General features: G+C 42.7%; 54 protein-coding genes and 4 pseudogenes (1 of these 58 only partly in view). 23 read left to right on the top strand and 35 right to left on the bottom strand.

Translation table 11 applies throughout. From position 1 onward, the window contains the following. Window positions 1–22 precede the first annotated feature (22 nt). The 4 genes and pseudogenes from L0M13_RS12390 to hpf form a co-directional block, all read right to left on the bottom strand. Window positions 23–895, bottom strand: a complete 873-nt coding sequence (locus tag L0M13_RS12390) for a YitT family protein (RefSeq protein WP_235196791.1) — start codon at window positions 893–895, stop codon at window positions 23–25. A gap of 682 nt (window positions 896–1,577) precedes the next feature. After that, window positions 1,578–2,678, bottom strand: a pseudogene (gene prfB, locus L0M13_RS12395) (peptide chain release factor 2). A 111-nt stretch (window positions 2,679–2,789) separates the two neighbouring features. Then, on the bottom strand, window positions 2,790–5,306 hold the full coding sequence (gene secA, locus L0M13_RS12400; RefSeq protein ID WP_235196793.1) for a preprotein translocase subunit SecA: 2,517 nt from the start codon (window positions 5,304–5,306) through the stop codon (window positions 2,790–2,792). Between the two features lie 276 nt (window positions 5,307–5,582). After that, window positions 5,583–6,164 carry a ribosome hibernation-promoting factor, HPF/YfiA family gene (gene hpf, locus L0M13_RS12405; RefSeq protein WP_235196794.1) on the bottom strand — a complete coding sequence of 194 codons (582 nt, stop codon included), beginning with the start codon at window positions 6,162–6,164 and terminating at the stop codon, window positions 5,583–5,585. A gap of 126 nt (window positions 6,165–6,290) precedes the next feature. On the opposite strand from hpf, the gene L0M13_RS12410 reads away from it, so the two are divergent. Continuing rightward, window positions 6,291–6,995, top strand: coding sequence for an SDR family NAD(P)-dependent oxidoreductase (locus L0M13_RS12410; protein WP_235196795.1), 705 nt, complete (start codon window positions 6,291–6,293; stop codon window positions 6,993–6,995). A gap of 36 nt (window positions 6,996–7,031) precedes the next feature. Here L0M13_RS12410 and L0M13_RS12415 read toward each other — a convergent pair whose 3' ends face one another. The 7 genes and pseudogenes from L0M13_RS12415 to L0M13_RS12445 form a co-directional block, all read right to left on the bottom strand. Beyond that, the gene (locus tag L0M13_RS12415) at window positions 7,032–7,373 is read right to left on the bottom strand and encodes a PilZ domain-containing protein (RefSeq protein WP_235196796.1); all 342 of its coding nucleotides are present in this window, start codon (window positions 7,371–7,373) and stop codon (window positions 7,032–7,034) included. 32 nt (window positions 7,374–7,405) lie between these two features. Next, on the bottom strand, window positions 7,406–8,005 hold the full coding sequence (locus L0M13_RS12420; protein WP_235196797.1) for a ComF family protein: 600 nt from the start codon (window positions 8,003–8,005) through the stop codon (window positions 7,406–7,408). Between the two features lie 85 nt (window positions 8,006–8,090). After that, on the bottom strand, window positions 8,091–9,389 hold the full coding sequence (locus tag L0M13_RS12425) for an ATP-dependent helicase ComFA (protein ID WP_311195567.1): 1,299 nt from the start codon (window positions 9,387–9,389) through the stop codon (window positions 8,091–8,093). Between the two features lie 39 nt (window positions 9,390–9,428). After that, window positions 9,429–10,264: pseudogene (locus L0M13_RS12430) on the bottom strand (DegV family protein). Between the two features lie 144 nt (window positions 10,265–10,408). Further along, entirely contained in the window at window positions 10,409–10,987 is a 579-nt protein-coding gene (locus tag L0M13_RS12435; protein ID WP_235196798.1) for a nuclear transport factor 2 family protein, read from the bottom strand. A gap of 506 nt (window positions 10,988–11,493) precedes the next feature. Continuing rightward, window positions 11,494–12,168, bottom strand: coding sequence for a response regulator (locus tag L0M13_RS12440; RefSeq protein ID WP_052650931.1), 675 nt, complete (start codon window positions 12,166–12,168; stop codon window positions 11,494–11,496). Between the two features lie 27 nt (window positions 12,169–12,195). Next, a complete protein-coding gene (locus L0M13_RS12445; RefSeq protein WP_235196799.1) occupies window positions 12,196–13,341 on the bottom strand; it encodes a sensor histidine kinase in 1,146 nt (381 codons plus the stop codon). A 159-nt stretch (window positions 13,342–13,500) separates the two neighbouring features. On the opposite strand from L0M13_RS12445, the gene L0M13_RS12450 reads away from it, so the two are divergent. Together L0M13_RS12450 and L0M13_RS12455 are read left to right on the top strand one after the other, a co-directional pair. Then, complete coding sequence (locus L0M13_RS12450; RefSeq protein ID WP_235196800.1) at window positions 13,501–14,136, top strand: YigZ family protein; 636 nt, start codon at window positions 13,501–13,503, stop codon at window positions 14,134–14,136. 160 nt (window positions 14,137–14,296) lie between these two features. Further along, a complete protein-coding gene (locus tag L0M13_RS12455; protein ID WP_235196801.1) occupies window positions 14,297–15,343 on the top strand; it encodes an LCP family protein in 1,047 nt (348 codons plus the stop codon). Between the two features lie 76 nt (window positions 15,344–15,419). Here the strand turns inward: L0M13_RS12455 and L0M13_RS12460 are convergent, their stop codons facing one another. Continuing rightward, window positions 15,420–16,496, bottom strand: a complete 1,077-nt coding sequence (locus tag L0M13_RS12460) for a glycosyltransferase family 4 protein (RefSeq protein WP_235196802.1) — start codon at window positions 16,494–16,496, stop codon at window positions 15,420–15,422. 218 nt (window positions 16,497–16,714) lie between these two features. Here L0M13_RS12460 and secA2 point away from each other — a divergent pair, with 218 nt between their 5' ends. Further along, the gene (gene secA2 / locus L0M13_RS12465; protein WP_235196803.1) at window positions 16,715–19,081 is read left to right on the top strand and encodes an accessory Sec system translocase SecA2; all 2,367 of its coding nucleotides are present in this window, start codon (window positions 16,715–16,717) and stop codon (window positions 19,079–19,081) included. Further along, a complete protein-coding gene (locus tag L0M13_RS12470; protein ID WP_235196805.1) occupies window positions 19,078–19,974 on the top strand; it encodes an accessory Sec system S-layer assembly protein in 897 nt (298 codons plus the stop codon). Before secA2 ends, L0M13_RS12470 begins: the two co-directional genes overlap by 4 nt. 38 nt (window positions 19,975–20,012) lie before the next feature. On the opposite strand, the gene L0M13_RS12475 is transcribed toward L0M13_RS12470, so the two are convergent. Then, entirely contained in the window at window positions 20,013–22,280 is a 2,268-nt protein-coding gene (locus tag L0M13_RS12475; RefSeq protein WP_235196806.1) for a phosphodiester glycosidase family protein, read from the bottom strand. A 209-nt stretch (window positions 22,281–22,489) separates the two neighbouring features. Then, window positions 22,490–23,125, bottom strand: a complete 636-nt coding sequence (locus L0M13_RS12480) for an S-layer homology domain-containing protein (RefSeq protein WP_235196807.1) — start codon at window positions 23,123–23,125, stop codon at window positions 22,490–22,492. 357 nt (window positions 23,126–23,482) lie between these two features. Here L0M13_RS12480 and L0M13_RS12485 point away from each other — a divergent pair, with 357 nt between their 5' ends. Both L0M13_RS12485 and brnQ read left to right on the top strand, forming a co-directional pair. Further along, window positions 23,483–23,770, top strand: coding sequence for a hypothetical protein (locus L0M13_RS12485; RefSeq protein WP_235196808.1), 288 nt, complete (start codon window positions 23,483–23,485; stop codon window positions 23,768–23,770). Window positions 23,771–23,942: 172 nt separating this feature from the next. Continuing rightward, window positions 23,943–25,274: a branched-chain amino acid transport system II carrier protein gene (gene brnQ, locus L0M13_RS12490; RefSeq protein WP_235196809.1), complete on the top strand. Its 1,332-nt coding sequence runs from the start codon at window positions 23,943–23,945 to the stop codon at window positions 25,272–25,274. A 19-nt stretch (window positions 25,275–25,293) separates the two neighbouring features. Here brnQ and L0M13_RS12495 read toward each other — a convergent pair whose 3' ends face one another. The 3 genes from L0M13_RS12495 to L0M13_RS12505 form a co-directional block, all read right to left on the bottom strand. Further along, entirely contained in the window at window positions 25,294–25,752 is a 459-nt protein-coding gene (locus tag L0M13_RS12495; protein ID WP_235196810.1) for a hypothetical protein, read from the bottom strand. After that, window positions 25,739–26,095, bottom strand: coding sequence for a general stress protein (locus L0M13_RS12500; RefSeq protein ID WP_235196811.1), 357 nt, complete (start codon window positions 26,093–26,095; stop codon window positions 25,739–25,741). Before L0M13_RS12500 ends, L0M13_RS12495 begins: the two co-directional genes overlap by 14 nt. Before the next feature lie 100 nt (window positions 26,096–26,195). After that, window positions 26,196–26,744, bottom strand: a complete 549-nt coding sequence (locus L0M13_RS12505) for a general stress protein (protein WP_311195669.1) — start codon at window positions 26,742–26,744, stop codon at window positions 26,196–26,198. A gap of 544 nt (window positions 26,745–27,288) precedes the next feature. On the opposite strand from L0M13_RS12505, the gene L0M13_RS12510 reads away from it, so the two are divergent. Further along, window positions 27,289–28,578: a helix-turn-helix domain-containing protein gene (locus tag L0M13_RS12510; protein WP_235196813.1), complete on the top strand. Its 1,290-nt coding sequence runs from the start codon at window positions 27,289–27,291 to the stop codon at window positions 28,576–28,578. Window positions 28,579–28,589: 11 nt separating this feature from the next. Beyond that, entirely contained in the window at window positions 28,590–28,979 is a 390-nt protein-coding gene (locus tag L0M13_RS12515) for a hypothetical protein (protein ID WP_235196814.1), read from the top strand. 56 nt (window positions 28,980–29,035) lie between these two features. Here the strand turns inward: L0M13_RS12515 and L0M13_RS12520 are convergent, their stop codons facing one another. The 10 genes from L0M13_RS12520 to L0M13_RS12565 form a co-directional block, all read right to left on the bottom strand. Beyond that, window positions 29,036–30,334: a glucose-6-phosphate isomerase gene (locus L0M13_RS12520; RefSeq protein WP_235199324.1), complete on the bottom strand. Its 1,299-nt coding sequence runs from the start codon at window positions 30,332–30,334 to the stop codon at window positions 29,036–29,038. Window positions 30,335–30,418: 84 nt separating this feature from the next. After that, window positions 30,419–31,474 carry a calcium/proton exchanger gene (gene cax / locus L0M13_RS12525; protein ID WP_235196815.1) on the bottom strand — a complete coding sequence of 352 codons (1,056 nt, stop codon included), beginning with the start codon at window positions 31,472–31,474 and terminating at the stop codon, window positions 30,419–30,421. A gap of 152 nt (window positions 31,475–31,626) precedes the next feature. Next, window positions 31,627–32,361 carry a gamma-glutamyl-gamma-aminobutyrate hydrolase family protein gene (locus L0M13_RS12530; protein WP_235196816.1) on the bottom strand — a complete coding sequence of 245 codons (735 nt, stop codon included), beginning with the start codon at window positions 32,359–32,361 and terminating at the stop codon, window positions 31,627–31,629. Window positions 32,362–32,461: 100 nt separating this feature from the next. Further along, the gene (locus L0M13_RS12535) at window positions 32,462–32,773 is read right to left on the bottom strand and encodes an MGMT family protein (RefSeq protein ID WP_235196817.1); all 312 of its coding nucleotides are present in this window, start codon (window positions 32,771–32,773) and stop codon (window positions 32,462–32,464) included. A gap of 25 nt (window positions 32,774–32,798) precedes the next feature. After that, complete coding sequence (locus L0M13_RS12540) at window positions 32,799–33,278, bottom strand: hypothetical protein (protein WP_235196818.1); 480 nt, start codon at window positions 33,276–33,278, stop codon at window positions 32,799–32,801. A gap of 181 nt (window positions 33,279–33,459) precedes the next feature. Next, entirely contained in the window at window positions 33,460–34,329 is an 870-nt protein-coding gene (locus tag L0M13_RS12545) for a GNAT family N-acetyltransferase (RefSeq protein WP_235196819.1), read from the bottom strand. 538 nt (window positions 34,330–34,867) lie between these two features. After that, window positions 34,868–35,164, bottom strand: a complete 297-nt coding sequence (locus tag L0M13_RS12550; RefSeq protein ID WP_235196820.1) for a hypothetical protein — start codon at window positions 35,162–35,164, stop codon at window positions 34,868–34,870. A 162-nt stretch (window positions 35,165–35,326) separates the two neighbouring features. Continuing rightward, on the bottom strand, window positions 35,327–36,643 hold the full coding sequence (locus tag L0M13_RS12555; protein ID WP_235196821.1) for a Zn-dependent hydrolase: 1,317 nt from the start codon (window positions 36,641–36,643) through the stop codon (window positions 35,327–35,329). A 22-nt stretch (window positions 36,644–36,665) separates the two neighbouring features. Then, complete coding sequence (locus L0M13_RS12560) at window positions 36,666–37,841, bottom strand: amidohydrolase (RefSeq protein WP_235196822.1); 1,176 nt, start codon at window positions 37,839–37,841, stop codon at window positions 36,666–36,668. 50 nt (window positions 37,842–37,891) lie between these two features. Then, window positions 37,892–39,091, bottom strand: a complete 1,200-nt coding sequence (locus L0M13_RS12565) for a hypothetical protein (RefSeq protein WP_235196823.1) — start codon at window positions 39,089–39,091, stop codon at window positions 37,892–37,894. Window positions 39,092–39,473: 382 nt separating this feature from the next. On the opposite strand from L0M13_RS12565, the gene L0M13_RS12570 reads away from it, so the two are divergent. Next, window positions 39,474–40,898 (top strand): NAD-dependent succinate-semialdehyde dehydrogenase, encoded by a 1,425-nt coding sequence (locus L0M13_RS12570; protein ID WP_235196824.1) that lies wholly within the window; start codon window positions 39,474–39,476, stop codon window positions 40,896–40,898. A 41-nt stretch (window positions 40,899–40,939) separates the two neighbouring features. Here L0M13_RS12570 and thrB read toward each other — a convergent pair whose 3' ends face one another. From thrB to L0M13_RS12585, 3 genes are read right to left on the bottom strand one after another with little or no spacing between them, the layout of a single operon-like run. Further along, entirely contained in the window at window positions 40,940–41,845 is a 906-nt protein-coding gene (gene thrB, locus L0M13_RS12575; RefSeq protein WP_235196825.1) for a homoserine kinase, read from the bottom strand. Next, window positions 41,842–42,903, bottom strand: coding sequence for a threonine synthase (gene thrC, locus L0M13_RS12580; RefSeq protein ID WP_235196826.1), 1,062 nt, complete (start codon window positions 42,901–42,903; stop codon window positions 41,842–41,844). The genes thrB and thrC overlap by 4 nt, the downstream gene beginning before the upstream one ends. Further along, window positions 42,900–44,192: a homoserine dehydrogenase gene (locus L0M13_RS12585; RefSeq protein ID WP_235196827.1), complete on the bottom strand. Its 1,293-nt coding sequence runs from the start codon at window positions 44,190–44,192 to the stop codon at window positions 42,900–42,902. The genes thrC and L0M13_RS12585 overlap by 4 nt, the downstream gene beginning before the upstream one ends. Window positions 44,193–44,316: 124 nt before the next feature. Here L0M13_RS12585 and L0M13_RS12590 point away from each other — a divergent pair. Next, a pseudogene (locus L0M13_RS12590) lies at window positions 44,317–45,680 on the top strand (aspartate kinase). Between the two features lie 256 nt (window positions 45,681–45,936). Here the strand turns inward: L0M13_RS12590 and L0M13_RS12595 are convergent. Next, window positions 45,937–46,431: a cupin domain-containing protein gene (locus L0M13_RS12595; RefSeq protein ID WP_235196828.1), complete on the bottom strand. Its 495-nt coding sequence runs from the start codon at window positions 46,429–46,431 to the stop codon at window positions 45,937–45,939. Between the two features lie 68 nt (window positions 46,432–46,499). Then, window positions 46,500–47,150, bottom strand: coding sequence for a LytTR family DNA-binding domain-containing protein (locus L0M13_RS12600; protein ID WP_235196829.1), 651 nt, complete (start codon window positions 47,148–47,150; stop codon window positions 46,500–46,502). Between the two features lie 175 nt (window positions 47,151–47,325). Between L0M13_RS12600 and aceA the strand changes: the two genes are divergently transcribed. From aceA to L0M13_RS12615, 4 genes are read left to right on the top strand one after another with little or no spacing between them, the layout of a single operon-like run. Beyond that, window positions 47,326–48,615 (top strand): isocitrate lyase, encoded by a 1,290-nt coding sequence (gene aceA, locus L0M13_RS12605; protein ID WP_235196830.1) that lies wholly within the window; start codon window positions 47,326–47,328, stop codon window positions 48,613–48,615. Between the two features lie 13 nt (window positions 48,616–48,628). Beyond that, a complete protein-coding gene (locus L0M13_RS18355; protein ID WP_260107502.1) occupies window positions 48,629–49,708 on the top strand; it encodes a malate synthase in 1,080 nt (359 codons plus the stop codon). Beyond that, a complete protein-coding gene (locus tag L0M13_RS18360; RefSeq protein WP_260107504.1) occupies window positions 49,599–50,222 on the top strand; it encodes an aldolase/citrate lyase/malate synthase family protein in 624 nt (207 codons plus the stop codon). Before L0M13_RS18355 ends, L0M13_RS18360 begins: the two co-directional genes overlap by 110 nt. A gap of 19 nt (window positions 50,223–50,241) precedes the next feature. Next, window positions 50,242–50,370, top strand: coding sequence for a YhfH family protein (locus L0M13_RS12615; protein ID WP_199876594.1), 129 nt, complete (start codon window positions 50,242–50,244; stop codon window positions 50,368–50,370). A 100-nt stretch (window positions 50,371–50,470) separates the two neighbouring features. Here the strand turns inward: L0M13_RS12615 and L0M13_RS12620 are convergent, their stop codons facing one another. Together L0M13_RS12620 and L0M13_RS12625 are read right to left on the bottom strand one after the other, a co-directional pair. Next, window positions 50,471–50,764 carry a hypothetical protein gene (locus L0M13_RS12620; protein WP_235196831.1) on the bottom strand — a complete coding sequence of 98 codons (294 nt, stop codon included), beginning with the start codon at window positions 50,762–50,764 and terminating at the stop codon, window positions 50,471–50,473. Between the two features lie 23 nt (window positions 50,765–50,787). Then, the gene (locus L0M13_RS12625; protein WP_235196832.1) at window positions 50,788–51,939 is read right to left on the bottom strand and encodes an acyltransferase; all 1,152 of its coding nucleotides are present in this window, start codon (window positions 51,937–51,939) and stop codon (window positions 50,788–50,790) included. A gap of 176 nt (window positions 51,940–52,115) precedes the next feature. On the opposite strand from L0M13_RS12625, the gene L0M13_RS12630 reads away from it, so the two are divergent. Then, window positions 52,116–52,775: an HAD family hydrolase gene (locus L0M13_RS12630; RefSeq protein WP_235196833.1), complete on the top strand. Its 660-nt coding sequence runs from the start codon at window positions 52,116–52,118 to the stop codon at window positions 52,773–52,775. A 39-nt stretch (window positions 52,776–52,814) separates the two neighbouring features. Here L0M13_RS12630 and pcp read toward each other — a convergent pair whose 3' ends face one another. Beyond that, window positions 52,815–53,423, bottom strand: coding sequence for a pyroglutamyl-peptidase I (pcp, locus tag L0M13_RS12635; RefSeq protein ID WP_235196834.1), 609 nt, complete (start codon window positions 53,421–53,423; stop codon window positions 52,815–52,817). A gap of 158 nt (window positions 53,424–53,581) precedes the next feature. On the opposite strand from pcp, the pseudogene L0M13_RS12640 reads away from it, so the two are divergent. From L0M13_RS12640 to L0M13_RS12670, 7 genes and pseudogenes are all read left to right on the top strand, one after another. Further along, a pseudogene (locus L0M13_RS12640) lies at window positions 53,582–54,363 on the top strand (ABC transporter substrate-binding protein). 28 nt (window positions 54,364–54,391) lie between these two features. Continuing rightward, on the top strand, window positions 54,392–55,051 hold the full coding sequence (locus L0M13_RS12645) for an amino acid ABC transporter permease (RefSeq protein ID WP_052650895.1): 660 nt from the start codon (window positions 54,392–54,394) through the stop codon (window positions 55,049–55,051). Then, window positions 55,044–55,766, top strand: coding sequence for an amino acid ABC transporter ATP-binding protein (locus L0M13_RS12650; protein WP_235196835.1), 723 nt, complete (start codon window positions 55,044–55,046; stop codon window positions 55,764–55,766). The genes L0M13_RS12645 and L0M13_RS12650 overlap by 8 nt, the downstream gene beginning before the upstream one ends. 148 nt (window positions 55,767–55,914) lie before the next feature. Then, a complete protein-coding gene (locus tag L0M13_RS12655; protein WP_235196836.1) occupies window positions 55,915–56,361 on the top strand; it encodes a hypothetical protein in 447 nt (148 codons plus the stop codon). 10 nt (window positions 56,362–56,371) lie between these two features. Beyond that, complete coding sequence (locus tag L0M13_RS12660; protein WP_235196837.1) at window positions 56,372–56,800, top strand: hypothetical protein; 429 nt, start codon at window positions 56,372–56,374, stop codon at window positions 56,798–56,800. Window positions 56,801–56,893: 93 nt separating this feature from the next. Continuing rightward, window positions 56,894–57,463 carry a hypothetical protein gene (locus L0M13_RS12665; RefSeq protein WP_235196838.1) on the top strand — a complete coding sequence of 190 codons (570 nt, stop codon included), beginning with the start codon at window positions 56,894–56,896 and terminating at the stop codon, window positions 57,461–57,463. Between the two features lie 115 nt (window positions 57,464–57,578). Beyond that, window positions 57,579–57,671, top strand: partial view of a hypothetical protein gene (locus tag L0M13_RS12670; protein WP_235196839.1) — the 5' portion only. 75 nt of this gene lie beyond the right edge of the window; the window shows 93 of its 168 coding nt (coding positions 1–93); the start codon lies at window positions 57,579–57,581; its stop codon lies off the right edge, out of view.

Below are 57,671 nucleotides of genomic sequence, written 5' to 3' on the forward strand. Positions count from 1 at the left end.
TACCTACTAGAGTATACCAAAGTTATGCCCGTTTGAAACCTTCTCCAAGAACCTCTGCAGCATCTGACACGATAACAAAAGCTGTCGGATCAATAATTTTCACCAAGTTCTTTAGGCGCGTGAACTCCGTCTGATGGACAACGACCATGATCATCGGCTTTTCTGCTTCCGTATATCCTCCAGTAGCCGATAACTTTGTAACGCCGCGATCGATTTCTTCATAAATAGCGTCTCGGATTTCTGCCTGCTTATTCGTAATGATATAAACTAATTTCGATCTGCCAAATCCGACTTGGACTAAATCGATTGTCTTGGTTGTTACGTATAAGCCGATCAATGCATATAATCCTTTTTCAATATCGAAGACCAAAGCAGCCGCAAGCACGATCAGTCCATCAATTAACGCAACGCTCGTCCCGAGCGTCAAACCTGTATACTTTGTAATAATTTGAGCGGCTAAATCAGTTCCGCCTGTAGAGGCTTGTCCGCGAAAGACAATCCCCAGTCCTAGCCCTACCATGATTCCGCCAAACAGAGACCCGAGCAACGGATTCATTGTCCAAGGCTCCCATGATTCCGTCATGAAGACAACGAATGGAAGGAAGATGGTTCCCACTGCTGTTTTCAAACCAAAATTCTTGCCGAGCAAAATGACTCCGGCGATAAAAAGTGGAATATTAAATGCCCATTGCACAAAGGCCGGCTTCCAATCGAAAACACCTTTTAAAATGGTACTGATCCCACTGACTCCTCCTGATGCCACTTCATTCGGCAGCAAGAATACATTAAAAGAAATTGCTACAATGGCAGATCCCAAAATGACACTGGCATATTCTAAAATTACACTAAGAATTGGATGCGGCTCTTTTCTATTTCGTTGATTTTTTTTCCCCATTAAACTTTCCTCATTCCTACCTAATCTCGAGTTCAACCCTGTCAGAGTATAACAAAGCTCCAGCAAATTGTGAACTTCATCAAGGTAAAGAGAAAAACCTCCACTACGCATATGTTGCGTGGTGGAGGCTTCGTTATAATTATGCTGGATTTTCTTTAAGTGGCAATGATAAAAGGCGGCTCCGCTTTTCTTTGTCCAGTCTCCGGCAGCCAGATTCTTGGGTCATAAGCCAATCTGGCTGTGTTGCTGAAAACACGCCGCTTCGCCAGCCCGTCTTATGCCCGGCAAATCTACATGGCTGCCTGCGCTTTTCTTACTGGCTAGACTCCAACGGCCAGCCCCTCAAGGTCATAAAACCCTTCACTACGGAAATCAGGATTTCCTGCGTGAAGTCTCTTATACCTGTCGGGGCTAGACGGCCGGTTCCGCTTTTCTATTGTCCAGCTTTGCCGCCAAGCCGCTCGAGGTCGCTTCAGTCTTCTCGAAAACGGCTAAAATCCGCCATTTCCGCTAAGACTTCCAGCGCTTGTCGCGGCTGTCAAGGCGGCTCCGCTTTTCTTTGTCCAGTCTCCGGCAGCCAGATTCTTGGGTCATAAGCCAATCTGGCTGTGCTGCTGAAAACACGCTGCTTCGCCAGCTCGTCTTATGCCCGGCAAATCTACACGGCTGCCTGCGCTTTTCGTTATTGCATTTTAGAACGCAGCAGTGAGTTGATGAAGCCGTCGATATCTCCATCCATCACAGCTTGCAGGTTCCCGGTTTCGTAATTTGTTCGGTGGTCTTTGACCATCGAATAAGGATGGAAAACGTATGAGCGAATCTGGCTGCCCCAGCCGATTTCTTTTTGTTCTCCGCGTATTTCAAGAAGTTGTGCTTCCTGCTCCTGGATTTTTAATGCGTAGAGTTTCGCTTTCAACATCTGCATCGCTTTTTCACGGTTTTTGATTTGAGACCGTTCTTGTTGGCAAGTAACCACTGCCCCTGTCGGCAAGTGCGTGATTCGGACAGCAGAATCTGTCGTGTTGATGTGCTGCCCGCCTGCACCGCTTGCCCGGTACGTATCAATTTTCAAATCTTCTGTACGGATATCGATTTCGATTTCCCCTGTAAATTCCGGCATGACTTCACATGAAACAAACGAAGTATGGCGGCGGCCAGAAGAGTCAAATGGGGAAATGCGGACTAAACGATGAACGCCTTTTTCCGCTTTCAAATAGCCATACGCATTATGCCCTTTGATGCCCAAAGTCACCGATTTCACTCCAGCTTCATCTCCGGCAAGGTAATCAAGAGTTTCTACTTTAAATCCACGTTTTTCAGCCCAGCGCGTATACATGCGCAAAAGCATCGAACACCAATCTTGCGACTCAGTCCGCCTGCTCCTGGATGCAATTCTAAAATGGCGTTATTCTTATCGTACGGTTCGCTTAATAGCATCGTTAATTCGTAATCGCTTAATTCTTTCCTAAAGGTCTGCATTTCACCGCTGATTTCTTCATGCAATTCTTCGTCATTTTCTTCACGAAGCAGTTCCAGCGTCATTTCTAAGTTTTCCTGGGTTTCCATGAAACGGTGGTACGTATTGACGATTTCTTTTAATCCATTTAATTCCGAAATGACCGTTTGGGCCGAATCTTGGTTATTCCAAAAATTCGGATCCAACATCATTTCATCCAATTCCTGGATTCTGGCTTCTTTGTTTTCTAAGTCAAAGAGACCCCCTAAAGTCCGCCAATTTACTGGCTGATTTATCAAGTTCGTTGCGGATGTCTGCTAATTCCATCATTATATGTTCCTCCTCAAAATAACACCGAAGAGCAGATGCTCTTCGGTCCTGTGGCTTGCTTATGTTTAATCATTTCAACTGCGCTCTGTTGAAAGAGCGGCGTCTTTTTTAAGCTGTTGCGCCATGGCAGTTTTTAAACTTTTTGCCGCTGCCGCATGGGCAAGGTTCGTTGCGCCCTACAGCCATGTCATTGCGTACTGGCGCTTTTTTCTTTTTCGGTGCCGGTCCGTCTTCTTTCGGGTTGACCGCTTGGCCTTTCGCTACTTCTTCGCGCTCAAGGTTATTGCGGATTTCCGCTTTCATTGCATATTTTGCAACATCTTCTTCAATCGATAAGACCATTTCCTCGAACATCGCAAATCCTTCATTTTGGTATTCACGAAGTGGATCATTTTGGCCATAAGCACGCAAGTGAATTCCTTGGCGCAATTGGTCCATTGCATCGATATGATCAATCCATTTCGTATCAATTGAACGAAGCAAAACAACTTTCTCAAATTCACGCATGCGTTCAGAAGTCATTTCTTCCTCTTTTTCATCATAGCGTTTTGCAACTTCCGCTTTGATAAAATCGATCAATTGTTCTTGAGTCTTCCCTTTTAAATCATCAACAGTAATGGTGTTTTCCGGCAATAAATTCGCTGAAGCCACATCCACTAGCGATTTGTAGTTCCAATTCTCAGGGTTCTCTTCGGAGGTATGCGCATGGACCATACGTTCGATAGAGCCATCAAGCATACGCTCTACTAATGCACGCATGTTCTCGGTCTCAAGGACTTCCATACGTTCCTTGTAGATAATCTCACGTTGTTGGCGCAAAACGTCATCATATTGAAGCAAGCGTTTCCGCGCATCGAAGTTATTCCCTTCCACGCGTTTTTGAGCAGATTCGACTGAGCGGTTGACCATCTTAGACTGCAGCGGCTGCGAATCGTCCATTCCCAGTTTGCCCATCATATTGCGCATTGCATCCGAACCGAAACGGCGCATCAAATCATCTTCTAATGAAAGATAGAATTGCGTCACACCTGGATCTCCTTGTCGGCCTGAACGGCCTCGGAGCTGGTTATCGATGCGTCGGGATTCATGTCGTTCCGTACCGAGAACTGCCAATCCGCCCGCTTCGATTACCCCTTCACCCAGTTTAATATCGGTTCCGCGTCCGGCCATGTTCGTCGCAATTGTAACGGCGCCTTTTTGTCCGGCATTTAAAATGATTTCCGCTTCGTGCGCATGGTTTTTCGCATTCAACACGGAATGCTTGATGCCTTTTTTCGAGAGGTAATCAGAAATGATTTCGGAAGTCTCAATTGCAACCGTACCGACTAGTACCGGTTGGCCCTTTTTATGGCGCTCTGCAATATCATCTGCTACTGCCTTATACTTACCGGCAATCGTTGCATAAATCAAATCGACTCTATCATCACGGATGATCGGTTTATTTGTTGGAATCGCAATAACGTTCATATTATAAATATTGCGGAATTCCTCTTCTTCCGTTTTAGCCGTACCGGTCATACCGGAAAGTTTATCGTACATACGGAAAAAGTTCTGGAACGTAATGGTCGCCATGGTCATAGATTCATTTTGAACTTCCAAACCTTCTTTGGCTTCGATTGCCTGGTGCAGTCCATCTGAATAGCGGCGTCCTTTCATTAAACGGCCTGTAAACTGATCGACGATTACAACTTCACCGTCTTGAACGACATAATCTACGTCTTTATGCATCGTCACTTGCGCTTTCAACGATTGGTTGATCGCATGGTTCAAGCGCACATGGCGAATATCGAATAAGTTATCGACATTGAAAGCTTTTTCCACTTTTTCAATGCCGTCTTCAGTCAACACGACGCCTTTTGTTGTTTCATCATACGTATAATCGGTATCTTTCACCAGTATCCGGGAGAAAGCATTTGCTTGCATATACAATTGCGCCGCTTTTGCCGCCTGTCCTGAAATAATCAACGGTGTACGCGCTTCATCGATTAAAATGGAGTCAACTTCATCGATAACCGCAAAGTTTAATGGGCGCTGAACCATGTCTTCTTTGTAAAGCACCATATTATCCCGCAGATAGTCAAAACCAAGTTCATTGTTGGTGCTATACGTAATATCCGCTTGATAAGCTTGGCGTTTTTCATCTTTCGTCAAGCTGTTTAAGTTTAATCCGACAGTCAGTCCCAACCACTCGAATAATTGACCCATTTCACCTGCATCGCGGCTCGCCAAATATTCATTGACAGTTACTACATGAACGCCTTTTTTTGAAATGGCATTCAAGTAAACCGCCATGGTTGAAGTCAAAGTTTTACCTTCACCTGTTTTCATCTCGGAGATATTGCCTTCGTGAAGTGCTGCCGCCCCCATAATCTGAACGCGGAATGGGTACATGCCCAACACTCGTTTAGAAGCTTCCCGAATTGTCGCAAATGCTTCCGGCAATAAATCGTCCAATGATTCACCTTTAGCAGAACGTTCAATAAATAATTCCGTTCTTGCTTTTAAAGCTTCATCTGATAAAGCTGCATATTCCGAAGCCAGCGCTTCGACCTGATCAGCAGTTTTTTCTAATCTTTTTAGGTCCCGTTTGTTCGGGTCAAATACTTTATTTAATACTCCAAGCATCTATAACCGCTCCCTGCGTAGTGTCCGGCTTTGACAAGTCCAGCCAGATCGCCTTTGCTTAATATTCTCATTGCAAATTGAATTAGTCCTTAATAACTAAAATATTCAATAGCTCTTAGTCCTTGGCAAAAATTCTCACTACTTATTTTAACACTGCAGGCAATCGCGTGCAAACTTCCTGTATGGCTTGTTAAACTGCTAGAAACAGCAGAAAATTAGTTTTTTTCTCCAATACAAAAGAAAAGCCTCTCATAACGAGAGGCTTTTTAACTATTATTATGAACTTGTTTCGATCAAACCATATGTGCCGTCTTTCCGTTTGTAAACGATATTGGTTTCATTGGATTCAGCATCTGTAAAGACGAAGAAAGTATGCCCAAGCATATTCATCTGCAATACAGCTTCCTCTTCATCCATCGGTTTTAGTTCAAATTGCTTTGTACGAACGATTGTCAAATCTTCATCGTCTTCGTCTGTATAAGAATTTTCCGCGCCATTTGAAGTTTGAGTCACTTGTTCAGCTGAAGCGAATGCCATGCCCATTCCTTCACGATCGCGGAATTTACGATTGATTTTTGTTTTGTATTTTCGGATTTGACGTTCAAGCTTTCCAATGATTAAATCTACTGCCGCATATAATTCATCGTGCCGTTCTTCTGCACGCAATACGAGATTTTTCATAGGGATTGTAATTTCCACTTTAGTTTGGCTGTGGTTAAGCGCTTTTAAATTAATCATCGCTGTCGCGTTTGTACCTTCCGGAAAGTATCTTTCGATTTTATCCACTTTCTTTTCGATGTACTCGCGGACTGCCGGAGTTACTTCGACATTGTCGCCCTTGATATTGTATTGAAGCATATGAACTCCTCCTTCTTTTGTGCTTACCTTTACATTTCTATATATCCCCTTAAGTTTCCTGCTTAAAACTAAAAAGTTTTAAGGAAGTTAAATTCAGGTAAAGTAAATCACAAGGAGATGAAGGCAATGTTTACAAATAAAACAGTAATAGTGACCGGCGCTTCCCAAGGCATCGGTCGGAGTATTGCAGAACATTTTCTAGCGAAAGAGGCTCGCGTCATCGGACTGGATATCCAAGAAAGTGAGCTGCCGGGAATGGATTTCCGCAAATGCGATGTCGGGAATTTCAAAGAAGTAATCCGAGTATTTTCAGATATCCATAAAGATTACGGAGCTATTCATATCCTGATCAATAATGCAGGCGTTTCAAAATTCACTTCGATTTGGGAGATTGAAGAACAAGATTGGGATGAGCTCCTCAACACGAATTTAAAAAGTGTATTCATTTGCAGCCGCGAAGCTGCGCGCTATATGACGGATGATATCCGATCAATTGTCAATATGGCCTCAACACGCGCATTTATGTCAGAACCGAATACCGAGCTTTACTCTGCTTCAAAAGGAGGGATTTTTGCACTGACCCATTCGTTGGCAGCTACTTTAAGCGAAAAAGGGATTCGCGTAAACTCAATTGCCCCCGGATGGATTCACACTGGGGAAGAAGAACTCCGGAAAGTTGACCATGAGCAGCATTGGAGCGGCCGCGTCGGCAAACCTGATGATATTGCCCGTGCCTGCCTTTTCCTATCAAATCCTGAAAACTCTTTTATCACCGGCGAATGCCTCAATATCGACGGCGGGATGACCAGAAAAATGATTTATGAACATTAAAAAAACTGCCGGGCTCGTTTAAACGCCCGGCAGTTTCTATTCCAGTTCCAAATAGGCTTTTAATTCGCTATTGATCAGCATTTCTTTAATCGGATCTTTGTGGAATTCCATGCCATACATCCAGCCTTCTGTCGTGCTTTCTTTCCATAACAGAAGGGCTTTTAAATGAATTTTTTCGTGGTTTAAAGTGAACTCGACATCGATTTCTTCTTTTATTTTTTCTAATTCCTTCTCCAAAAAGAATTTTCCGCCTCGCGGAGAGACATCAAGCAAAAGTCCATAATGCTCAGGCCTTTCCCCCGGTTCATTTAAATGGATGATCAATTCTTGCGGATGGCCAAACGCATACCGATAATGTTCCTGCCTGTTATAAAACATTTGCATCCCTCCAAAATGTTTTTGAATCCCCATTACCCGCGAATCAAGCAAAACAATTCGATTTCATCCGCACCTGCATCTTTTAACACTTTTGCCGCATGGCGCATCGTCGTCCCTGTCGTATAAAGATCATCGACTAAAATAATCTTTTTCGGCACCGTTTCTCCATTCCAATGAAATAACGGAGACGAAGCCATTCTTTCCATTTTCGACTTTGTGCCTTGGACATCTTCGTTCTTTATTAAAAAATGATGGAACGGGAGCCTCGCTGACTCCAGCAGCGAATCAACTTGGGCAAAGGTCCGTTCTTTCAATTTTTTCGGATTCATCGGAATCGGTACAATCACCGCGTCCACTTTGGCTAAAGCATGATTCATTTCCTTTGCAAAAACTTCGGATAGAATAACATCTTGCAAAAATTTATATTGATGGAAATAAGATTGCATCCCTTCATTGTATCGATATAAACATCGCCCTTTTGCTATTAGTCCTGCATATTCAGTCTGTTCCCAATACATACAATCTGCACAAACCCCTTCCCCAGAGGCATCGCAGTACAAACAAGTGTTACCCGTGATGCTTTCAAATTCTGCTTTGCATTTCGCGCAAACTGCTTCGTCCAAATCATTCATAAACAAACTTCTCCAGGATGCCTGCATGGGCAGCTTCCTGCTGCATAAGAGGCAATTCATGAAATGGTCTTTCTATTATAAGCGATTATCGTATTTTTGGCTCTATCCATTTGCCTAGTAATTCCATTATGGAAAAAGACAACATCCCCATTTGGAAAGTCCGATGCCCTTCCCCGCTTCTTCCTGAAATTTGGATCAAAGCCGCTGCATCGAAAATCTCCTCATCTGCTCCGATAACTGCCACTTGAACATTCGGCACCGTAATGCCCCGTTCCAATATCGTAGATGTTACCAGTCCAGGAACGATTCCTTGCCGCAAGCCCATCACCTTCTCTTTTCGATTGGGATCTTTGGAATGTACCGCTTCAATAGCAGCGTCTAACTGTTTAAATAAAGGGATGCTTTCTTCAATCAATTCAATCGTTGGAAGAAATAACAGAAATGGTTCTCGCCGGGAAAGCCTTAAACGAATCCATGTTTCCAGCTTTTTAGGAATGCTGTTCTTTCTCAACCGCTTTTTATAGTTCCAAAGGGAATCGAACCTGGGCACCGGCAAAGGCTGTCCATGATACCGCCTAAAGATTTCTGAACGGCCCGGTGTCCCTTTGATTAACTGGACAGACGGTGTGGCAGAAACGTAGATCACCGGCGCATCGTGTTTTTTCGCTTTCATAACCGCTCTTTTTAAAGCCGGATCCATCGAATAGGGAAAGGCGTCAGCTTCATCCACGATCATCAGATCAAATGCATTTTGAAAACGGTAAAGTTGATGGGTAGTGGCAATGACAATTTCAGCAAATCCTGCTTCAGCCGGCGAACCGCCGTAAAGTGTATGGATGACGGTATCCGTAAAGATTGCGCGAATACGCGGAGACAGTTCCAAGACGACATCAGTCCTTGGAGCTGCAATACAAATCCGTTTGCCTGTCTTTAATGCTTCATACAAAGGAGCAAAAAGCACCTCTGTTTTTCCAGCGCCGCATACTGCATAGATAAGGTGAGATCGATTAATTTGAAGACTTTCAATCACTTGCTGGGAAGCTAAATTTTGTGAAGGAGTTAGATGTCCACTCCATTGAAATGAGTGGGTTTTCAGGGGTCTAGGAGATGGGGCCGTCCAAGTAATCAGCTCCGTACAAGAACTGATGCGGCCCATTTTAAGGCAATGGCGGCAATATAAACAGTCGCCTTCGCATTTTTCACAATAAAAAGAAGTCAGATTCACCGATTTTTCTAAGCATCTGCTGCATTCTTGTTTATCGGTGATGCCTGGAATACGTGTTACAAAACCTTGTAAAATAGCTTGATCGATTTCACTTTGCGGAAATGGGGTGAATTCTTTTAACCAAACTCTGCCGGTTAAAAAGTCTTCTAATTCTTTCATAAATTGCCTCCCTTTTTTAAAAAAATGGAACTTAGCCGGTTATTTTTTTACCCAGCCAAGCCCCATTGAGCCTTCTCCTAAATGTGTTCCAATAACAGGACCGAAATAAGAAATCACGAATTCCACTTCTGGATACTTCTCGTGCAATTCTTCGTACCATTTCTGCGCATCTTCCGGACGGTTGGCATGGATAATAGCCGCTTTAAGTGGGACTCCCGCTTTCACGTCTTCACCGAGCATATCTTCGATTCGCTTCATCGCTTTTTTCCGCGTTCGGATTTTTTCAAACGGCACGATCAATTTGTCCTGAAAATGCAGTAACGGTTTAATTTGCAGCAGGCCGCCAACAATGGCTTGCGCATTTGATAGCCTTCCGCCTCTTCGCAAATGATTAAGGTCTTCTACCATGAAATAAGCACGCATCGTCTTTTTCATTTCTTCCAATGCCCGAATGATCGTTGCTCCGTCCGCGCCTGCTCGAGACAACTCAGCCGCTTTTAATGCATAAAAGCCTTGCATCGCACAGGAGATTTCTGTATCAAAAGCAAAAACTTCCACATCTTTGACCAGTTCATTGGCCTGTTGAGCTCCATGGAAAGTTCCGCTGATCCCACTCGATAAATGAATAGAAACAATTTCATCGTATTCTTTTGCGAGTTCTTGATACTTCGTGACAAATTCACCAAGCGGCGGCTGTGAAGTTTTAGGTAATTCTTCAACCGCTTTTTTATAAAATTCGTCCACATGCAGTTCTTCCTCTTCAGCCAACGATTCGTTTCCAAAAGTCACTTGAAGGGGACCATATGAATATTTTCAGCTCTACGGATTTCTTCAGGTATGTATGCCGTACTGTCTGTTACTATCGCTGTTCTCATACTAATCAGCCTCCATTGCCAGTTTACCAAATAATGCATTAAAAATAACCATTAAGTTAAACTAAATATTTTTTGCGATTAACGTTAAGTTCAGAAAAATTCGGCCAAAAAAATAAAAACTTCCCGAAATTTCCGGGAAGCTAATTATTGGTTTCCGATAAAATGCAGGCTAGTCACTTTCCAAGCGCCATCTTCATTTTTAAAGACTACCACTTGCCGTCCTGATTGCTTTGCAGATTTATCCGAATCCGGTTCCGCCATCGTCACGTCGATTTGAGCATAAACTTCTGCCCGGTTCTCTTCATATTCCACAATGGTTTCATTGCTTGGCTTATAAGTTGTATCGAAATTCGTAAAAGCTTCGGTTAACGCGGCGCGGTCTTCTTCTCTATCAAAACCATCCGGTTCCTTGGCAATCACTTCCATATACCGTTCAACATCTTCCGCATTAAAAGCATCGATATATTCTTGATAAGCAGCTAAAATCTTTTCTGCTTCGGCTTCTGGAACTTCGGCTGCTTCCGCTTCCCCTTTATCGTTCAAGGTAAATCCGACTTCTTCCTTTTCTTTACCTTCTACATCTTCAACGCCATGGTCCACAGCATTGTTTTCGTTCGATACATTTCCATCATCTGCTGTATTGCTGTTTACCGAAGGCTCATCAGAATCGGAACAAGCAGCAAGCAATAAAGCCACACTTGCGGCCAAAATCATCTTTTTCATCATACATTCCTCCTGCGCTTCATTTTGCCATACGCACGAATAGAATACAATGAAGAAACTGTGTCGAATTAGAAAAGCGAAGCCGCCTTGTCAGCCGCGACAAGCGCTGGAAGCCTTTTCGGAAATGGCGGTCTTTGCCATTGGAGATAAGGCTGAAGCGACCTCGAGCGGCTAGGCGGCGGAGCTAGACATAGAAAAGCGGAAAAGTTCGACGGACATAAGACGCATTGCCGAAGCGGCGGTCTTTGCCGCACAGGCGATGCGGCTTATGACCTGAGAACTTGGCTGTTGGAGTCTAGACATAGAAAAGCGGAGCCGCCTTGTCAGCCGCGACAAGCGCTGGAAGCCTTTTCGGAAATGGCGGTCTTTGCCATTGCAGATAAGGCTGAAGCGACCTTGAGCGGCTAGGCGGCAGAGCTGGACTTTGAAAAGCGGAAACGGCCATGTAAGACTAAAAATCAAAAGAAAAACCCCGCATCAATGCTGCGGGTTTATCACATTTTCAATTAGCGCACTTCTACCCAACCATTTTTAATGGCTGTAACGACGGCTTGAGTACGGTCATTTACTTGCATTTTCTGAAGAATGCTGGAAACGTGGTTTTTCACAGTTTTCTCAGAAATAAATAGGGTTTCGCCAATTACACGGTTGCTTTGTCCATCTGTCAATAATTGCAGGACTTCACTTTCACGCTTCGTCAATAAATGATACGGACGGCGAATTTCTGTTTGATGGAACGAACCTTTGTTTTCACGCTCGCTTAAGCGACGGAATTCCATCACTAAATTGCGCGTTACTTTCGGGTGCAAATAAGATCCACCTTTCGCCACAACTTTAATGGCTTGAATAATCGCCTCTGCATCCATTTCCTTCAGCATGTAGCCAAGAGCACCTGTCTTTAATGCATGCGTAACGTAAGACTCATCATCGTGAATTGACAGCATAATGACTTTTGCATCAGGGAAATTCTCGATCAACTCGCCTGTTGCCTCTACCCCATTTTTTTGTGGCATATTAATATCCATTAAGACCACATCGGGTTTATATTCTTCATACAATTTGACGACTTCTGTTCCATCTCCACCTTCTGCTACCACTTCAAACGAATCTTCAAAATCAAGAATCCGCTTAACGCCTTCACGGAAGAGTTGGTGATCGTCGATAATAATAATTTTTGTCATTATGTTGTCCTCCTCGAATACCGTATCTTAACTGTCTAGTGTTAATGGAATAATAAACATCAGTACTGTACCGTTGCCTGGTGAAGAATTGATGATAAAATCCCCATTTATCAATTCGATCCGCTCTTTCATGCCCATCAATCCAAATGACTGGCTTTTCACGATGCTTTTATCGAATCCGGAACCATTATCTTTTACGATGATGGTCACTTGCTTTTCCAGCCATTCTACATTGACTTCAATTTCTGAAGCTTTCCCGTGACGGACTGCATTGGTAATCGCTTCTTGAACCAATCGGAAAATAGCCGTTTCGTAATTGCTTGGAAGCCGCACTTCCTTTCCTGTTGACTGGAAATTCATACGTGTTCCTTTGTTATACTCTTCAGTAGTGTCAATATACTTTTTCAATGTAGGAACTAATCCCAAATCATCTAAAGCCATCGGGCGAAGATCATAGATGATTCGCCTTACCTCCGTCAGGGCATCCCTTACCATTTCTTTTAATGAGGTAATTTCCTGGAATGCCAGTTCCGGCCCTTTTTCACGAAACGTCCTGTCAATCAAATCTGAACGCAAAAGCACATTCGCCATCATCTGAGCTGGTCCGTCATGGATTTCCCGTGACAAGCGCTTTCGTTCTTCTTCTTGCGCTTCAATGATCCGAAGACTATAATCTTGCTTTAGCTTTACACTGTCTTGTGCTTCATCAACTTTTTCATGATCTGAAGTTAGATAATTCATCGTAACGTTCAAACGATTGACCAGATATTCAGCTCGCTCAATTGTCTGAAGCAGGGATTGCAGGCGCCGCTGCAAGCTATCGCGTTTTTGGCGATACTGTTTTTCTTCAGAACGATTGATTGACAATTTGACTTGAAGTTCATTAGCCTGTTCATAAGCTTGCCTGACTTGGCTTTCTGTGAATGAGTTGAAGAATTGAGAAACTTCGGCAAGCCTCCTGCGTGCGGCTCGGGTCTTTTCTTCCAAAAGGTCTCCGGTCTTTATCACACGTGCAATATTCGTTCGCACTTCTTCAAGTTCATTTTTCATATCTTCATAACTTTGGCGACTTTGTTCACTGATGACGAAAATATCCTGTTTGGAACGTTCCATTTTTTCCATGACTTCGTCAAAAATGGAGTCTAATGCTTTCACATCGAATTTTTTAGCCATTCTAAAACCGCCTTAGCTATACTAAACTATACATAGAAGAAAAATACTTGCACCTTTATGCCTGCCACAGCTGTAATAAGTATATCACTTTATAAGCAAGCCCATGTTAAAAACACATTACAAATTATCTGATTACATTTTACACCAGGAGGCATTAAAATGCGAGAAAATTACAAAACTATCGGCAATGGAAAAGAAACGGAAATTATCATACAAAAGTCACGTTTTATAGCTCACGCAAAAAGAGCAGAAACCGAAAAAGAAGCTTTGGAATTTATCGATTCTATCAAAGCAAAACATAAAAGCGCCAATCATAATTGTTCAGCATACATGATCGGTGAACATGATTCAATCCAGAAGGCAAATGATGACGGAGAACCAAGCGGGACTGCAGGCGTTCCGATGCTTGAAGTCTTAAAAAAGCAAGGGTTGAAAGATACGGTTGTTGTTGTCACCCGTTATTTTGGCGGCATAAAACTTGGCGGAGGCGGATTGATCCGGGCTTATGGAAAAGCGACAACAAAAGCGATTGCTGCATCCGGAGTCGTTGAACGCCGGCTGCATTGCTTAATGAACGTCCATGTAGACTATACATGGTTAGGGAAAATGGAAAATGAAATTCGTCAATCCGAATTTCCTTTAAAGGAAATTCTCTACACTGAAGGAGTCGAATTATTGGTTTACGTACCTGTTGAACAAGAAAGCAAATTTATCGATTGGGTCAACGAAATGACGAATGGACAGGCAATTATCAGCTGCGTGAAAAAAGAATTTCTTGAATTCAAAATATCCTAATCTTTTTTCGTTTACGTATCTTTCAACTCGCTGTATAATAGGTTGAATCAGAGAACGCATGCAACTTAGACTATTGTCATGCGTCTACTATCATAGTAAGATTGGATCGACCCGAATTGAATACTCGGTTAGCCCATTCCTAATTAGAGGAGTTATAACCATGAACCGTAAAAGTTATCGCAAGTCGAAATCGAGCAAAAAACGGACAGCGATTAAAATAATCGTGACATTGGCCTTATCTTTGCTCATATGTGGATCCGCATTCGGTATTTACCTCGTCAAGAAAGCAGAAAATGCGGCGGACAGAGCTTTTGAAACCGCCGGAGACCGTGAAATGTCTGATTTAAGGGAAGAACAAGTCGAACCGTTGCATGATAATATATCGATTCTTTTTATCGGTGTAGATGACAGCGAAGCGCGAGATCAAGACGACCACAACATCCGTTCGGATGCTTTAGTTCTGGCTACTTTAAACAATGAAGACAAATCGATTAAGCTCGTCAGCATTCCGCGCGACACATACACTTATATTCCGGATGCTGGATATGAAGACAAAATCACCCATGCCTATGCACTTGAAGGGCCTAGCTCTACAATTGAGAGTGTAGAAGAATTACTAGAAGTTCCAGTCGATTATTACGTTCGCATGGATTTCCAAGCATTTATCGAAGTTGTTGATTCATTAGGCGGAATCGAAGCAGAAGTGCCTTATGATTTAGAAGAAAAAGATGAAAATGATATACACGGTGCAATTGTTCTTAAAGAAGGTTTACAAGAATTGAACGGGAGCGAAGCTCTTGCTCTTGCGAGAACCCGCCATTACGACAATGACATCGAGCGCGGCAAACGCCAGCAGATGTTGATTGAAAGCATCATGGACAAAGCTTTATCAGCAACCTCCATTACAAAATACGGATCTGTTATTGATGCAATTGGTGATAATATGCGCACGAACTTAACTTTCAGAGATATGCAGTCATTCTTTGAATACGCGAAAAATGGGAAGCCGGATATCGATACTTTATCTTTAGAAGGATATGATGATATGTCAACCGGTATCTATTACTGGCAATTGGATGACGAATCACTTCTTGAAGTCCAAGATATTCTACAAAGCCATTTAGGATTAAAACCTGATACATCGAGTTTATCCGACAACAGTGACACCAATCTAGCTGAACGTACAAATGTTGAAGAAGGTTATTAACCGCAGCCGAGCTGCGGTTTTTCTTTTGGAAGAAAACAAAAAAAGGCGCGATAGCAAGTTGCTATCGCGCCTCTATTTATTTTCCGATGAATTTCACTAAATTGATCAGCGGGCGGTAATTCTTCCCAGCTAATCCAACTACTTCGACAAACAATTCAATGGCAATCAACATCACGCTGAGCAGCAGAATGCCTCCCCATAATGTAGCTTGAGAGAACAATAAAGCTGCTAAACCGAATAATGCTGCTATGCCGTAGATAATCAATACTGTCTGTCGGTGCGAGAATCCGATATTCAGTAAGCAATGATGCAAATGTGATTTATCTGCTGCTGAAATCGATTGCTTCTCGCGTACACGGCGCACAATTGCAAAGAATGTATCTGATATTGGCACGCCAAGCATGATAATCGGGATGATCAAAGCGACTACTGTTACGTTTTTGAAGCCCATTAATGCTAATACGGAAATCATGAAACCAAGGAATAAGGCTCCGGTATCTCCCATGAATATCTTCGCAGGATGGAAGTTATAGAAAAGGAAGCCGATTGAACTGGCAGCTAAAATCGCAGCCAAAGACATAACAAATGGGTCACCCATGATGAAGGCCATAATTGCCAGCGTGATCAACGCAATGGTTGAAACCCCTGCTGCTAATCCATCAAGGCCATCAATCAAATTGATCGCATTTGTTATACCCACGATCCAAAGAATCGTCAACGGAATACTGAAATAACCAAAATCCAACTCTCCACCGAATGGCAAGTTGATGAAAGATATTTCAAGTCCCCCACCTACTACAACGATGGCAGCTGCAGCCAATTGGCCCAAGAGCTTCGCTTTTGCAGTGATTTCAAACATGTCATCCAATACGCCAGTAACAGTGATTAAAACTGCACCGATTAAAATGGCTGTTGAAATCGAGATAAATGATGCATCTACTGCATTTGAGACCGTTTCTTCCGGCCGCAAAATAAAGTAACCGATGACAAACGAACCGAATATTGCTAATCCGCCGAGTCGCGGCATAATTCTCGCATGAACTTTTCTATAGTTAGGTCGATCGACTGCTCCTACGCGAAAGGCAATTCGCTTTACAATAGGAGTTAGTACGATTGAAGCGATAAATGCCAAAACCAAAGTAAGGTATAGCATGTCCTTCCTCCTTAAAACTTCTAATTCAACATACAAATCCAATTTCATTATAGCATGTCTCTACAGGAAATAAAGTATTTATGTATGTGCAATTGCTTCTTCGGTTTATAAGACGCCTGAAAACACAAAAGGTTTCACTTTTGTTAAGTGGAGTTTGTTGGTAAAGTTTGATAAAATAATCAAGTAGCAATGGATGTACATAAAGGAGACTATTATGCATGGCAACGTTATTCAAGCGTTCTAATAAACCGAACTTAAGACAACTTAAAAAATACAAAAAGATTGTTGAAGAAATAAATCGCTTGGAAGAAAACTATCAAGCTATGAGCGATGAAGAGTTAAAAAATATGACCATTTCCTTCCGCGAACAATTAGCTGATGGAAAGAAAATTGAAAAGATCATCCCCGAAGCATTTGCTGTAGTCCGGGAAGCGTCGAAGCGTGTTTTGAATATGCGCCATTTTGATGTGCAATTGCTTGGCGGACTCGTACTCGCTGAAGGAAATATCGCTGAGATGCCTACTGGCGAAGGGAAAACTTTAGTCGCTTCCCTGCCCTCCTATACACGGGCGCTTGAAGGAAAAGGCGTCCATGTAATCACCGTCAACGATTACCTGGCGCAGCGTGATTTTGATCAAATCGGCCAAATTCACCGCTTTCTTGGATTGACTGTCGGCTTGAACCTTCCGTTAATGGATACAGACGAAAAGCAAACTGCCTATAAAGCCGATATCACTTATGGAGTCGGCACAGAATTCGGATTTGACTATTTGCGTGATAATATGGCCGGCACAAACGAAGACAAAGTACAGCGCCCCTACCATTACGCAATCATCGATGAAGTTGACAGCGTATTGATTGATGAGGCAAAAACTCCGTTGATTGTAGCCGGAAAAGCAAAAGCGAGCGCTGAACTCCATCAAATAAGCGCGCTCTTGGCTGCCCGCTTTAAAGAAGGCGTTGATTACGATTTCGACGCTGAAACGAAAGCAACTTCGTTGACTGATACAGGCATTGAAAAAGTGGAAAAAGCATTTGGCGTCGATAACCTGTACGAGTTGGAACACCAAACCCTATACCATTATGTAATCATGGCGGTCCGTGCGCATGTGATGTTCCAACGAGATGTCGATTACATCGTCAAAGATGATAAAATTATGCTTGTTGATATGTTCACCGGACGGACGATGGAAGGACGCACTTTATCAGATGGCCTTCACCAAGCGATCGAAGCAAAAGAAAAAGTCGAAATTACAGATGAAAACAAAGCACAAGCGCAAATCACCATTCAAAACTACTTCCGTATGTATCCGATTCTTTCCGGCATGACGGGCACTGCGAAAACGCAGGAAAAAGAATTCATGGAAGTTTACGGCATGGAAGTCATTCAAGTGCCTACGAACAATCCACGGGCGCGAGTTGATTTGCCTGATCGCGTTTTCCAGACCGCGGATCAGAAATACAAAGAAGTCGCTCGCCAAGTAAGCGAACGCCATAAAACAGGTCAGCCTGTTTTGGTTGGGACCACTTCCATCTTGCAATCCGAAATGGTCGCTGACTATTTAAAAGCCGAAAACCTTGAATTCCAGTTGCTAAATGCTAAAAGCGTAGAGCAAGAAGTGCATTTGATTTCCCAAGCCGGACAATTGAATCATATTACCGTTGCCACGAACATGGCTGGCCGTGGAACAGATATCGTGCTTGGTGAAGGCGTAGCTTCAATTGGCGGTCTTCATGTCATCGGTACGGAAAAACACGAAAGCCGCCGAATCGACAATCAATTGCGCGGGCGCTCTGGCCGCCAAGGTGATCCAGGCTCCACCGAATTTATCATTTCACTGGAAGACGATATGTTCAAACGTTTTGCAAGTGAAGAAACAGAAAAATTCACGAAGAAAATGACAACTAGTAAAATTGGAGAAATTACCAATAAAGATGTACAAGAACTAACAGATCGCACCCAGCGCATTGTAGAAGGCTCTCATTTCTCTATGCGTGAATACAATTTAAAATTGGACGACGTAATCAATGAGCAGCGCAAAATTATATATGGTTTGCGCAACCGCGTTTTAGATGGCAATGAAAATACCCATCTTTTAAAAGATATGGTTGCTGATGCTACGGACTTCATCATTTCAGAATCACTGCCGGAAGACCAAGATTATACAGCTGCCCATTTGCACGATTTGGAATTTTCGCTGCAGCAATTGCTCGGTCCGGAAGTATCCCTCTCAGAAAAATTGGATAAACGCAAGAAAGTGGATGCAGCTGTGAAACCGGCTTTAGATTCCGTCAATGAATTGATCGAAGCTTATGCGGACAACGAACGTGTAATGGCCACCATCCCATTTGTCATGAAATCTTATATTGACCAAATGTGGGTTAAACACTTAGAAAGCATGTCTCATTTAAAAGAAGGCATTGGTTTGCGTTCTTACCAACAAGAAGACCCGATGCGGATTTATCAGCGTGAAGGATTAGAACTCTTTGCAGGAAATTTCCAAAATCTCCGTTATTCAATCGCATCAGAATTACTGGGCTTTTTGCATATGCTTGAAAACGAAGATAAGGAGGCAGCAGAATGAGTATTTTTTCATTTTTTAATAAGACGACAAAAACTGGACTTGATTCTACGATTTCTTCAACTGAGGTCGTAGAAGGCAGTACTTCTCAGACAGACAACGAAGGCGATGTTCATACCTCGCTTTCCATTTCTCCTGACTGGAAGATCAGCAAAGAACAGGAATATGTATTGAAATTCTTGTCGAATGATTTACAGCCGCTTAAAAAGGATCAATTGTCGCTGTCTGGCATCGATATTGAACTGGATAAAAGAACTGGAAACTGGAATGTCCAAGCATTCCTTCGTTCTTCTTTAGACCGTCCGATGACTTTAGGAAAAGCTGAACTTCTTCTATTAGATGGAGACAGCCAAGTACTTGCAGCACAGGAATTCGATTTATCGACACTTGGTGCCATTCCGGCATTATCAAATCGCCCGTGGGTATTCCACTTCGATAAAGAGAACATCAAAACCCTTGAAGTGCCGGCTGAGAACTGGACTTTAGCTTTTAATGTCCAGTCACTAGTTCCCCACTCATTGGATCTCGATCCTGCTTGGGAAGAGGCATTGCCTGAAGAACAAAAAAATACGCTTAGCGCCATTGTGAAAGACTTACCTGCCTTAAATCCGAGAGAAGTCAATATTACCGGATTCCAGTCAAAATTGACTCCCGAAGGCAATTTAGCCGCTTCTGTATTTATACGGAATGGGCATACCCAACATATCCAACTAGAAAAATTGCCGCTGGAAGTATTGGACGCAAATGGACAGCAGATTGTGTCCGGATCATTCGAGCTTGATAAACTTGAAGTGAAAGCTAATACCTCAAAACCATGGACGTTCATTTTCCCGAAAGACATGCTTCAAATCCAAGAGCCTGACTTGTCCAGATGGACTGCTCGGGTCCCAAAATAGAACATAAGAAAAAGCTCAGCGCTATGCTGAGCTTTTTCTTATTGAATTTTAAATTCGGTAATATGGTCTTTCACCATTTTGATATTAGAAGAGTTTGGCACAAAATGCGTGACGACCAATTGATAATTTTGTCCACTCTTGTAGCCGCCAGCAGGTGCTTCTACTATTAATTGAGTCGGGGTAGTCCCTTTTTTTACAGTCACTGCTTGGCGTACGCCATATTGATCTTCAACATACACATACTTCCCGTGAATAAATTCTGCATTCATCGGCTGTGAAAATGTTACCGTGAATTTTTTATCCGCTTTTTCAATGCGTACAGATGGATCCGGAACAAAACTTTCCTGAACAGTTTTAGCTGTCGTATAAAGTGCTTGAATACCGTCGATCCATAAAGAACCTTTTGTCTTTTTCGTTGATTTCGTTTCCGCAACGTAGATTCTGTTTAAGCTGAATGGCGCTGCAGCAGTTGTCGGGATGTTTGCTTCAACATATTTCCAGCCTACCCAATCCAATTTGTCTTCTGCAGTAAAATCAATTACAACTTCTTTGCCATTTGCATCGGTCAAAGAACCGCGGAGCCAATGATTCATGCCATCTCCGTATACCCATGCACCGATCCGTTTCGGCTGATTTGGTATTTGGTAAGGGCTATTCCATTTCAGATAAGCTGCTGAAACTCCGTCTTTATAGGAAGTAAAATCATATGCTAATTTAACCGACCCGCTTCCCTCTTTTGAAGCAATCGTTTTCTCTGTAGAAATCGATGCCGTACCACGGGCTGCTTCTGCAGATAAGCCGCTAGTTGAATCCAATGCACTTAACGCTATGGGTTTGTCAGAAACTTTAGGTATTACTGTGACCGGAATAGTAATTGAAGCATTTTCATATTTAGCAGTGACAGTTCCTGCCCCTTCTTTAACCGCGATAAACTGGTTATTTTCAATTTTGCCAATACCGCCAGAAACTGAAATCAATTTCAATTTCTCTTGGTCAATCGGCAAGGTATTGTAATATTGATCCAAGACTTTATCCACTTTGAATCCAAGTGTCGAATCTACCGGAATGCTTCCAGCTTGTTTCGGTGAAGCTGTTGCATAAGTACCAACACCGTATGGAGCTGTGCTAACTGCTTCTAATATAGAAGAAACTTTGCGTTCGTATCCTGTAGACGGCCGGTTAACCAAAGTCGGCAAGATATCGCCGTACTTCCGGGCAACCATTGTAGTAGAGCCCCCGCCATCCAGATTAATAGCGTTATAAGCTCCTATTGACTTTAAATAACTCGCAAATTCAGTCAAGGTCATGCCTGAACTTCCTGTCACCCCACTGTCCACTGTGACGAAATAAGCATTGGAACCATCGGCATTTGTTGCGACTGCAGTGCGTGCTGTCCGCTGCGTTACTCGAGGGCTATTCAAATCGATCGATAAATCGACAGCACCATTTTGAACAAGCAGCGGCCCTGTTGCTAACATGAATTTAGAGCCTTTCCATTGTTTTTCTACATCTACTGTCAATTCAACATTATCGCCGATTTTCAAATCACGGATTTTATCGACTTCGGCTTTATCCACTGCTGAAATGACGTAGCCATTTTTTGGAATCGTAGCACTCGTATATTGTCCATACGGTCGGATGGCTGTCACTTTCCCTGGAACCTTTTCGCCAAATTCATGACCTGTATTAACAGAAGTTGAAGTGGAAACAACCACTTCAAGTCCCGTATTATTTGTCCGCGTATTTTCAAATGGCCAACTAGAAGTATAAAGAATGCTCTCTCCACGTTCTCTTTCTCTGTTTAAAGATGTTAATTGCGAGGATTGACCGTTATGTGTAATTGTATATGAAAGATCATACTTACCAACTTTCGCTTTATTATCGGCAGTGACGCCAAAAGCTGCTGGGGTATGCATGAAATCATTGTAATTTGTTGAAACAGCACCTAAATTAACGATGTTATTGCCTTCTGCTAACAAATATGTAGGCAGTCCCGATTCGAATGTAAAAAGCGAAGCGTTAATTGCGCCAATCACGTGATTTTGTTCTTTCGTATGTAAGCGGCTTAAACTTGAAGTCGTTGACAGCGCTGTAAACGGATTCGAAATCCCCATATTGATTGTTGTATAAGGCGCATTCATGTTAATCGTCATTCGATTGATGCGTTGAGCTTTTCCAGATATACTTTTGCTTTCATTTACATAATTTACTCCAGGCGACAGCATATCTGCATTTGCAGGCTTTACTTGCATCGATAATAAGAGTCCGGCAGCCAAAGAAACAGTCAGTAATTTTTTAAATTTCATCCAATAACTCCCTAAAGTATATTTTCATAAGCATTAATTTATATTTTCGACAAAAAAAGGAATCCACAAATAAAATTGTGGATTCCTTTTCTCGCTTCAACCAAGCCATTGCATTGCACTTTTATAGTAAAAACAGGTTAATTACAATTTCTATTTTACCATACCTATCCTTAATCACAACCACTAAAAGTGCAAATTTCAGAAAAATATCAATCCACTGATATTACTTCTGGAGGGGTCAGATCTTTCGAAAGATTATCTCCCTTAAATATGAAGATGGCAAATTCTCCACGCGTTATATTATCGTTTGTTCCGAACTTAGTCGTGCCTTTTCCGTTCGTTATTTTCGCTTCCACTAGCGCTGCAACGGCACTCACATAACGCGGATTTACATCGGTAAATGGAATTGAATCCGAGCTTGCAGATAATTTATAAGCGGAAGACAAGACGATCGCCATTTCTCCACGCGTCATATTTTGATAGCTGCCGAAAGAAGTTGCTGTCTTTCCGTTGATGACGCCTGCCTTGAATAATGCATCGACGGCCCAAGCCCGGTTATCCGGTACATCGGTAAAGCCGGCAGACGGAGTCGTTGAAGATTCATTAAAGCCAAGGACTTTTGCAATCATGACGGCTGCATCTAAACGAGTGATTTGATTGTCCGTGCCGTACTGAGTTGCACCGATTCCTTTTGTATACCCTTGCTCGACCATATGATCGACGGCTTCTTTATAGCGGTCGTTTACATCCGTAAAGCTAGCAGCTGCTTTTGTGTTGAAAATCGGTGAAGAAATAACCAATGCCAAAACAACAATAAGAGACAAAATAAAAGATAATTTTTTCAAAGAAACATTCCTTTCAATTTCCTGAACCCAATATACTATATGTAAATATTTGTTACAAGGTTCTTTTGAAGTATTCTTCTTAGAATATTGCCTATTAAATACAGTTCTGTAAACTGCCATAGATCAATAAAAAATAGTAGTTCAATAAAATAATCCGAAATAACCTATTTTGAACGTAATATAAAATAGACAAGAGAAAAAATAAGGAGTCTTATAAGAAATATGACACTGCTATTGAATCGGCATTAATAGTTAATATAGCACCTAACCTTATTAAATTCCTTTCATTTTAAATAATACGTGATATAATATTCTTATAAATCAAAAATAATTCACTATAGGAGTGAAACCTAAACAATGGATAGCAATATCGATTTTTATGCAAGCTTACGTGACTGGTCGCCTTGGGATGAAGCAGATGTTCTGAAAATGGAATTTGAAAATCGCGCCCAACTAGCCAAATCGATTTCTTGTGTAGGATTACTTGTTGACTTATCCCTCGATCAACATGCTGAAGTGCGAAAAGCGGTAGCAGAAAATCCGATCACTCCCCTTTCCACTTTAAAGCGCTTGGCAGAACAAGATTTGTGCATCAGCGTTCAGCAGACTGCACAAAACACTTTAACCACATTAGTAAAAGCATAAAAGCGCAAAGCCATTTCATTTTTAATTGAAATGGCTTTTTATTGTGAGGCTTCCGAAGTTTCAGTCAGTCCAATTTATTTGTCTATGTATTTCTGCTAGATTAAGTTTTCAAAACTTATTGAATTCAGCTATAATAGATTTCTATGCAAACAGATAAATTAAGGAGTCTATTATGCAAAAGAAAACGCTTACTCTAAAAGAGTCCATTACAGTCGGCCTCATGCTATTCGCCTTGTTTTTAGGAGCCGGCAATATTATTTTCCCACCTTACTTGGGCCAATTAGCAGGAGACAATATTGGAATTGCGATTTTCGGCTTTCTTTTAACCGGAGTCGGACTTCCTTTACTGGGCATATTAGCTATCGCTAAAGCCGGCGGTGATTTACAAACAATTGCGGGACGAGTGCATCCCTATTTCGGCTTAATATTCACTTTTGTCGTTTACTTAGCCATTGGGCCCTTTTTCGGGATTCCCCGTACCGCTACTGTCGCTTTTGAAATTGGGGTATTCCCCTTTCTCCCTGCAAGTTTAGAGAAATCATTTTGGCCATTACTCGTATTCAGCATCATTTTTTTCACAATTACCGTTTTATTTGCTTTAAATCCCACAAAACTGGTTGACCGAATTGGAAAAATACTTACGCCAATCTTAATCCTGATCATCGGTTCTCTCGCTGTTAAAAGCCTCATAACCCCTTTAGGACAAATCGGCGAACCGGTTGGCAACTATCAGACAGAAGCATTTTTTGAAAGTTTTCTTCAAGGCTATTTAACGATGGACGCAATTGCTGCTCTCGTTTTTGGAATCGTGATTATCCAGTCCGTTCAAGCAAAAGGTGTGACGGACAAGAAAAGCATTCTCAAAACTACTGTATTTGCAGGGATTATTGCGGCGACTGGTCTTGCTGCAGTTTACCTTTCTTTAAGTTATATTGGGGTTACGAGTGTTGAGGCAATTGGATTCCATGATAACGGCGGTACCATTATCGCTTTGGCCTCGAGAGTACTTTACGGGGAATTCGGCGGAATTATTGTAGCGGCAGCGATCATCTTTGCCTGCCTGACAACTTCCATCGGCTTGGTTTCTGCTACTGCACAATTTCTCAATAAAATCTTCCCTAAATTTTCGTATGTCATGTATGTATTTATTTTCGCCGGATTCAGCACGATTATTGCGAACATCGGCTTAACTCAGTTAATTTCCGTTTCACTGCCAGTCCTATTAATGATTTATCCAGTTGCCATTGTATTGGTCCTGTTATCCTTCATTGATAGAATTTTTGGAAGGCAGCCATTTGTGTATATAATGGCGCTTAGTGTGACAGGGATCATTAGTATTTTGGATGGGTTAAAAGCAGCAGGCATCCACTTTGCAGTCATTGATGAGGGACTCGGGTTCCTTCCTTTCTATGCACAAGGCATCGGATGGATAACCCCTGCTGCCATCGCGGCTATTCTCGGGATTACCATTTATCAAATGAAACCAAAAAAGCAACCTCATTAAGAAAATGAGGTTGCTTTTTTTAAAATAATCTAGGGGTTGGAGGAGTGCCGGTTTTTTTATCCACGTCTTCATGGAGTTTACGGCCATCTCTCGGATTCTTTTCATTTTCGTAATCATCGCGGCGTGGAGTATCGTTTAAAAGGTGTTCTTCCTCCGAATCGCGGCCAAAAGGCGCTGGACCTAAATTTGGATCAACTCCAGGCGATTGTTCATCTTCCCTACGATTAACGCCGTCATGCTGGTCTAAAAGGTCGCTTCCTTCACCTGATGCAATTCCAGGCTCGTGTTCCATCAATTTTTCTTTTGGTTCGCTTTCATCCGCTGTTTCTGAACCGGTCGTAGGATGAATGTTTTCTCCTTTGACACGCGAATCTTTTGCTTCATCCTGATATCCCGGCACTCCATATTGTTCTTCGCGTGAAACTTCAGAAGTATAGATCTCATCTTTTCCATGGTTTTCTTTTTCATTTAAGGCCATAGTGTTCCGATCTCCTTTCGATAGCGATTTGTCCATATACAGTAAAATCGCTCCGTTTTTCTAACTCTTCTTCATAACGGTCAACTTGCCGCTCTTCCAGATCCAAGCTTTTTAACTTTTCTCTGACCGCGTCTCTTCCAGTAAACATCGTTTTAAATGTATTTCCGAGCGTGCCGGTTTCGTGTACATCGATACGGCTTGTATCTTCAGCGCTTAAAACAGCTTCGTCGTCGACCAATACGTGAAAATCTTCCTCACGGTAGCCGAGGGATTTGAGCTCCTCTATTTTGCTGCGCATTTCCTCTTGGCTATATAGCACGATAAACTCGCGATCTGTCTCCATATAATTCAGCCTCCTGTCAAACGTCTTATTGTTTCATGTACCCGATATAAAGGAGTACTGAAACATTCAGACGATAAGTGGATTATATTTGAATCTTATTCTACTTGTATTTTTTATCGCTTGAGGAATGTTTTTCAGCGTCTGTCATTGATCCACGCTCTTTTTCAATTTCCGGCTTCTGTTGCGTACTGAAGGAAACATGGTGCGGTTCTTTCATTAAGGTTGGATCTTGCTGGAATGTTTCTCCTCTAGCAAACCGGTCTTCTTGCTCATCAAAATTATTATCTACCGAATTTACGAATTCATTTGTCGAAGATTCTACCGGATTTCCTTCTCTGTCCTTAAAAGCGCTTCCTTCTATGACTTCTTCAATTCCTTTACGCTCATCTGCATAAATCAGTATTCCACCATTAGCTAAGTCTGCTGTATACCGTTTCGTTTCTTCCTCGGAAAGATCCAAAGATTTCACACCACCGCGTACACTGCCCTCACCTGTGATAAAGCCTTTGAACTTATCTTTAAAAGAACCAGCTTTTTGCACATCTATATCACTTCCATTCTCGATGTCGTCCAGGCGATCTGAATCCTGAGCAAGCAGATGAAGATCTTTTTCCCCATAACCATCCTTTTTAAGATCTTCGAGTTTTATGGATTAAATCTGTTTCAGAAAATACAACCGCTAACACTTTTTTATCAGTAGCCATCCTCAAAACCTCCATCAATTATTTAATGTATTTGTTACTGCTTTCCCCTTACCATCAGCACCTTAAACTAAGAGGAAGATTTTACAGGTATATCTTCACTGCAAAAGAAGTAAAAATTTTTAATTTTAATTTATGTAATGCGAAATTAATCATTTTAATATTTATTTAATATGTTATTATAAAAGCCGAGAAAAAGTTTTTAGATATATTAACCATTTAATCCAATTAATAAATTTCTGCCTAGGTCATTCTTCCTTTTTATTTAATTTACAAAAAATAGGCATTAAAAAGGCAGTATATTTTGAAAATTGATGATATCATGGATTAAAGATATTACATTTTCGTACAATATAAGTTGTGGAGGCGGAAACTATAGTACTTAACAATCTTTCTATGCATTACTTCCCGGAGCCAACGTCAAAGCTAGAAAGAAACTCTCCTACATGGATGCTTGAAGTTCTGCCCATTCAAACGGAAAGGAGAGAATCAATGGACACTGGGTTGCGCCTGAAGTATCACCGATTAAAGAAAAAAATCAGCTTAGAGGAAGTTGCTTCCGGTATCCTCTCTCCTAGAGAACTTAAAAAAATAGAATCCGGTTTAAAAGAACCTTCTTTAGCTGACTTAGAAGCCTTGTGTAAAAAACTAGAAATCCCTCTGGCACCTAAAGACAATCCAGTGGGAAAAGTTTTAGTTAAAAACTTTAAGTCTTCATTAGTACATCCTCAGAACAAAGGAAAGATCATGGAGCAGTATTCCGATATTAAAGATCATCCGCTGCTGCATGTGAATGAAGATATTGAGTTAGAATATAGCATTCAGCAAATTCGGTATTTCATTGTCATAGGTGATCTAGATACCGCAGAATTAAAATTAAAAGAGATGGAACGCTTTAAAGAATTCATGAATCAAGAGCAATTTTACCTCTTCCATAAATACAATGGAAATTATCATTATATTTTAAACGATCATGAAACAGCTTTAAAAACTTACTTGATGGCTGAGAAAATTGCACCTTCTACTACCTCTCCTTCTGAGCTGGGAGATCTATACTATTCCATCGGTATTTCTTCTTCTCAATGTTGGGAAACTGAATTAGCCTTTAAATATACAGACTTAGCTTTAAAAATATATCAACAAGAATTTGTTCCAAAACGTATTGTAGAGTGTCATTTAAATATAGCAATGACACAACAACGTATAGGCAATTTTAAAATAGCTACAGAACATTTTAAAAACGCATTAACTATTGGCAGAAAACTTGAAATTGATATTTTGAGATTTACTACAGAATTTAATGTGGGTTATTCACATTTTTTATTTCAAAATTTCGAATCCAGTATTCATCATGTAACTGCGGCATTAGAATTTGTTCCTGCTGAATATACTGCTGATATCTTATTAAGTTATTGCTTGATTATAAAATGTAATATTGAATTAAAAAACATTGAAGAAGCTGTTCGATGGCAAATTAAAGGAAAGAAGATTGTAGTTGAGAAGCATCTCAATCTCGACTTACCAACCAACCATGCTTTCAAAGAAGCTATTATGGAATTCTTCTGTCTATCACATTATTTAAATAATGAGTACGATCAATTCGAATCCTTAGTAGTTAATACATTTTTGCCAAGTTTAAGCGTTAATGATAATTTTTACGAAATTGGTTATTACTATGGATTATTGGGTAATCTATACTATAATCAAGAAAGGTACAAAGACTCGTCTTTTGCCTTTAATAATTCTCGTTTGGCTTACAAGAATCTTATTACAATTAAATAGGAGTGAATTCAATGAGGAAATTGTCTAAATTAATTTTGGCTACAACACTAGTTTTCACAAGTTTTTCAGCTACTTCCTTGATTAACCCAAACGAAAACGATGTTGCTATGCAACATCGCGTTCCTGAGCCTTGGTCTGTTCACCAGAATTTTGCTATGCAGCATCGTGTCCCTGAACCTTGGTCTATTCGCAAGGATGTTGCTATGCAACATCGCGTTCCTGAACCTTGGTCTATTCGCAAAGATGTTGCTATGCAACACCGCGTTCCTGAACCTTGGTCTATTCGCAAAGATGTTGCTATGCAACACCGCGTTCCTGAACCTTGGTCTATTCGCAAGGATGTTGCTATGCAACACCGCGTTCCTGAACCTTGGTCCGTTAAAAACAAATTCCAAGCTTAATCCTATGAATACGAAAAAGCAGCTGCCTAGTTTAAAGGCAGCTGCTTTTTTGCTTTTTATTTCTCGTATCCTGGTTTCCCAAGAAGCTGGAACATGTTTTGTTTGTACTGCTCGACTCCAGGTTGGTCGAATGGGTTGACCCCTGAGAGGTAAGCGCTCATGGCACAAGCTTTCATGAAGAAATACAGTAAGTAGCCAGTATGATAGGTATCCAGTTTTGGAATTTCCAACTGCAGAATAGGCACGCCTCCGTCATGATGGGCCATAGCTGTAGCATTTAGCGCTTGCTGATTCACTTCATGCAACGTTTTATCCACAAGATAATTCAAGCCATCTCCATTTTCTTCATCGAACGGAATTTGGCTTTGCTGCTGGTCTTCCGTAAAACTGACCATGGTTTCAAATAACATGCGGCGACCGTTTTGCAAGTATTGGCCAAGCGAGTGCAAATCTGTTGAATAAATGACCGATGCCGGGAAAATCCCTTTGCCTTGTTTGCCTTCACTTTCACCAAATAATTGTTTCCACCATTCATTCATGCCTGCCATTGCAGGTTCGAAACTCGCCATTACTTCAGTCGAATAGCCGCGGGCATTCAATACTTGGCGATAAGCTGCATAAGAATAAGCTGCGTTCTCCTCTAAATTGGTGGAGATCAAATCCGCTTCCGCTTGTTTGGCACCGTTTAACAACTCGCGGATATCTACGCCGGCCGCCGCCAATGGCAGCAAGCCTACTGGAGTTAACACAGAATAGCGTCCGCCGATGTTACCCGGAATCACGAATGAAACGTATCCTGCTTCATCAGCTGTTTTGCGAAGCGCCCCAGCCGATTCATCCGTTGTAACAATAATGCGGCGGGCTGCTTCCTCTTTCCCATACGCTCCATACATCCACGCCTTAAGTTTCCGGAAAGCAATGGCTGGTTCTGTCGTTGTCCCTGACTTCGAGATAACATTTACAGCTACTTTTTTGCCTTCAACATAAGCAAGCAATTCTTCCAGGTATCTGCCGCTAATGTGCTGGCCTGCATACACAACTTCCAGTCCTTTACGGCCAAATGCTGGACTTAACAATTCCTGTACCGCTTTAGCGCCTAAATACGATCCGCCAATTCCGATAACAACTAGAACTTCAACATCTTCGCGCAATTTTGATGCCGTTTCTTCAATACGGGATATTTCTGCTTCATCCATAGTTGATGGCCAGTTCAGCCATCCAAGGTACTCAGCCCCAGCACCTGTACCTTCATGAATTTTTTTATGTGCGTTTTCAACGAAATCTTGTAAAGCCGTCAGTTCATCTTTTTCTACAAACGATTTAATGTATTTGTTATTTAAAGATATAGTTCCTATGGAAACCACCGCCTTTTTTTAATATATTTATTTTACCATGATTCCTTGAGAACGAGGAAGAATATGTCGAAAGTCACAGATAATTTACAGCAAATAAAAGCCGATGCCCATGATTAGATAGGCAGCCAATAAGGTCAACCCTTCAAACCAATTCGATTCCCCGTCATTCGTTACATTAATGGTAAGAAACACAGCCGTAATCATCGCTATGAGTTCGGGAATTGTAAAAACCAGTGGCATTTGGACTGGCATAAACAAAGAAATCAATACGAGCACCGGAGCTACGAACATGGCTACTTGCAAGGTCGAGCCAATGGCAATTTCAACCGCGACATCCATTTTGTTTTTCATTGCCATCATTAGGGCAGAAGCATGTTCTGCTGCATTACCGACAATCGCTACAATAATGACCCCGATAAATAGTTGAGACCAGCCAAATTGTTCTCCTACTTCTTCAAATGTATGGACCAAATTCTCCGAAATAAAAGCAACCACTAAAGTGGCCGCAAATAAAATGATAATGGCTTTTGGCTTCGTCCATTCCGGCTCTTCTCGTTCTTCTTCATTCTCGGCTTCTGTATGGGTATAAACCCCTCGGTGAGTAACCAATTTGAAAATCAACCCGGCCAAATACAATAGAATCATAATGATGGAAATACCGACGCTTAACTGGATAGTTTCACGATCTGTCATGGTCATCGAAAAAATTTCTGGTATTACAAATGCGACGACAACAGCAAATATCAACAAACCGGAATTGTGCGAAGCATCTTGAATGCTGAATTTCTGTCTTTTGAATTTAAGGCCACCCAAGAAGAAAGATAAACCGCCCACAAGTAACAGGTTGCCAAGCACAGAACCCGTTAAAGAAGCTAAAACTACGCCGACCAATCCCGCTTGGAGCGCAAAAACTGAAATAATCAGTTCTACCGCATTACCGAATGTAGCATTTAGCAGTCCCCCGATACGCGGTCCACTCACTATTGCTAAACTTTCAGTCGCGCGTCCCATAAAACTGGATAAAGCGATAATACTGATTGAACAAAGGATAAACATAACGATACTCGGCCATTCTAAAAAAGATCCAATAACGGCTAATGGCACGCCAATGATGACTAATATACCAAAAATCCGATTCATGCTCTTCCACCTCCCTTTTTAGCTTTTCCATACCCGAAGAAATCACTATCGACACGTTAAAAAGATTGAATGAAAGGGTCTGACTAATGTAAAAAGGCATATGCCTCGGAAATTACCGGGCGCATGCCTTTTACATTATATATTTGATTCTTTTATTGATTTTGCGCTTTATCTTTTGCACATTCTTTTACAAATCGTTTAAAGAGTTTTTTTGAAGCTTCGTCACCTTGCAAAGCAAATTCTTCAGGGTGCCATTGGATACCCATGACAAATTGATGGTTTTCACTTTCTAACGCTTCCACAAGTCCATCCGCCGCGCGTCCCGCAATTTTCAGCTTGTCAGAAACATCTTTGATCCCTTGATGATGGAAAGAGTTTACGTTAAACGTTTTTTCTTCCATAATTTTGATCAAGCGGCTTTCATCCTCTAGCGTCACTGAATGGGTCCGGTGCGTCCGCATAGCCATTTGCTTATGCTGATACAATGTCCCTTCATATTGCGCTTCTAGATCTTGATAGATGGTTCCGCCTAATGAGACATTCAGCATCTGCATGCCTCGGCACATGCCGATAAACGGTTTATCCAATTCAAGGAAATTTAAGATCAGTTCTTTTTCATATTGATCACTGCCAGGATAAACTGCTCCTAAGCGGATATGCGGTTCTTCCCCGTAAAGAGTTGGGTTAATATCTCCTCCGCCTGTAACGATCAATCCATCTAATCGTTCACAAAGCAAAGGAATATCTTCCTCGTCTACAATCGGAACGATTAATGGCAAGCCGCCTGCTTGCAGGATGGCACGTCCATAAACGGGATCCAACGAATACATTTGATCTTTTTCTACACGTGCAGTTATCCCAATAACGGGTTTATGTTCATTTTTCATTTTTAAAATCCTCTCTTTTAAAAAGCCACAGTATTCTATTTACCCTTATTTGTTAAAATAAAACACCGTTAAACTATTTACGGAAAGGATTGCTTAAAATTCAATGCGAAGGGTCGTATCGATACTGGTTCAAATCAACAATCCCATTTTGCGCCACTTCGACACCTTCTTCTTGAAGGGAATGAAGCTGAGCAAAACGGGATTCTTCATCTTGTACAACTATTTTCCCTTGGGCATTAACAACACGATGCCACGGCAATCCGTGTTTTCTGCTCATGCTGTGGAGCAGTCTCGCAACTTGCCGGGCACCTCTTGGACTTCCAGCATGAGCTGCAATTTGTCCATAGGTCATTACTTTCCCTTCTGGGATACGCGCAATAATTTCGATTGCTTTTACAGTAAACGGTTGCATCTGGTTCAATCCTATCTAGTTAACTTTACTTTTCTGTTGCTGCCTTTTCTTTTACTTCTTTTAGTAGCTCTCCGTTCCGATAGCGCTCAACGACTACATAGCTAAATTCATATAGAGGCAAATTAGCTGTTTCTGTCGCCATTCCTTCTGTTTTATAATGCAGGAATTTATAATAGCTGATCATTCTTTCGATCAATTCTTCCAGCCCTTTGATGGATTCTTCCTTTTCGTATTGAAGCGGCTTTGAAAATTCTGCAGCTTTCGCTTCAACGGCGTAAAGTTCCTCCATCCCTTCTAACCCATCAATCGTTTGATCAAATAGCATCTGTCTAGGTTCAAACCGATAATATCTTTGCCAGTACGAGAAAACTTCCTTTGCTATTCCTAGTTTTTTTGCCCCTTCAGATGCCGTAAGCCCTTCTTCCACACATAAATCATGCATGACTTTTCTCAATGATTTTTTATATTCTCTTTCAACTAAGCCTTTATACTGCAAGTATCTCATAAATAATCCTCCCCCGTATTATATAGATGTTCGAATGCCTGGCATTCTTTTTCTCATATATTGCGATAGCGCTTTATCACATCGGATTCTTCTTCGGAGATCAATTGTTTATAGATGGATCTATTGTGTATTTTTTTACATATATAAAATACAGAAGCCGGCATATTGCTGATTTCTGCTTTTACCCGCTGCTTTCTTTTTCAATTTCAGAATAGTCGCCGCCAAGATGGAAGAATTCATAATAATTGTCTCTTCCCCACTCCGCTATTTTCAATAAAAGCATCTTCGTCGCATCTTCCGTTTCAGGCTCTTCCAGATTCCCTTCGAGATGATGGTAAATGGTATTGCCTAAAGTCAGAACATAGGAAGCGGAGATTAATTTGTTTTTGTGATAAGCACCAAATAAATGCAGGTTTGGACCTAATGAGCTAATTAGCGCTTCAAAATAATCATTGGTAAAGAAATAATAGCTGTCCGCATCTTCTTTTCTCCTGACACCTGAATAATAGAGCACTAGAAACTCAAACATATGCCGGACTGTCCCTAGCTTTTTTATAACAAAGCCGTTCTCCCATTGCTCATTAGACTGAATAGAGGAAGTTTTTGAAACAGGATCCAACTGTAGGGTAAAAGTCTCATAAACAGGCAGCAGGTTCAAATGTTCTTTAAACAATTCCGCGTTCCCTTTTAACGGATGAAAACGGATATATTCGACAACAATATTTTCTTGCCGGCAGTATTCTGAAAACACGTGAAGAAAGTTTTGGATCAATAACGGCATGTTTTTCACTGCCCTAACTAAAGGGCCGCCGTAGCCGAAAGGCGTAGTTATGTCGTAATAGGATGAAGATTGTCCTTCAATCGCCCGCTTGATAAAAGGATAAGCGATTTCACCTTCTTCATCGATATAGTAAAACATTAACGCTTCTCCCGGATCCAATTTCATGGCACTTAAATAATATTGGCTTGTGTAATAGATATCGGATGCTTGAAAAAGATGGAGTATCTTTTCCCAGCGCATATGGTCATGTATGGATACAACCTCAAACATTCTACTCACCCCTGTTTTCAACTAAAAAAATTCGTCATTTCTACTATTCACTTTATCTCTATACGGAGTGTTTCTCGTCAAACTTCTATCCAATCAAACCAACATAAGTTTCACCGTGAAAAAGGTTTCAATAAGGAGGTGAGGGTAGAATTCTATTATTCCCATGAACTTCCGATACAATAGCTCAAACTGTATCTCTAAAGTTTAGAAATAGACTCAGTCGGCTGCCCTCTCGGAGCAGAGGATTGGACAAGGGGAGAGATATCAATTCAACAATAAACAATTATTTCTAAAAATTCAGATAATTATAGTTCATTTATATCATAAAATATTAGTTCTATCCACACTTTTTCAAAAAAAAATGAAATTTTCTTTATTTACTTTGAGTATTTAGACTTTAAAAACACCCCAAAAAACATTTATAGGGTCTTAAATAGTCTTAATGAACTATTAATAATATATATTGAGAAAGACAGACCTATGAAAATGCTTTTTCACAAAATAAACTCCCTCTTCAGTTTAGAAGAGAGAGTTTATTTTAATCTTTCCATAATCCGATAATTCCATTTCGGCGATAAATGATTTGTTTGTGTTCCAACGTTTTTAAAACTCGAGTTAAGGTTTGGTGAGGCGTATTCATTTCCGTCGTAATTTCTTTGATCGTCTTAAACAATACACCTTCTTTTGTAGCGTTCTTCATGAAGTATTTCATAAACCTTTCGCCTGTTTCAGCTATCCGATCAGATTCGCTAGTAAAACAATCTCTCGATTTCTTTAAAAGTTTATGTTCCGTAAAAGCTCGTGAATCAGACACATTATTAAATGCAGATACCATTTTATCGCCTCCCAGAAGTTTACTGTTTTTATTGTTCTTTTACATATATACCCTGTTTTCTATCAAATAGACATCAAAGTTTAAATTTTTATATTATTTAAAATAAAAATCCTGCTTTTTCATAGAAAGCAGGATTTTTAAAGTGAGAAAATGAAACGATATTCAGTTTGAACTAGTTTTAATTTCGTCCATTTTGCTTTCGATAAAGTCTTTTAACACATGGACTCCGTAAATACAGTCATTTAGAGACGACCATTCTTTCGGATTATGGCTGATTCCATCCTTGCTTCTGACAAATAGCATCGCAACAGGGATATAGCGGCCTAAAATCATCGCATCATGGCCTGCACCACTTGGAATATAAGTCGGTTCAATACCGAACTTCCGTAGCGAATCTGCCAATTGGGCTTGCAATTCTTGCTCAATCGGAACCGGTTTGATCTTCGTGTTTTGTTTAATTGTGAGATGAATATTCCGATTTTTGGCAATCGACTCTGCCTCTTCGATGATCCGTTTTAAAAGTGCATCTCTTGTTTCTTCGTAAATGTCACGGATGTCGGCGTGCAGCACCACTTTTTCAGGAATCACATTGATGCCGTTTGGAAGAACTTCTAATTTACCGACGGTCGCCACTGCAGATTCGCTGATTGCACCTGGGAATTCAGGTATACGTTGGATAAATTCGGCTGCTGCGACCAACGGATCTCTTCGGCCAATCATCGGCGTATTACCTGCATGACCTGCTTCCCCCGTAAATTCAACTTCCAACCATGCTGGTCCCGCAATTCCGCTCACAATGCCAACCGGCTGATCCGCTTTTTCTAATTTTTTCCCTTGCTCTATATGCACTTCCACAAACAATTCCAGTTCCCCTATATCTCGCTTTGCTTCTTTGAACTGTTGAATGCTGCTGCCATAATGGGCTAAAACCTGCTCCAGGCTATCTCCATTATAATCACGCATTCCAGCTATTTCCTCATCTTCGATGGCTCCGATCATTGCACGGCTTCCACTTAATCCACTGTTAAAACGCGAGCCTTCTTCGTCTGAAAAAACGATGACTTCATAAGGGACTTCAGGAATGTAATTCAATGTTTTCCATGCTTCCACTATTTCTAAAGCAGATAAAACGCCAAGAGGACCGTCAAAATTCCCTCCATTCGGTACGCTGTCTACATGGGAACCGGAAGCAACGGCTCTCGCTTTTGAATCTTTCCCTGCGAGCCTGCCTCTTATATTTCCAGCTCCGTCTTCCATAACATCCAGCCCAGCTTCGAACATCCATTTCTTCACTAATGATTTTGCCATTTTTTCTTCATCTGAAAATCCCGGCCGCTTCACTCCTCCAATTTGGGTATAGCCGATATGCGACAGTTCATAAAGCCTTCTTGCCACTCTTTCCCCGTCTATGCCGGAATGCGTCAAACGGCTGTCAAAGCCTTTCATTAAATCTTCGAATACCGGATTCTCCAGAGCCATAAAATTGTGTCCTCCTTTTCCATTACTTAGTCAAGTAAGTCCACGCGAATTGCGCATACAGTTCAGCACCTGTGGCCATAGCATCTTCATCAATATTGAATTTGCCATGGTGATGTGCCCACTCCGTATCTTTTTCTGTATTTCCGCTCCCGACTAAAGCAAAACTCCCCGGCACTTCGTCTAAGTAAAAGGAGAAGTCTTCTCCGCCCATCGTCGGCTTTTCATTATATATAGATCCTTCTCCAAAGGCCTCAGATGCTACTTGCTGGACAAGCGCTGCGCTTTCTTCCCCGTTAATGACTGCTTGCGTTCCGCGAATGTATTCGACAGTCGCTGTTCCGCCGTAAATGGCCGCTGTATTAGCTGCGTATACTTCTAATTGTTTTTCAATATGGTCGCGCGTCGCGGCATCAAAACACCGTACCGTCCCTTCAATCTCAGCATTTTCCGCAATGATATTAAAACGTGTTCCGACAATCATTTTCCCGATGGTTACGACTGCCGGCTGCTGCGGATCAATGGTGCGGGAAACGACCGATTGAACATTCATGACAAACGACGAAGCAATGACAGCTGCATCGATGCAATCTTCAGGAATAGCTCCGTGGCCGCCCTGCCCTTTAAAATGTACTTTGAAGATATCGGCTGAAGCAAAAGACGGACCCGGGTTGCAGGCAACTGTGCCGCTAGGACTCTGAGACCAAATATGAATGCCAAAAACCTCATCGACAGCTTCGACAGCGCCTTGTTCAACCATCGCTTTAGCGCCGGTAGCTACTTCTTCTGCTGGCTGAAAAATAAAGCGGACAGTTCCAGGAATTTCATCTTTAACCGCGACTAAGGCTTTAGCTGCTGCTAAAAGCATCGCTGTGTGGGCGTCATGTCCGCACGCATGCATTTTCCCTGCCTCTTTTGATTTATAATGAAGATCCACATTCAACTCTTCAACTGACAATGCATCCATGTCCGCTCGAAGCGCCACTGTTTTTCCATCTTTCCCTCCTTTTAAATTCCCGATAACGCCCGTGGGCTCTGTTTTTCGGCATTCGATACCGAGATCCGTCAAATATTCGAAGACAAACTGAGAAGTTTTTACTTCTTCCCACGACAGTTCCGGTTCGCTATGCAATTTTCTTCTGATCTCAATCATTTCTTCATTGTTTTCTTGAATCGCGTTTTTGATGATTTCATTTAACATTAATGCTCTCCTCCACTAGTTGACAATTTTTTTCTTCTATTGAATAGGGATTATAGGAATCCGACAAATATTCCTGCTAGTATAACGGAAACAATCGTTACTGTGATAAAACCGGCTACAAGCATTGGCGGCAGCATATGGCTTGTCAATACTTCACGTTCTTTTTCATCTTTCGTCAATGAATTGATGACTTCGTTAGTGATAATATAGTCAGCCGGAAAACCGTAAAGGGCAGTCAATGAAACCGCAAATGCCATTTCCTTGCTGACTTTCAGCACTTTCCCCATAAAGAATGAAAAGACATACATACCGGCAACTCCGATGACGATACAGCCGATCAACGGGTACAGAATTTCAAGCATCATGCTTGGTGTCGCTGTTTTCAACCCATCGAAGATGTAAAGCAAAAGTGCCATGATGGCAAAACCGAAGCCATTCGCTTTCATCAAAGGGTGTTTTTCTAAGAAGCCGATTGAACGTCCAATAACTCCGAAAAGAAGGCAAAGGACGAACGGACTGATTTCGACGATCGGAGCAGCCAGTGTGGATACTAAATACGCTAAGTAAGCTACTACCGATAGTCTGAAGAATTTGAAGAAATCCGTGTTGTATTTTTCAGGCATTTTCGCGAACATTCTCGGTTCCTTAACAGGCTTAACAGGCTCTGCTGTTTTCTTTGATGCAACCAGTTTTTGTTCAGGCAATTCATTATTGCGGTATTTGTTTAAGAGCATTCTACCTTCACGCTTCAACATGATTGATGTCAGCGGGTACCCCGCAAAACCTTGGACAACATAGATGACAATCGCAAAAACAGCCAATGTAGGCAATCCAGCAGCCGAGGCACCTTCAGACATGATCAAGGCAGATACTAACCCACCGACCAAAGGCGGTATCGCTACAACTACCGTTTCAAAATCGAAAAGGAATGTGCCAATCGCAAACAAGAATGCCACTATCCCAAGAATTCCAGAAAGTGCAATTAAAATCGTGCGCCATTGATTTTTCAATTCTTCAAGAGACAATAACGTCCCCATATTCGTGATCAGCAAGTAAATGAGCATCGTCGCAACAACTGGCGGAACGCCTGCTATTGAAACAATGTCTTCCGGAAAGAAAGTCCAGTAACCAATGAGGAAAAGCACACCGCTGACAAAGATGGATGGGATCCATGCTTTTGTCCGTATTGAAATCATTTCACCGATAAAAAGTATAAAAATCATTATTGCTAAAGCCAGCATTTGTGCCATAGTGCTTCCTCCTCTTTCTCTTACCCACATAATTTTCTCTCGCCCTAATGGATATGTACGCGCTGGCCAGTACGGCGTACTTTACTCCATTAAAGTAATGTTGCAATATTAGCATAGTTTTTAAATTAGATAAATAGAATAAAATGACTATTATGAAATTACGGATAAATGAAGAAATGCTTGAAGATGAATGTAACCGATTCCAACAGCTATATATTGCATATTAGTCACTTTTGAAAATTTAAATAAAAAAATTTAAAATTTTTTTCGTCCTTTCCGTTTTTCCTGCTTTTATTCCGAAAAAATGGTTTTGTTTAAGGCACTTGGGTTAGAGGTAAAAGATATAATTAGAGTAGGTGTGAATAAAAGGAGGAATTGAACAATGGAAGGCAAACATTATATCAATGGCGAATGGACTGTAAACGGAGATGGCGTAATCCAAGTCATGAACCCCGCTACCGGTGAACAAGTCGGCACAGTTCCGAATGGCGGCGAAGCGGAAGCAACGGCAGCCATCGAAGCGGCAGCGGCTGCATTTCCCGGCTGGTCGAAGACGACGGTTTATGAACGCGCAGAATTGTTAATGAAATGGCATGACCTGCTTCTTGAACACAAAGAAGAAGTCGGAGCAATCTTGACAAAAGAGATGGGAAAACCTTTAGCTGAAGCCATCGGTGAAATTGAATATTCCGCGTCTTTCATTTCTTGGTTTGCAGAAGAAGGCAAACGTTTATACGGCCGAACGATTCCAGCAAGCAAAGAAGGTAAACGCATTCAAATCAATAAACAGCCAGTCGGCGTCGTTGTTTCCATTACTCCATGGAACTTCCCGGCAGCCATGATGGCCCGCAAAATGGCCCCTGCTTTGGCAGCCGGATGTACCTTTGTGGCTAAACCTGCAAAACTCACGCCGCTCACTGCGGTTCGAATTTACGAACTGGCGGAAGAGGCTGGATTTCCAAAAGGCGTTATCAATCTTGTAACTGGAAGTGCGAGCAAAATTGGCAAGGTCTTTACGAGCCATCCGGATGTGCGGAAACTGACTTTTACCGGATCAACTGAAATCGGCAAAGAATTGATGAAGCAAAGTTCAGAAACGATGCTTAACCTTTCCTTGGAACTCGGTGGCCATGCACCGATTATCGTGCTCGATGATGCAAATCTAGAACTCGCTGTCGAAGGCGTCATGGCTTCAAAATTCCGCAATGCTGGCCAAACTTGTGTATGCGGAAACCGGATCTATGTGCAATCCAGCATCGTTGATCAGTTTTCATCAATGCTTCAGGAAGCGACAGCTAAGTTAAAAGTCGGGAATGGCCTTGACGAAGGAGTGACGATCGGGCCGCTCGTAGATAAAGATGGCTATGAAAAAGTGGAAAAACATGTACAAGACGCCGTTTCTAAAGGTGCGAAAGTATTGATTGGCGGCGACGGAAAATCTGAAAATCACGCTTACTTCTACAATCCGACCGTTTTGGTGAATGCCAATTCCGATATGCTTGTGATGAATGAGGAAACGTTTGGGCCAGTGGCTCCGATCATGTCATTCGAGAAAGACGAGGAAGCTGTTAAACTCGCAAATGACACACGGTTCGGTTTAGCTGCCTATTTCTTTACCGACAGCATGTCCCGCGGAACTTATCTTGCTGAAAACCTGGATTACGGGATTGTCGGCTGGAATGACGGCTCCCCTTCTACTGCACAAGCACCATTCGGCGGTATGAAAGAAAGCGGACTCGGGCGCGAAGGCGGACAAGAAGGACTCGAAGCATTCGTTGAAACCAAATACATTTCAATCAAATTATAATAAAAAGGTCCAGGGAATTTTCTCCCTGGGCCTTTTGGTTTTTATAAAACTGTTTGAACGGATTTGATCCCCGTCTCAGCAGGTTTGGTTGCGAGACATTCGTAATGTGGGAATTGCTTACTTAAAATCCGGCTAAGCTCCCGTTCTTTTCCTTTTTCCATCACGATGAAGAGAGACGGGCCCGCTCCGCTAATCGCGGTCCCATATGCCCCCGCTTTCCTGCAAACTGCACGGATTTCATCGAATCCAGGAAATTTCCCTTTTCGATAAGGTTCATGGAATTCATCTTTCTCCATCATGCGCCCAGCCGTTTGCCAATCTCCTATGGCAATTGCAGCTGACACAACATTGGCAGCCGCACTGCTGCAGACCGCTTTTTTATAGTCCAATTTTTCCGGCAGCAAACCTCTGGACTCACTCGTCAAAAAAACTTCCTGCGGCACTAAGATGATGATTCCGATATCGGCTTTCGGTACGTGCACGACTGCGAGATCTTCCCCATTTGCATATGAAATCGTAGCACCGCCAAGCAAAGATGCTGAAATATTGTCGGGATGCCCTTCCATTTCAGTGCCTATCTTGACCTTTTCCTGCTTGGTAAGCTTTAATCCCAACAGGCAATCGGCAATCTCGATTCCACCGGCAATTGCTGATGCACTGCTGCCAAGTCCGCGGCCCAGGGGAATATCGGTTTCAATCAGCAATTTTGCCGGAGCTAGCAGTTTTCCATATTGGCTCGCCACTTTATCAGCCGTCTGCACAATCAAATTGTCTGCTGAGTTTGGAAGATGGCGATACTCTTCATTCGCGTATTCCACAGCCCAAACAGGATTTTCTGAAACGTGAATCGTCATATGGAGATCGAGTGCCAGCCCGATTGAATCAAAGCCTGGCCCAAGGTTTGCTGTTGAAGCTGGAACAGTTACAGTGAAATCATTCCATTTCATAATTTCACTCCTTTTTTTAAATCCTCCCAAAATCGTTCCATATCTTCAGGCACGAGCTGTGCCTTGTGTTCATTTACTGAAATGGCCGTTTCGGGATCTTTTAAGCCATTGCCAGTCAAAACCGCTACGACAGTCGAGCCTTTTTCAATCATGCCGCTTTCGACTTGTTTCTTCAATCCAGCAATGGACGCACACGAAGCAGGTTCTGCGAAGACGCCTTCTGTTGAAGCTAGAAGTTGGTAGGCTTTTAAAATCTCTTCATCTGTGGCGGCGAGTATAGTGCCATTCGATTCGTCGAGCGCATTAAGTGCAAGCTGCCAGCTGGCAGGATTGCCGATGCGGATAGCTGTTGCCACGGTTTCCGGGTTTTCAACAACGTGATTATTGACGATCGGTGCTGCCCCTGCGGCTTGAACACCTAATAATACCGGGCGCTTTTCGCCTGTTTTCTCGGCATATTCGCTAAAGCCTTTCCACGCGGCAGAGATATTCCCTGCATTTCCAACAGGAAGTGCGAAAAGATCCGGAACTTGCCCTAATTGGTCGATGACTTCAAAGGCGATCGTTTTCTGCCCTTCCAAGCGATACGGATTTACTGAATTGACAAGTGCAATACCGGCTTCCTGGCCGACTTCCCGGACCATCTGCAATGCTTCATCAAAATTGCCTTTAATTTCAAGGATTTCTGCCCCGTACATTTTAGCTTGAGCCAATTTACCAAGTGCAATACGCCCTTCTGGAATAACGACAATCGTGCGCATGCCCGCTCTTGCACCGTAAGCCGCTGCCGAAGCGGAAGTGTTTCCAGTAGAAGCACAGACAAGCACCGTTTTCCCTTCTTCTTTCGCCTTTGCTACTGCCATGACCATTCCCCGGTCTTTAAAGGACCCTGTAGGATTGGCCCCTTCCAATTTCACGTATAGGTTGATGCCCCATTCTTCTGATAATTTCTCCAAATGCACCAACGGCGTATTTCCTTCTTGCAATGTCAATGCCGGCGTCGCATCGCTTACTGGCAGCCACTCTTTATATTGTTCGATCAATCCTGGCCATCTCATGCTGTTTCCTCCCCTTCAATACGGTAATGGCTGATGACGCTTGCCGTCCCTTCTAAATCTTTGAGTACGTCCAAATGCTGCTGGCGTGAAATTTGATGGGTCAATAAAATCAGTTCTGCTTGGCCTTCGTTTGCTGCCGGATTTTGTATGACCGACTGGAGGCTTGCATTGTTTTTACTATAGATAGAAGTCAATTTCGACAGAACGCCCACTTCGTCCTTCACTAGCAGACGGTGGAAATACTTTGAATACCGGCTCGTTTCCGGTTTGATGACGCGTTCGTGCTGTGCTGAATGGACGCGTTTGCCGTTCACTTCCAGTAACAGATTGCGGCAAGCAGCAATGATATCCGAAACCACTGAAGTGGCTGTTGGCAGCGAACCTGCCCCCGGGCCATACAGCATCGTTTCTCCCACTGCATCGCCATATATGTATACTGCATTGAACTCATTATTGACAGAAGCCAATGGATGGGAATTCGCTAAGAAAATAGGTTCCACAGAAACTTCGATGCCTTCTTCATCTTTTTTGGATGATCCGACCATTTTCATGGTATAGCCGAATTTCCCAGCCATTTCGAGGTCTCCATCTTTGATTTCTTTCATGCCTCTTACGAGTACATCATCCAAATGGACTTCCGTCGAGTAAGCCAAAGAAGAAAGAATGACCATTTTCCGGGCTGCATCCAAACCGTCTACGTCTGAGGATGGATCTGCTTCTGCATATCCAAGCCGGGTAGCTTCGGCTAGCGCATCTTCATAACTCATATTTTCCTTTTTCATTTTCGTTAAGATGAAATTCGTCGTCCCATTGACAATCCCCATTAAACTCGATATCCGGTCAGAAGCTAATCCGTCTTCCAATGTCCGGATTATCGGGATGCCGCCTGCGACACTTGCTTCATAAAACAGATCGCATTTCTCAGCATCTGCAAGTTTTAATAATTCATGTCCATATTCAGCCATCACGTCTTTATTGGCTGTCACGACTTGCTTGCCTGACTTTAGCGCTTCTTCGATTGCTTTCTTTGCACCATCAATGCCGCCCATCACTTCTACAATGATATCAAGGGAAGGATCATTCAAAATTTCCTGAATATTGGTCGTGAAGACTTCTGGATTTAAACTTGTTAATCTTTCCTTATTATGGTTTCGGACTAGCACCTTTTTTATCGTGACAGGTACGCCAAGTTTGTGGTGAAGGTCCTGCTGATGCTGCTGCAGAATTTTAGCTACACCGGTCCCGACAGTTCCCAGTCCGAGCAAGCCGATTGAAATTTCATTTTTCATTGACGATTCCTCCCAAGGTGTGTACACTGTGAAAATACAGTTGTTTTCTACATAAAGACATTATAGTATTATATAAAATTTAACACAACCCTAAATTCACTATTAACAGATTGGACTTGATAAGATGAAGGTATGTAAATTCGGTGGAACATCCGTCGCAAATGCTCAGCAATTAAAAAAAGTAGCCTCAATCATCCGTGAAGATCCATCCCGAAAAGTCATCGTTGTATCAGCTCCCGGCAAACGATTCGAAGGCGATACAAAAGTAACCGACCTTTTAATTGATTTAGCCGAGGCTGCATTAGCTGGACAAGATACAGCGCCGGCTCTTCAAAAAGTGGTGGACCGCTATACTCAAATTGCTGTCGATTTAGAGCTGGATAGTGAAATTACAGCTATCATAGCTGCTGACCTTGCCGGCCGTTTGTCATTCAGCCAAGAAAACCCTTCTCTATTCTTCGATCAATTCAAAGCGAGCGGCGAAGACAACTCCGCTAAGCTCGTTGCAGCTTATTTAACTTCCATCGGGTTGCAAGCTGAATACATCAATCCAAAAGAAGCGGGACTCATCGTCACGGCAGCGCCCGCCGCGTGCAGGCGTTGCCGATTTCAAATGACAACTTATCGACTTTGCGCGAGAAAAACTCCATATCCGTTTTCCCCGGATTTTTCGGCTTCACTCAAAACGGAGAGCTGCGGACATTTGACCGCGGCGGTTCCGATATTACCGGTTCCATCTTATCCGCAGCTATCCAAGCGGAACTTTACGAAAACTTTACGGATGTGGATTGTGTTTTCGCCGCGAATCCACGGATCGTAGAAAACCCGGCGGAAATTGAAGTGATGACTTACCGTGAAATGCGTGAATTGTCTTATGCAGGCTTTGCTGTCCTCCACGATGAAGCATTAATGCCGGCATTTAAAGCTTCTGTACCCGTCTGCATCAAAAATACGAATAATCCGAATGCACAAGGCACGATGATTGTTGCAGAAAGGGATTATTCCAAGCGTCCCGTTACCGGCATCTCAGCAGACAGCGGCTTCTCCACTTTATATGTCAGTAAGTATTTGATGAACCGGGAAGTCGGCTTTGGCCGGAAGCTGCTGCAAATTCTTGAAGACGAAAACGTTTCTTATGAACATATTCCATCGGGCATAGACAATTTATCTGTTATCATTCGGAGCCACCAATTGACTCCTGAAAAAGAATTCCGCATTGTCAGCCGGGTAAAAAATGAATTGAACGCCGATGACGTCCATTTGAACAGCAATTTCTCCATGGTGGTGCTAGTGGGTGAAGGCATGAAATATACAACCGGGCTCGCTGCCCGCGCTACAGAAGCCATCTCTAGGACCGGCGCTAATATCGAAATGATCAACCAAGGCTCTTCTGAAGTCAGTTTGGTGTTCGGCGTCCTTCAGAAAGACGAACAGAAAATCTTGAAGGAATTGTATAACGAGTTCTTTGTTCCGTCTTATGCGTTATAAAATATTTAAAGCCCCCTGACTTTCTAATGTCAGGGGGCTTTCATTTTTCGACTAATTGGCCAGCTTGTCGAAGCTACACGGCTATTTCCGCTAAGGCTTCCAGCGCTTGTCGCGGCTGACAAGCTGCCTCCGCTTTTCTTATTGTCCAGCTGCAAGAGCCAGCTTCTCGGGGCATAAGTCAGCCCACTGCGGCGGCAACAGCCTCCTTGCGGTCCGCCTTATGCCTTTCGAAGCTCCATGGCTCTTTCCGCTTTTCTTATGACCAATTCGTTAGCAATGGGCCGTCTTCTCCGTGCACCGGATCGTATTTGGGCAAAGGGGCGTCTAAAATATCTTCGAGTACTTCCGGCCGTTCATCTTGTTCACCCAATTTTTTATTGGGCTTGAGTCCGTCTGGATAAGCTCCGACCACTTGGAAATCTTCTGTGCTTTCAAGCAATTTATGGCCCGTTCCTGCTGGCAAAACGACCACATCGCCTGTTTGGACGTCAAAAGGCTTTCCTTGTTCTCCGCCAAGCTGGATTTTTGCCGATCCTGAACGCACACCCAGTACTTCGTGTGTATTGCTGTGGTAATGGTGATAATCGAACACACCGTCTGTCCAGCTATTCGTCCAATCATTGCGGTTGAATACCGCTTCGATTTCTTCCGGATTTTCTTTAAATGCGCTTGGATAAATGACTACCGGGAGCCTCGGGTTATTCGGGATGGATCCGTCATCTTCAAAATGTACAAATTGTTCCTCTGGCATCTGTTTCACTCCTTTGTCTTCTTACCCCCTCTCTTCCCCAGTAACGCTTGCTTAAAACGGAGAACGTTTTAAAAACCGAGTCGCTCCCTTACCGTGCTTACATAGTTTTGGCTGATCGGCAAAATCGAACCGTCTTTCATTGTCATTAAATAATTGGAGCTAAAATCCCGTGAAATTTCTTTAATGAATGAAATATTGACGATATAGGAACGGTGGATAGGCAGGAATAGATCCGGAAGGCGATCTTTCAAATACTTTAAAGTATGGATTGAACAATAGGTTTCCTCTTCTGCATAAAACCACGTTTTCTTTTGGCTGCTTTCGATATGTGAAATTCGATTGATCGGAACTGGACGCCATGTTTCTTCCACTTTTCCAGTTAAAAAATGCACGGGCTGTGTTGGCTGGAGCATGTGGTCAGGCGGCAAGATGATCACTAGAACACCTGCTTTTCCAGCCGCTTCAATCGGGTAGCCGACACCGAAATAAGCGGCTCCAAGTATTGATTCTTCAACAAGCATTTCGATTCGCTTTCCTTCCATATATGTACGGGCAGCTACACTCCCCGGTAAAACTTTGTCGCCTAAACCGATATGGAGATCCCGTTTCCCTGCTTTGTAATAGACATACTGCCCCTCTACCGCAATCGCAATCGAAGCCTCTTTCGGAATCCAATCCCCCATAATGAAGCCCACTTGTTCCAATGCCAACTTATCCATGCAGCGATTCCCCTTTCAAATGTCTTTGTCGTGAAATCCTTTCTTCCATCCGCGAATAACTCGTTTTATCCAATATTCAAGACAGTCAAACTATTCTGTTATATAGTAATATACATCAAAACAAACTGTATTAATACAGTGAAATTAAAATTTTTTATTCGAAAGGGATGGTTAAATGGTCAGCAAACAACAACAAGCAGAAGAATTGAAAAAGAGCTGGGAGCAGGACAGCAGATGGAATGGAATTGAACGCCCTTACTCCGCAGAAGATGTCGTTAAACTTCGTGGATCCATTCAAATTGAATATACTTTAGCTAAAAAAGGAGCTGAGCGTTTGTTCCGCTCGATCCATGAAAAAGATTTCGTCAACGCGTTAGGCGCATTGACCGGCAACCAAGCCGTCCAGCAAGTCAAAGCCGGACTGGAAGCAATCTATTTGAGCGGTTGGCAAGTGGCCGCGGATGCCAACTCAGCTGGACAAATGTATCCAGACCAAAGTTTATATCCGGTCGACTCGGTACCGACGGTTGTCAAAAAGATCAACCAGGCATTGCAGCGCGCCGACCAAATCGATCATGTCGAAGGCAATGAAGGATTCGACTGGTTCGCACCGATTGTTGCAGATGCAGAAGCAGGCTTCGGCGGCCCGTTGAATGTATTCGAATTAATGAAAGCGATGATTGAAGCCGGTGCAGCTGGCGTCCACTTTGAAGACCAATTGGCTTCAGAAAAGAAATGCGGCCATTTAGGCGGGAAAGTTTTGCAGCCGACGCAAAATGCTGTGCGCAATTTGGTTTCTGCCCGCTTAGCATCTGACGTGCTCGGTGTACCAACTGTATTAATCGCACGGACTGACGCAGATGCCGCTGATTTGATTACCAGCGATATCGATCCATTAGACCATCCGTTCATCACAGGTGAACGCACACCGGAAGGATTCTACCGGACGAAAGCTGGAATCGATCAAGCCATTGCACGCGGCCTTGCTTATGCTCCATACGCTGATTTAGTTTGGTGCGAAACTTCGCATCCGAACTTGGAAGAGGCAAAACAGTTCGCCGATGCAATCCATGCGAAATTCCCTGGCAAATTGCTCGCTTACAACTGCTCGCCTTCCTTCAACTGGAAAGCGAAGCTCGATGAAGAAACCATAGCGAAATACCAAGTGGAACTTGGGAAGATGGGCTATAAATTCCAGTTCGTCACGTTGGCCGGCTTCCATGCTTTGAACCATAGCATGTTCGAGCTTGCACATGATTATAAAGACAACGGCATGGCCGCTTACTCGAAATTGCAGCAAGCTGAATTTGCGAGTGAAGCAAAAGGCTATACAGCCACTCGACATCAGCGTGAAGTTGGAACCGGCTACTTCGATGAAGTTTCACAAATCATTTCTGGCGGCACAAGCTCGACCACTGCCATGAAAGGTTCGACTGAAACGGCTCAATTCCAATCGGTGAAATGAAAGGATGATTTGATTGATCACGAAATCGAATGTCTCCATTAAAAATACTGTGACACCCGAAATGGAAACGATTTTAACGCCTGAAGCATTGGTATTTATTGAAAAACTGCATGTGCATTTTGATGGGAGGCGCCGCAGTTTGCTTGAACAGCGCCAAGACCGCCAACAAGAAATTAATCGTGGAAAACCGCTGGATTTTCTTCCGGAAACGAAGCATATCCGCGAAGGCGACTGGACAATTGCTCCGTTGCCGGACGATATGAAAGACCGGCGCGTGGAAATCACCGGTCCGACCAACAGGAAAATGCTGATCAATGCATTGAATTCAGGCGCGAAGATGTTCATGGCTGATTTAGAAGATGCGACCGCACCGAATTGGTTCAATGTCATCGACGGGCAGATCAATTTGCGTGATGCGGTGAGGCGGACAATCTCTTTTGAAGCGCCCGGCACTGGAAAGAAATATTCTCTGCAAGAAGACACGGCCGTCTTGATGGTCCGGCCACGCGGCTGGCACTTGTCCGAGAAGAACATCGAGATAGATGGCCGTGCTGCTTCAGGCAGCTTAGTCGATTTCGGCCTTTACTTCTTCCACAACGCAAAAGAGTTGATTGACCGGGACACGGGTCCTTATTTCTATCTTCCGAAAATGGAGAGCCATTTGGAGGCAAGGCTTTGGAATGATGTTTTCGTTTTTGCACAAGACGAACTCGGAATCCCGCAAGGAACCATTCGTGCGACGGTGCTGATCGAGACCATTCTAGCAGCTTTTGAAATGGACGAAATTCTTTATGAACTGCGCGACCATTCAGCTGGACTCAATTGCGGCCGTTGGGATTATATTTTCAGTGTTATCAAGCGCATGCGGAACCGTCCGGAATACCTTTTCCCTGACCGGGCACAAGTCACGATGACGGTGCCGTTTATGCGAGCCTATACCCAATTATGCATCCAGACTTGCCACAGGCGGAATGCACCGGCACTTGGCGGCATGGCAGCACAGATTCCAATCAAAGGAAATCCGGAAGCGAACGAAGCGGCATTTCGAAAAGTGGCGGAAGACAAGCGGCGGGGAAGCGGCAGATGGCCATGACGGCACATGGGTCGCCCATCCAGGAATGGTCGCTGTCGCAATGGAGCAATTTGACGACTTAATGCCTTCGCCCAACCAGATTCACCGGAAGCGGGAAGATGTTCAGGTGAGCGCAGAAGATTTGGTGGAAGTGCCTACCGGCAACATTACGGAAGACGGATTGCGTGCCAATATCTCCGTCGGCATCCAATACATTGCTTCATGGCTATCCGGCAACGGAGCTGCCCCCATCAATCATTTGATGGAAGATGCAGCCACAGCCGAAATTTCCCGTTCCCAAGTGTGGCAGTGGATCCGCCACCCAAATGGAATGTTGGAAGATGGACGGGACATCACGATTGAGTTGTTCCATGAAATCATCGAAGAAGAAGCCAATACAATTAAAGAAACTGTCGGAGATGCCATTTATCTTTCAGGGCATTTCGCAGAAGCCCGCGAATTATTTACAGAGCTGACGTTACAAAATGATTTTGCCGAATTTTTGACATTGCCAGGGTATGAAAAACTAAACTAACATACTGGAGGAGATCCCTATGAAAACGACAAAAACATACGAAACACGCTCTAAGAAAGAATGCCGGGAATGCGGCTGCGAAATCAAAGAACAACGTGAATCCATCATCTATGAATGCGAACGCTGCATCGCAAGCAAAGACGAATAACCGGTTGAAGGCCTCTTCCACATATGGAGGAGCCTTCTTTTTTATTGCTTACAGACAAAAAAGAACCGCTCCAGCGCAGTTGCTGGAGCGGTTCCATCCATCAATCTTGATTGGACGATTGAATGCGGTAACGCGAATCTTCTTCTAGTTTATTAAAAATTTCAATGAAACGGATGCCTTGAGGTTTTTCTTCAGCTGGCGCCTCTTCAGCATCCAGTACATCTGCCAATGGCTTAGACTCCGGTTCAATGATGCGTGAATCGAAATCCTCCATCAAGCTTTGCAGACCCTCATAGCCATCTATTTTTTTATCTTTGCTCACTTGCTCATAAAGCTCTTGTGATTCATCTTCTGTCAACTCAACATATCCTACCGTGATCCGTTTTTCCGTCATGCGATGACCTCCTGTCAAACTCGTTACGTTTCCTTTCTATACCCTTCACTGGAAACGGGGTAAACATCCGCTGAAGCAGGCTTTTTCACTTGCCAGAACAAAGGTGCATTTTTTGGAAGCTTCCCGAAAACAAAACTTGCAAAAGGAATAAAGCGGTGGAACCACCAAATGACGAAATAACAAATCACGGCTACCAAGAAGTATTGGAAGAATATCATGAAATGCCAAGAATACCAGCCATCCTTGATCGGAAAATAGATATTCACTTGCGTGATAACGTAAGGATGCATCAAATAGAAACCGAAAGAATAATAGGCGATATTTTTGATTTTCAACGTGGTGCTTTCCGCGAATGACATGACAAAGCGCTCTGATAGATAGAAGAAGAAAATTCCACCCACGACCAGGAAACCGATGCCGATCAATTTATATAATTCCTCTGGAATCGGCACCCGTGTATTAAACGCATTTTGATAGCGGATCAGCACATAGGGGATCGCCATTGAAAGGAATGCCAAAAAGAGCCAAGCAGTTTTGGTTTTGGTGACTTTCGCGGTCAATTCCTCATAATGAAGCCCGATCCAAGCGCCAAGCAAAAATGCCGCCATTGTGGACATAAAGAACGGACCCGTGATTAACTGATATTTGAGATTTGCAAAATAATAGACGAATTCAATGACAATGCCGACGAGCCATAAATATTTTCTCAGGAAAGCTGACTTTTGCACAATGAACATTAGAATCGGGAAAATCAAATAGAATTGAACCACCAGCGAAATAAAATGAAGCTGGTATTTACTGCCGCCGTCAATAATATTGTCTATAATGCCAGCGAGATCGAACACTTTATGGTTGTAGTGGATTGCATCTGCTTCATAGATGATGCACCAGACAACATATGGAATTAATATGTATACAACCCGTTTACGGAAATAATCGAGAAGGACTTTCGGGGTCCATTCGCGGTTCCGGTAATTATAGAAAAACACAATTCCCACGAGCATGATGAACAGACCGGCTTCTACACGCACGATATTGTTTAGAAAATGATAGGACATATGTTGAATCGTATTCGGTGAAAACAGATGGCTATATGGCGCCGTCACATGGACCAGAACAACCATCATCATTGCAAACACCCGTATGTAATATATCGATTTAATTTCTTTTTTCAAATCCACTACCTCCGGAAGAAATTGCAAAGTGAAAGTGCCACTCTTGCCTCCCTCCATCTTATCATAAAATTAGCATGTTTAGGTTCCTTTAATACATTGGATAAACAAGTAGAAGACTCCACTCGTTTCCGTTATGATGTTATTACAAGAAATTTACAACGACCGGAGTGATTTCCATGCGTGTAGCAATATTCGATTTTGACGGAACCCTGTATTCAAAAGAAACTTTTCAATTGATGATGGACCATTTAAAAAACCATCCGACCCACAGCAGCAGGTATCGCCAGTTCTACCGTGCGATTATGCCGCCCTATATCGGTTCAAAATTAAAACTTGTCTCTGTCCAAAAAATGCGTGAACGGTCTGTACAAGCTTACCTAACTGCGCTTAAGAGTTTTACTAAACCGGAAATGGAATCCTATTTCACAGAGATTGCAGACAAAATGCAGCATGATTTTAACCCAAAAGTTGTTGAGCGGCTAAAAAATCATGTCGAAAAGGGAGATTATGTGATGCTCGTTTCTGGCGCCTTCACTCCTTTGCTTCATTCAGTTACCGATAACTTGCCGATCCAGGCCATTATCGGTACGGAAATCCCTTATACCAATAGCATCTTGGATCATCAAGCTAAGATCAACCACATACAAGGGGCGATGAAAACCAAGAAGATCCATGAAGTATTGGCCGGAAAAGAAATCGACTGGGCAAATAGCTTCGCCTATGGGGACAGCCATTCCGACCTGCCCGTTCTGGAACTTGTCGGCCATCCTGTAGCCGTTCAACCAGAAGCACGCCTCCGTACTGTGGCAGAACAGCGAAACTGGGAAATTATCTAAAAAAAAGCGATCCGCCGAATTACCGGCGGACCGCTTTTTTTACTTTTCTCCCATCACTTCAATGCAAAGGCGAATGCCTTTTACTAGGTCGCTGTGCGGCCAACTTGGAATATTGCCGTGCTCTATCCCCAGTTCATGGGAAGCGGGAATGTGGATAAATCCAGTCGGCATGTTCAGCTGTTGGATTGCAGCTAGATGAAGACCTTCATACATAATATTGTTGCATAGATATGCACCTGCTGTATTTGAAACATCTGCAGGCAAGCCATTTTGAATCAAGCGATCAACCATTTTTCGGATAGGCAGCGTTGATAAATAAGCAGGCTCTCCATCAAGCTCAATCGCTTCATCCACCGGCTTATGCCCTTCGTTGTCTGCTGCCCCGTCTTTAAAATTGATCGCGATACGCTCGGGTGTGATCTTAAAGCGCCCCGCTGCTAATCCCAACGACACCACTGCGTCTGGCTTGGCTTCTTCTATGTAAGATAAGAATTGGTTGCCTGACTTATTAAAATCTACCGGCATCACCTTTCCGATAATCTCATAGCCAGCAATTTTTTCTCCGTCTAACTCTTCCACTATTTTCATCGTCGGATTGACAGTATAGTCCGAGAACGGTTCAAAACCGGTCAACAATAGTTTTTTCATCCTCTTCACACCTCTCCCTTTTATTATAGCTGAAAATACAGAAAAGTTAAAATACATTTTTATTCATTAAATCGAATAAAAAACCCTTTATTATTTGCATTTAGTTTGTTAAAATTCATTTAGTTGAATAAATATTCGAAAACTTGGAGGAATTACATATGAAAAAGAAAAATGTTTTATTGGCTTTAGCTGCATCTGCTGCATTAATGCTTGGGGCTTGCGGAAATGATGACTCAACTTCAGGAAGCTCGGAAGCTTCGGATGAAACAAAAGTGTTGAAAATGGGTACTTCAGCAGAATTCCCCCTTTTGAATCCCGCAACGTTGATGGGGAAATTGTGGGATTTGATATTGATTTGGCCAACCATATTGCAGATGAACTCGGCTATAAACTCGAAATTACGGATATGAAATTTGACGGCTTGATCGGTGCTCTTCAAAACGACCGTGTGGATATGGTTATCGCCGGTATGTCCGCGACCGAACAGCGTAAAGAGAACGTCGACTTTTCTACAGAATACAATCATTCCGGCGAGATGTTCTTGACCCCTAAAGGGTCGGATGTGAAAAGCCTTGAAGATCTCGAAGGAAAAGTCGTGGGTGTACAGCTCGGTACAATTCAAGAAGAAGGTGCGAATAGCATCATCGAAGACGAAGGCATCAATTTCGAGCTGAAAGCATTGGATGATTCCGGAGCTTTGATCCAAGAGATTTTGTCCGGCCGCATCGATGCAGCTTATATGGATAAAGCCGTGGCGAAAGGCTATATCGAAGCCCAAGACCTGGATGCATTTGATGATCCGACAACCGCTTCCCCTGGAATGGCCGTTGCTTTCCCGAAAGGCGGCGATCTTGTGGAAGATGTGAATGCTGTCCTTGCTGAAATGGAAGAAAGCGGCAAGATTGATGAACTAAAAGAGAAATGGGAGATCCAAGAGTAATCTTCCTGAGAGAAAAGAGTTGGATACAATGAACTTAGACTTTTCGCAAATCGTCCCGTATATCCCTTTCATGTTGGAAGGGATTTGGGTGACGTTGAAATTCGTATTCTTTGCCATCATTTTAGGAGCAATTCTCGGGACGATTTTAGCTTTATTCAAAATCGGCAGCATCAAACCCCTGCGTTGGTTCGCTGATGCCTATACATCGATTTTCCGCGGCACTCCCCTGATTTTGCAATTGATGATTATTTATTATTCTATCCCGCAACTAACCGGCTATGACATCTCGCCTTTCCTTTCTGCGATCCTGGCATTCGGATTAAACTCTTCCGCCTACATTTCAGAAATCATCCGGGCTGGCATACAAGCTGTGGATAAAGGGCAGATGGAAGCGGCACAAGCTCTAGGCATCCCTTATCGCGCAATGATGAAAGACATTATTTTGCCGCAGGCATTGAAAAACATCCTTCCTGCTTTGATGAATGAATTTATCACTCTAACGAAAGAATCAGCCATCGTTTCAACCATCGGTTATCTTGATTTGATGCGCCGCGCACAAGTCGTCGGCTCCGACCTATTCCGCAACTTCGAACCGCTATTGTTCGTCGGTTTGATCTACTGGTGTCTGGTCATGGGATTGACGGTTCTTGGAAGATTGTTCGAACGGAGGTTGAAACTAAGTGATTAAAGTAGAAAAGCTGTATAAAAAGTTTGGAAACAACGAAGTCCTGAAGGATATTTCCACCGAAATCAAAAAAGGCGAAGTGGTCTCGATCATCGGCCCTTCCGGCTCAGGAAAATCAACTTTCCTGAGATGCTTGAATTTGTTGGAGACACCCACTTCGGGCTCAGTTATCGTAAATGGACAGGACTTGTCCGGTCCCAAAAAAGACATCCAGAAAATTCGCCAGCAAATTGGCATGGTGTTCCAGCATTTCCACCTCTTCCCTCATCTGACGGTTTTGGAGAATTTGACGTATGCCCCGATGAAAGTCAAAGGCGAGAAAAAAGCGTTGGCTGAAGAAAAGGCGCGGACATTGCTAAAACGCGTCGGCTTGTCGGATAAAGAAAAAGCCTATCCAAGCAGCTTGTCTGGTGGGCAAAAACAACGTGTTGCCATTGCACGGGCTTTAGCAATGGAACCGGAACTCATGCTTTTCGATGAACCGACTTCAGCTCTCGATCCCGAAATGGTGAAAGAAGTGCTCGAAGTCATGAAGGACTTAGCAAAATCCGGCATGACAATGGCCGTCGTCACGCACGAAATGGGCTTTGCCCGCGAAGTAGCAGACCGTGTCATCTTCCTCGACCACGGCGTATTGGTGGAAGACGGCCAGCCAATTGAATTTTTCAACAGCCCGAAAACAGAACGTGCGAGAGATTTTTTGGAGAAAGTTTTATAAAAAAAGCGCCTAAAGCGGCGCTTTTTTCTATTTACGCACAACTTCCTTATGAACCAGCACTTGTTCATCCGATGCTCATATCTCCTCCGTTTATTTACCTGCCCTCATGATATAATCAAAGCAGTTTGAAATAATAGAGGTGGAAATGTTGATTCGAAAGATTATACTCTCAATAGCTGTTTTCTTTTTCATGGCGCTGATCCTATTTACCGGCATGATGTTCCTGAAAAACGAAACAGAAGTCTACTCGCTAGGAGAAATGAAATTAATGGTGGAAAAGCCGACGTTTTTCACCCTAGCAGATGCAAAACCTATACAAGAAGATGAAGATCTTATTTCTGAACATGAAATCACGTTGCTTGGGCTTCCGATTGGTACTTATACCCTTGTCGAGCGGACTTTGGAAAATGGCGTGAAAATCATTTTTGAAGAAATCGATAATACCAGTTGGATGCCTTATGCGCTTTCATTGAATACAGACGGTTTAAAGGAAGCTAAAGTGAAATCATGGAATGACGAACCGGTGCCACGCGATGAGGATCCGGTATACGGCAATGACCCGACGCAACCCTTTTGGCACAATCTCTTTTTCTGAGAATGAGATATTGCAAGGGAACTTATACGTATCGCGCCAAATCCCTCTAGGAAACGGCAATAAAGTCCAGGAACTGCGCCACGAAATTCCTGATCTCACTATAGAGGAAGGCAGTTTGCTAAAAAGCTTCTGGCTCCCGCCAAAACACCAAGTGCAAACGTGGTTTATGTTGGCCCAAACTCCATTTTTCGAATCCGAAGAAACGGAAGACGAATGGGTTCAATTTGCCGCTGAAAACCGGCAACAGCAACTGAATTGGCTGACGCCTGCTGGACCATTGGTTAAAGTCGAACAAACAGACGATCTTCGCACAGAGCTTGCCTATGATTTAAACGAAAATCGGACAGCAGATACGGTTTCAGCAGAATGGAATGAAAAATCCCCTTCCCTCTTTTTTGAATCGATGATGCTGAACGCTGACATCAATTCAGGTAAATGATTAGGATCCGTAAAAGCAGTTTCGCTTTTGCGGATTTTTTTTGTAACAATCGTCCTCTTCAAGCGTCTAACTCTAAAAATACGGGAGGATCTCATGGCCAAAATATGGACAATCGTTTTCTTCATGCTCGCCGCTTTTCCTGCAATTGCACTCGCAGCACCCGATCCAAATGAAGTGAAAGCGATTAAACAAGCAGCGCCAGTCCATCTGATTGGCACCGTTATTGAAGACGAGATGCTCGAACAAATCGATGACTCGAATTTCCCATATCAGGAACGGAAGATGGTTTTACAGATCACCTCGATCGTTAAGGGCCTTGAAGAGGCAGATGCCAGTTCCTCTGTGGAAGTGCATTATACGTTTATTCCGTCTTGGCTCGAGATGGAAGGCGGAGCCCGGATGGACATTGCTAAATCGGACGAAATCGAAATTTGGCTAAAAAAAGAGGCAGGTGTCTTAAAACCCGCTCTTTCAGGAAATACGGTTGTGCATCTATATAAAAATGAGAAGCGTCCGCAACACATGCTTCTCCCTGCAACAACCGTGCCAAATTTTATTAAAAGCAAATTGAGTGCCATGCCTCTCGGAATAATCGTAGCGGTCCTGCTCTTTTTCTCCTTATTTCTAATTGCCGGTATTTCAAAACGATTTTCTGCTCGTTAACACGCAAATCCGAGTTCATTCGCTTCCAATAAAACAGAATAATCAGTATAATTAACAGAGAGAGAATAATTCATCCTTCAGCTAACGATTTTATTCATAAGGAGGCTATTTCATCATGGAACGCGCTCGAGTGGACCAAAAAGAAATTACCCGTCTCTTGGATGAAGATTATTATGCGGCTTTGAATATGATTGGCGAAGGCGGACCG

It is taken from the genome of Planococcus sp. 107-1, assembly GCF_021513255.1.
Classification (GTDB): domain Bacteria; phylum Bacillota; class Bacilli; order Bacillales_A; family Planococcaceae; genus Planococcus.

What these genes read in the sequence shown, in the direction of transcription:
- L0M13_RS12555 (WP_235196821.1), bottom strand. Translation starts at nt 36,643, where the DNA reads ATGGCTCTGGAGAATCCGGTATTCGAAGATTTAATGAAAGGCTTTGAC.
- thrC (WP_235196826.1), bottom strand. Translation starts at nt 42,903, where the DNA reads ATGAGATGGCCAGGATTGATCGAACAATATAAAGAGTGGCTGCCAGTA.
- hpf (WP_235196794.1), bottom strand. Translation starts at nt 6,164, where the DNA reads ATGCTTCAATACAATATCAAGGGCGACAATGTCGAAGTAACTCCGGCA.
- L0M13_RS12410 (WP_235196795.1), top strand. Translation starts at nt 6,291, where the DNA reads ATGTTTACAAATAAAACAGTAATAGTGACCGGCGCTTCCCAAGGCATC.
- L0M13_RS12470 (WP_235196805.1), top strand. Translation starts at nt 19,078, where the DNA reads ATGAGTATTTTTTCATTTTTTAATAAGACGACAAAAACTGGACTTGAT.
- L0M13_RS12435 (WP_235196798.1), bottom strand. Translation starts at nt 10,987, where the DNA reads ATGAAAAAGATGATTTTGGCCGCAAGTGTGGCTTTATTGCTTGCTGCT.
- L0M13_RS12620 (WP_235196831.1), bottom strand. Translation starts at nt 50,764, where the DNA reads ATGACGGAAAAACGGATCACGGTAGGATATGTTGAGTTGACAGAAGAT.
- L0M13_RS12485 (WP_235196808.1), top strand. Translation starts at nt 23,483, where the DNA reads ATGGATAGCAATATCGATTTTTATGCAAGCTTACGTGACTGGTCGCCT.
- L0M13_RS12630 (WP_235196833.1), top strand. Translation starts at nt 52,116, where the DNA reads ATGCGTGTAGCAATATTCGATTTTGACGGAACCCTGTATTCAAAAGAA.
- pcp (WP_235196834.1), bottom strand. Translation starts at nt 53,423, where the DNA reads ATGAAAAAACTATTGTTGACCGGTTTTGAACCGTTCTCGGACTATACT.
- L0M13_RS12645 (WP_052650895.1), top strand. Translation starts at nt 54,392, where the DNA reads ATGAACTTAGACTTTTCGCAAATCGTCCCGTATATCCCTTTCATGTTG.
- L0M13_RS12545 (WP_235196819.1), bottom strand. Translation starts at nt 34,329, where the DNA reads ATGTTTGAGGTTGTATCCATACATGACCATATGCGCTGGGAAAAGATA.
- secA2 (WP_235196803.1), top strand. Translation starts at nt 16,715, where the DNA reads ATGGCAACGTTATTCAAGCGTTCTAATAAACCGAACTTAAGACAACTT.
- L0M13_RS12540 (WP_235196818.1), bottom strand. Translation starts at nt 33,278, where the DNA reads ATGAGATACTTGCAGTATAAAGGCTTAGTTGAAAGAGAATATAAAAAA.
- thrB (WP_235196825.1), bottom strand. Translation starts at nt 41,845, where the DNA reads ATGAAATGGAATGATTTCACTGTAACTGTTCCAGCTTCAACAGCAAAC.
- L0M13_RS12450 (WP_235196800.1), top strand. Translation starts at nt 13,501, where the DNA reads ATGCGAGAAAATTACAAAACTATCGGCAATGGAAAAGAAACGGAAATT.
- L0M13_RS12560 (WP_235196822.1), bottom strand. Translation starts at nt 37,841, where the DNA reads ATGTTAAATGAAATCATCAAAAACGCGATTCAAGAAAACAATGAAGAA.
- aceA (WP_235196830.1), top strand. Translation starts at nt 47,326, where the DNA reads ATGGTCAGCAAACAACAACAAGCAGAAGAATTGAAAAAGAGCTGGGAG.
- L0M13_RS12510 (WP_235196813.1), top strand. Translation starts at nt 27,289, where the DNA reads ATGGACACTGGGTTGCGCCTGAAGTATCACCGATTAAAGAAAAAAATC.
- L0M13_RS12460 (WP_235196802.1), bottom strand. Translation starts at nt 16,496, where the DNA reads ATGCTATACCTTACTTTGGTTTTGGCATTTATCGCTTCAATCGTACTA.
- L0M13_RS12440 (WP_052650931.1), bottom strand. Translation starts at nt 12,168, where the DNA reads ATGACAAAAATTATTATTATCGACGATCACCAACTCTTCCGTGAAGGC.
- L0M13_RS12390 (WP_235196791.1), bottom strand. Translation starts at nt 895, where the DNA reads ATGGGGAAAAAAAATCAACGAAATAGAAAAGAGCCGCATCCAATTCTT.
- L0M13_RS12585 (WP_235196827.1), bottom strand. Translation starts at nt 44,192, where the DNA reads ATGAAAAATGAAATTTCAATCGGCTTGCTCGGACTGGGAACTGTCGGG.
- L0M13_RS12600 (WP_235196829.1), bottom strand. Translation starts at nt 47,150, where the DNA reads ATGGATAAGTTGGCATTGGAACAAGTGGGCTTCATTATGGGGGATTGG.
- L0M13_RS12665 (WP_235196838.1), top strand. Translation starts at nt 56,894, where the DNA reads ATGGCCAAAATATGGACAATCGTTTTCTTCATGCTCGCCGCTTTTCCT.
- secA (WP_235196793.1), bottom strand. Translation starts at nt 5,306, where the DNA reads ATGCTTGGAGTATTAAATAAAGTATTTGACCCGAACAAACGGGACCTA.
- L0M13_RS12515 (WP_235196814.1), top strand. Translation starts at nt 28,590, where the DNA reads ATGAGGAAATTGTCTAAATTAATTTTGGCTACAACACTAGTTTTCACA.
- L0M13_RS12530 (WP_235196816.1), bottom strand. Translation starts at nt 32,361, where the DNA reads ATGAAAAATGAACATAAACCCGTTATTGGGATAACTGCACGTGTAGAA.
- L0M13_RS12425 (WP_311195567.1), bottom strand. Translation starts at nt 9,389, where the DNA reads ATGAAAGAATTAGAAGACTTTTTAACCGGCAGAGTTTGGTTAAAAGAA.
- cax (WP_235196815.1), bottom strand. Translation starts at nt 31,474, where the DNA reads ATGAATCGGATTTTTGGTATATTAGTCATCATTGGCGTGCCATTAGCC.
- L0M13_RS12495 (WP_235196810.1), bottom strand. Translation starts at nt 25,752, where the DNA reads ATGGCCTTAAATGAAAAAGAAAACCATGGAAAAGATGAGATCTATACT.
- L0M13_RS12475 (WP_235196806.1), bottom strand. Translation starts at nt 22,280, where the DNA reads ATGAAATTTAAAAAATTACTGACTGTTTCTTTGGCTGCCGGACTCTTA.
- L0M13_RS12420 (WP_235196797.1), bottom strand. Translation starts at nt 8,005, where the DNA reads ATGAATGATTTGGACGAAGCAGTTTGCGCGAAATGCAAAGCAGAATTT.
- L0M13_RS12570 (WP_235196824.1), top strand. Translation starts at nt 39,474, where the DNA reads ATGGAAGGCAAACATTATATCAATGGCGAATGGACTGTAAACGGAGAT.
- L0M13_RS12550 (WP_235196820.1), bottom strand. Translation starts at nt 35,164, where the DNA reads ATGGTATCTGCATTTAATAATGTGTCTGATTCACGAGCTTTTACGGAA.
- L0M13_RS12455 (WP_235196801.1), top strand. Translation starts at nt 14,297, where the DNA reads ATGAACCGTAAAAGTTATCGCAAGTCGAAATCGAGCAAAAAACGGACA.
- L0M13_RS12535 (WP_235196817.1), bottom strand. Translation starts at nt 32,773, where the DNA reads ATGCAACCGTTTACTGTAAAAGCAATCGAAATTATTGCGCGTATCCCA.
- L0M13_RS12595 (WP_235196828.1), bottom strand. Translation starts at nt 46,431, where the DNA reads ATGCCAGAGGAACAATTTGTACATTTTGAAGATGACGGATCCATCCCG.
- L0M13_RS12565 (WP_235196823.1), bottom strand. Translation starts at nt 39,091, where the DNA reads ATGGCACAAATGCTGGCTTTAGCAATAATGATTTTTATACTTTTTATC.
- L0M13_RS12500 (WP_235196811.1), bottom strand. Translation starts at nt 26,095, where the DNA reads ATGGAGACAGATCGCGAGTTTATCGTGCTATATAGCCAAGAGGAAATG.
- brnQ (WP_235196809.1), top strand. Translation starts at nt 23,943, where the DNA reads ATGCAAAAGAAAACGCTTACTCTAAAAGAGTCCATTACAGTCGGCCTC.
- L0M13_RS12415 (WP_235196796.1), bottom strand. Translation starts at nt 7,373, where the DNA reads ATGTTTTATAACAGGCAGGAACATTATCGGTATGCGTTTGGCCATCCG.
- L0M13_RS12615 (WP_199876594.1), top strand. Translation starts at nt 50,242, where the DNA reads ATGAAAACGACAAAAACATACGAAACACGCTCTAAGAAAGAATGCCGG.
- L0M13_RS12445 (WP_235196799.1), bottom strand. Translation starts at nt 13,341, where the DNA reads ATGGCTAAAAAATTCGATGTGAAAGCATTAGACTCCATTTTTGACGAA.